This window comes from Prevotella melaninogenica (assembly GCF_018128065.1).
Taxonomy (GTDB): Bacteria; Bacteroidota; Bacteroidia; order Bacteroidales; family Bacteroidaceae; genus Prevotella.
Genome location: NZ_CP072359.1, coordinates 57,672 through 114,675, shown reverse-complemented (window position 1 = coordinate 114,675; position 57,004 = coordinate 57,672). Strand labels below are relative to the sequence as shown.

The 57,004-nt window shown below is 39.9% G+C and carries 56 protein-coding genes, 8 tRNA genes, 1 other RNA gene and 4 pseudogenes (2 of these 69 only partly in view); 28 read left to right on the top strand and 41 right to left on the bottom strand.

Annotated features, from left to right (window positions below; translation table 11 throughout):
- The 11 genes from J5A56_RS00640 to J5A56_RS00590 form a co-directional block, all read left to right on the top strand.
- Positions 1 to 23, top strand: the 3' end of a protein-coding gene (locus J5A56_RS00640) for an HU family DNA-binding protein (protein WP_021671384.1). It extends 439 nt beyond the left edge of the window; 23 of the gene's 462 nt are visible here — the last part of the coding sequence; the start codon falls outside the window, past its left edge; it ends in the stop codon at positions 21 to 23.
- Positions 24 to 84: 61 nt separating this feature from the next.
- Entirely contained in the window at positions 85 to 591 is a 507-nt protein-coding gene (locus J5A56_RS00635) for a hypothetical protein (RefSeq protein ID WP_036919358.1), read from the top strand.
- Positions 579 to 1,052: a hypothetical protein gene (locus tag J5A56_RS00630; protein WP_021671382.1), complete on the top strand. Its 474-nt coding sequence runs from the start codon at positions 579 to 581 to the stop codon at positions 1,050 to 1,052. The genes J5A56_RS00635 and J5A56_RS00630 overlap by 13 nt, the downstream gene beginning before the upstream one ends.
- Before the next feature lie 66 nt (positions 1,053 to 1,118).
- The gene (locus J5A56_RS00625) at positions 1,119 to 1,361 is read left to right on the top strand and encodes a hypothetical protein (RefSeq protein ID WP_021671381.1); all 243 of its coding nucleotides are present in this window, start codon (positions 1,119 to 1,121) and stop codon (positions 1,359 to 1,361) included.
- A 1-nt stretch (position 1,362) separates the two neighbouring features.
- The gene (locus J5A56_RS00620; protein ID WP_009011321.1) at positions 1,363 to 1,638 is read left to right on the top strand and encodes a MerR family transcriptional regulator; all 276 of its coding nucleotides are present in this window, start codon (positions 1,363 to 1,365) and stop codon (positions 1,636 to 1,638) included.
- Entirely contained in the window at positions 1,638 to 1,868 is a 231-nt protein-coding gene (locus tag J5A56_RS00615) for a hypothetical protein (protein ID WP_021671380.1), read from the top strand. The genes J5A56_RS00620 and J5A56_RS00615 overlap by 1 nt, the downstream gene beginning before the upstream one ends.
- 1 nt (position 1,869) lies before the next feature.
- Positions 1,870 to 2,313, top strand: a complete 444-nt coding sequence (locus J5A56_RS00610) for an N-acetylmuramoyl-L-alanine amidase (RefSeq protein WP_021671379.1) — start codon at positions 1,870 to 1,872, stop codon at positions 2,311 to 2,313.
- Positions 2,310 to 2,807: a DUF6808 domain-containing protein gene (locus J5A56_RS00605; RefSeq protein WP_021671378.1), complete on the top strand. Its 498-nt coding sequence runs from the start codon at positions 2,310 to 2,312 to the stop codon at positions 2,805 to 2,807. The genes J5A56_RS00610 and J5A56_RS00605 overlap by 4 nt, the downstream gene beginning before the upstream one ends.
- A gap of 4 nt (positions 2,808 to 2,811) precedes the next feature.
- Positions 2,812 to 3,264 (top strand): hypothetical protein, encoded by a 453-nt coding sequence (locus J5A56_RS00600; RefSeq protein WP_021671377.1) that lies wholly within the window; start codon positions 2,812 to 2,814, stop codon positions 3,262 to 3,264.
- 20 nt (positions 3,265 to 3,284) lie between these two features.
- Positions 3,285 to 3,797 carry a hypothetical protein gene (locus J5A56_RS00595; RefSeq protein WP_021671376.1) on the top strand — a complete coding sequence of 171 codons (513 nt, stop codon included), beginning with the start codon at positions 3,285 to 3,287 and terminating at the stop codon, positions 3,795 to 3,797.
- Positions 3,798 to 3,803: 6 nt separating this feature from the next.
- Positions 3,804 to 4,346, top strand: a complete 543-nt coding sequence (locus tag J5A56_RS00590; protein WP_021671375.1) for a hypothetical protein — start codon at positions 3,804 to 3,806, stop codon at positions 4,344 to 4,346.
- Positions 4,347 to 4,425: 79 nt separating this feature from the next.
- Here the strand turns inward: J5A56_RS00590 and J5A56_RS00585 are convergent, their stop codons facing one another.
- From J5A56_RS00585 to J5A56_RS00485, 21 genes are all read right to left on the bottom strand, one after another.
- Positions 4,426 to 7,158, bottom strand: coding sequence for a hypothetical protein (locus J5A56_RS00585; RefSeq protein ID WP_021671374.1), 2,733 nt, complete (start codon positions 7,156 to 7,158; stop codon positions 4,426 to 4,428).
- Positions 7,151 to 7,558 carry a hypothetical protein gene (locus J5A56_RS00580; protein WP_021671373.1) on the bottom strand — a complete coding sequence of 136 codons (408 nt, stop codon included), beginning with the start codon at positions 7,556 to 7,558 and terminating at the stop codon, positions 7,151 to 7,153. The genes J5A56_RS00585 and J5A56_RS00580 overlap by 8 nt, the downstream gene beginning before the upstream one ends.
- Before the next feature lie 43 nt (positions 7,559 to 7,601).
- Positions 7,602 to 7,817, bottom strand: a complete 216-nt coding sequence (locus tag J5A56_RS00575) for a hypothetical protein (protein WP_021671372.1) — start codon at positions 7,815 to 7,817, stop codon at positions 7,602 to 7,604.
- A 21-nt stretch (positions 7,818 to 7,838) separates the two neighbouring features.
- Positions 7,839 to 7,988 carry a hypothetical protein gene (locus tag J5A56_RS00570; RefSeq protein ID WP_021671371.1) on the bottom strand — a complete coding sequence of 50 codons (150 nt, stop codon included), beginning with the start codon at positions 7,986 to 7,988 and terminating at the stop codon, positions 7,839 to 7,841.
- 76 nt (positions 7,989 to 8,064) lie between these two features.
- Positions 8,065 to 8,622: a hypothetical protein gene (locus J5A56_RS00565; RefSeq protein WP_021671370.1), complete on the bottom strand. Its 558-nt coding sequence runs from the start codon at positions 8,620 to 8,622 to the stop codon at positions 8,065 to 8,067.
- Complete coding sequence (locus tag J5A56_RS00560; RefSeq protein WP_021671369.1) at positions 8,615 to 9,751, bottom strand: DNA cytosine methyltransferase; 1,137 nt, start codon at positions 9,749 to 9,751, stop codon at positions 8,615 to 8,617. Before J5A56_RS00560 ends, J5A56_RS00565 begins: the two co-directional genes overlap by 8 nt.
- 5 nt (positions 9,752 to 9,756) lie before the next feature.
- Positions 9,757 to 10,176, bottom strand: coding sequence for a YopX family protein (locus tag J5A56_RS00555; protein WP_021671368.1), 420 nt, complete (start codon positions 10,174 to 10,176; stop codon positions 9,757 to 9,759).
- A 79-nt stretch (positions 10,177 to 10,255) separates the two neighbouring features.
- Positions 10,256 to 10,702: a hypothetical protein gene (locus J5A56_RS00550; RefSeq protein ID WP_021671367.1), complete on the bottom strand. Its 447-nt coding sequence runs from the start codon at positions 10,700 to 10,702 to the stop codon at positions 10,256 to 10,258.
- A 57-nt stretch (positions 10,703 to 10,759) separates the two neighbouring features.
- Positions 10,760 to 11,071 (bottom strand): hypothetical protein, encoded by a 312-nt coding sequence (locus tag J5A56_RS00545; protein ID WP_021671366.1) that lies wholly within the window; start codon positions 11,069 to 11,071, stop codon positions 10,760 to 10,762.
- Between the two features lie 6 nt (positions 11,072 to 11,077).
- Positions 11,078 to 11,263: a hypothetical protein gene (locus tag J5A56_RS00540; protein ID WP_021671365.1), complete on the bottom strand. Its 186-nt coding sequence runs from the start codon at positions 11,261 to 11,263 to the stop codon at positions 11,078 to 11,080.
- 23 nt (positions 11,264 to 11,286) lie between these two features.
- Positions 11,287 to 11,478 (bottom strand): hypothetical protein, encoded by a 192-nt coding sequence (locus J5A56_RS00535; RefSeq protein ID WP_021671364.1) that lies wholly within the window; start codon positions 11,476 to 11,478, stop codon positions 11,287 to 11,289.
- A gap of 6 nt (positions 11,479 to 11,484) precedes the next feature.
- Positions 11,485 to 12,051: an ATP-binding protein gene (locus J5A56_RS00530; RefSeq protein ID WP_021671363.1), complete on the bottom strand. Its 567-nt coding sequence runs from the start codon at positions 12,049 to 12,051 to the stop codon at positions 11,485 to 11,487.
- A gap of 70 nt (positions 12,052 to 12,121) precedes the next feature.
- Positions 12,122 to 12,868: a DUF4373 domain-containing protein gene (locus tag J5A56_RS00525; protein WP_021671362.1), complete on the bottom strand. Its 747-nt coding sequence runs from the start codon at positions 12,866 to 12,868 to the stop codon at positions 12,122 to 12,124.
- A 1-nt stretch (position 12,869) separates the two neighbouring features.
- Entirely contained in the window at positions 12,870 to 13,280 is a 411-nt protein-coding gene (locus J5A56_RS00520) for a VRR-NUC domain-containing protein (RefSeq protein ID WP_021671361.1), read from the bottom strand.
- A 7-nt stretch (positions 13,281 to 13,287) separates the two neighbouring features.
- Positions 13,288 to 13,560, bottom strand: coding sequence for an HU family DNA-binding protein (locus tag J5A56_RS00515; RefSeq protein ID WP_021671360.1), 273 nt, complete (start codon positions 13,558 to 13,560; stop codon positions 13,288 to 13,290).
- A 12-nt stretch (positions 13,561 to 13,572) separates the two neighbouring features.
- Positions 13,573 to 14,325: an MBL fold metallo-hydrolase gene (locus J5A56_RS00510; protein WP_021671359.1), complete on the bottom strand. Its 753-nt coding sequence runs from the start codon at positions 14,323 to 14,325 to the stop codon at positions 13,573 to 13,575.
- A gap of 3 nt (positions 14,326 to 14,328) precedes the next feature.
- Entirely contained in the window at positions 14,329 to 15,093 is a 765-nt protein-coding gene (gene bet / locus J5A56_RS00505) for a phage recombination protein Bet (RefSeq protein ID WP_021671358.1), read from the bottom strand.
- Between the two features lie 7 nt (positions 15,094 to 15,100).
- Positions 15,101 to 18,475 (bottom strand): AAA family ATPase, encoded by a 3,375-nt coding sequence (locus J5A56_RS00500; RefSeq protein WP_211815450.1) that lies wholly within the window; start codon positions 18,473 to 18,475, stop codon positions 15,101 to 15,103.
- An 18-nt stretch (positions 18,476 to 18,493) separates the two neighbouring features.
- On the bottom strand, positions 18,494 to 18,760 hold the full coding sequence (locus J5A56_RS00495; RefSeq protein ID WP_021671988.1) for a hypothetical protein: 267 nt from the start codon (positions 18,758 to 18,760) through the stop codon (positions 18,494 to 18,496).
- 187 nt (positions 18,761 to 18,947) lie between these two features.
- Complete coding sequence (locus tag J5A56_RS00490) at positions 18,948 to 19,169, bottom strand: hypothetical protein (RefSeq protein ID WP_021671989.1); 222 nt, start codon at positions 19,167 to 19,169, stop codon at positions 18,948 to 18,950.
- 111 nt (positions 19,170 to 19,280) lie between these two features.
- Complete coding sequence (locus J5A56_RS00485) at positions 19,281 to 20,054, bottom strand: phage antirepressor (RefSeq protein ID WP_021671990.1); 774 nt, start codon at positions 20,052 to 20,054, stop codon at positions 19,281 to 19,283.
- Between the two features lie 568 nt (positions 20,055 to 20,622).
- Between J5A56_RS00485 and J5A56_RS00480 the strand changes: the two genes are divergently transcribed.
- From J5A56_RS00480 to J5A56_RS00470, 3 genes are read left to right on the top strand one after another with little or no spacing between them, the layout of a single operon-like run.
- Positions 20,623 to 21,285, top strand: coding sequence for a S24 family peptidase (locus J5A56_RS00480; protein WP_021671991.1), 663 nt, complete (start codon positions 20,623 to 20,625; stop codon positions 21,283 to 21,285).
- A gap of 58 nt (positions 21,286 to 21,343) precedes the next feature.
- Positions 21,344 to 21,895, top strand: coding sequence for a hypothetical protein (locus tag J5A56_RS00475; RefSeq protein ID WP_021671992.1), 552 nt, complete (start codon positions 21,344 to 21,346; stop codon positions 21,893 to 21,895).
- A 2-nt stretch (positions 21,896 to 21,897) separates the two neighbouring features.
- The gene (locus J5A56_RS00470) at positions 21,898 to 22,143 is read left to right on the top strand and encodes a hypothetical protein (RefSeq protein ID WP_021671993.1); all 246 of its coding nucleotides are present in this window, start codon (positions 21,898 to 21,900) and stop codon (positions 22,141 to 22,143) included.
- Positions 22,144 to 23,997: 1,854 nt separating this feature from the next.
- Here the strand turns inward: J5A56_RS00470 and clpB are convergent.
- Positions 23,998 to 26,586, bottom strand: a complete 2,589-nt coding sequence (gene clpB / locus J5A56_RS00465; protein WP_021671995.1) for an ATP-dependent chaperone ClpB — start codon at positions 26,584 to 26,586, stop codon at positions 23,998 to 24,000.
- Positions 26,587 to 27,125: 539 nt separating this feature from the next.
- On the bottom strand, positions 27,126 to 28,037 hold the full coding sequence (locus J5A56_RS00460) for a TIGR01212 family radical SAM protein (protein WP_021671997.1): 912 nt from the start codon (positions 28,035 to 28,037) through the stop codon (positions 27,126 to 27,128).
- 55 nt (positions 28,038 to 28,092) lie between these two features.
- Between J5A56_RS00460 and J5A56_RS00455 the strand changes: the two genes are divergently transcribed.
- Complete coding sequence (locus J5A56_RS00455; protein WP_036919925.1) at positions 28,093 to 30,282, top strand: S9 family peptidase; 2,190 nt, start codon at positions 28,093 to 28,095, stop codon at positions 30,280 to 30,282.
- A gap of 373 nt (positions 30,283 to 30,655) precedes the next feature.
- On the opposite strand, the gene J5A56_RS00450 is transcribed toward J5A56_RS00455, so the two are convergent.
- From J5A56_RS00450 to J5A56_RS00425, 6 genes are all read right to left on the bottom strand, one after another.
- The gene (locus J5A56_RS00450; RefSeq protein ID WP_021672000.1) at positions 30,656 to 31,060 is read right to left on the bottom strand and encodes a PqqD family protein; all 405 of its coding nucleotides are present in this window, start codon (positions 31,058 to 31,060) and stop codon (positions 30,656 to 30,658) included.
- A 41-nt stretch (positions 31,061 to 31,101) separates the two neighbouring features.
- Positions 31,102 to 31,587 carry a S24/S26 family peptidase gene (locus tag J5A56_RS00445; protein WP_021672001.1) on the bottom strand — a complete coding sequence of 162 codons (486 nt, stop codon included), beginning with the start codon at positions 31,585 to 31,587 and terminating at the stop codon, positions 31,102 to 31,104.
- 5 nt (positions 31,588 to 31,592) lie between these two features.
- The gene (locus tag J5A56_RS00440; RefSeq protein WP_021672002.1) at positions 31,593 to 32,480 is read right to left on the bottom strand and encodes a hypothetical protein; all 888 of its coding nucleotides are present in this window, start codon (positions 32,478 to 32,480) and stop codon (positions 31,593 to 31,595) included.
- A gap of 15 nt (positions 32,481 to 32,495) precedes the next feature.
- Positions 32,496 to 32,960 carry a hypothetical protein gene (locus tag J5A56_RS00435; RefSeq protein WP_021672003.1) on the bottom strand — a complete coding sequence of 155 codons (465 nt, stop codon included), beginning with the start codon at positions 32,958 to 32,960 and terminating at the stop codon, positions 32,496 to 32,498.
- A 28-nt stretch (positions 32,961 to 32,988) separates the two neighbouring features.
- Positions 32,989 to 33,852, bottom strand: coding sequence for a sigma-70 family RNA polymerase sigma factor (locus J5A56_RS00430; RefSeq protein WP_036919919.1), 864 nt, complete (start codon positions 33,850 to 33,852; stop codon positions 32,989 to 32,991).
- Positions 33,853 to 34,225: 373 nt separating this feature from the next.
- Positions 34,226 to 35,692 (bottom strand): trypsin-like peptidase domain-containing protein, encoded by a 1,467-nt coding sequence (locus tag J5A56_RS00425; RefSeq protein ID WP_021672005.1) that lies wholly within the window; start codon positions 35,690 to 35,692, stop codon positions 34,226 to 34,228.
- A 757-nt stretch (positions 35,693 to 36,449) separates the two neighbouring features.
- Here J5A56_RS00425 and rnpB point away from each other — a divergent pair.
- The 5 genes and pseudogenes from rnpB to J5A56_RS00400 all read left to right on the top strand — a co-directional run bounded on the left by rnpB (position 36,450) and on the right by J5A56_RS00400 (position 38,266).
- An RNA gene (gene rnpB, locus J5A56_RS00420) (RNase P RNA component class A) lies at positions 36,450 to 36,835 on the top strand.
- A 98-nt stretch (positions 36,836 to 36,933) separates the two neighbouring features.
- A complete protein-coding gene (locus J5A56_RS00415) occupies positions 36,934 to 37,362 on the top strand; it encodes a hypothetical protein (RefSeq protein WP_021672006.1) in 429 nt (142 codons plus the stop codon).
- Between the two features lie 25 nt (positions 37,363 to 37,387).
- Positions 37,388 to 37,794: pseudogene (locus J5A56_RS00410) on the top strand (YkvA family protein).
- Positions 37,795 to 37,814: 20 nt separating this feature from the next.
- Positions 37,815 to 38,000, top strand: a complete 186-nt coding sequence (locus J5A56_RS13865; RefSeq protein WP_021672008.1) for a FeoB-associated Cys-rich membrane protein — start codon at positions 37,815 to 37,817, stop codon at positions 37,998 to 38,000.
- A 195-nt stretch (positions 38,001 to 38,195) separates the two neighbouring features.
- A tRNA-Cys gene (locus J5A56_RS00400) sits at positions 38,196 to 38,266 on the top strand.
- Between the two features lie 139 nt (positions 38,267 to 38,405).
- Here J5A56_RS00400 and J5A56_RS00395 read toward each other — a convergent pair.
- The 12 genes and pseudogenes from J5A56_RS00395 to J5A56_RS00340 all read right to left on the bottom strand — a co-directional run bounded on the left by J5A56_RS00395 (position 38,406) and on the right by J5A56_RS00340 (position 53,834).
- Positions 38,406 to 38,487: transfer RNA gene (locus J5A56_RS00395), tRNA-Tyr, on the bottom strand.
- Positions 38,488 to 38,491: 4 nt separating this feature from the next.
- A tRNA-Val gene (locus J5A56_RS00390) sits at positions 38,492 to 38,569 on the bottom strand.
- Positions 38,570 to 38,763: 194 nt separating this feature from the next.
- Positions 38,764 to 40,065: an NCS2 family permease gene (locus J5A56_RS00385; RefSeq protein ID WP_036919926.1), complete on the bottom strand. Its 1,302-nt coding sequence runs from the start codon at positions 40,063 to 40,065 to the stop codon at positions 38,764 to 38,766.
- Positions 40,066 to 40,096: 31 nt separating this feature from the next.
- Positions 40,097 to 40,873, bottom strand: a complete 777-nt coding sequence (gene nudC, locus J5A56_RS00380; protein WP_021672011.1) for an NAD(+) diphosphatase — start codon at positions 40,871 to 40,873, stop codon at positions 40,097 to 40,099.
- 96 nt (positions 40,874 to 40,969) lie between these two features.
- Positions 40,970 to 42,718 carry a bifunctional metallophosphatase/5'-nucleotidase gene (locus J5A56_RS00375; protein ID WP_036919921.1) on the bottom strand — a complete coding sequence of 583 codons (1,749 nt, stop codon included), beginning with the start codon at positions 42,716 to 42,718 and terminating at the stop codon, positions 40,970 to 40,972.
- Between the two features lie 294 nt (positions 42,719 to 43,012).
- The gene (locus J5A56_RS00370; RefSeq protein WP_021672014.1) at positions 43,013 to 44,347 is read right to left on the bottom strand and encodes an NADP-specific glutamate dehydrogenase; all 1,335 of its coding nucleotides are present in this window, start codon (positions 44,345 to 44,347) and stop codon (positions 43,013 to 43,015) included.
- Positions 44,348 to 45,021: 674 nt separating this feature from the next.
- A complete protein-coding gene (locus J5A56_RS00365) occupies positions 45,022 to 46,743 on the bottom strand; it encodes a DEAD/DEAH box helicase (RefSeq protein ID WP_021672016.1) in 1,722 nt (573 codons plus the stop codon).
- A gap of 59 nt (positions 46,744 to 46,802) precedes the next feature.
- Complete coding sequence (locus J5A56_RS00360; protein ID WP_021672017.1) at positions 46,803 to 48,020, bottom strand: LptF/LptG family permease; 1,218 nt, start codon at positions 48,018 to 48,020, stop codon at positions 46,803 to 46,805.
- Positions 48,021 to 48,031: 11 nt separating this feature from the next.
- Positions 48,032 to 49,159 (bottom strand): tRNA guanosine(34) transglycosylase Tgt, encoded by a 1,128-nt coding sequence (tgt, locus tag J5A56_RS00355; protein WP_021672018.1) that lies wholly within the window; start codon positions 49,157 to 49,159, stop codon positions 48,032 to 48,034.
- Positions 49,159 to 51,624, bottom strand: a complete 2,466-nt coding sequence (gene lon, locus J5A56_RS00350) for an endopeptidase La (RefSeq protein ID WP_021672019.1) — start codon at positions 51,622 to 51,624, stop codon at positions 49,159 to 49,161. Before lon ends, tgt begins: the two co-directional genes overlap by 1 nt.
- 452 nt (positions 51,625 to 52,076) lie before the next feature.
- Positions 52,077 to 52,786, bottom strand: a pseudogene (locus tag J5A56_RS00345) (tRNA1(Val) (adenine(37)-N6)-methyltransferase).
- 17 nt (positions 52,787 to 52,803) lie between these two features.
- Positions 52,804 to 53,834, bottom strand: a pseudogene (locus tag J5A56_RS00340) (diacylglycerol/lipid kinase family protein).
- Positions 53,835 to 54,027: 193 nt separating this feature from the next.
- Between J5A56_RS00340 and spt the strand changes: the two are divergent.
- From spt to J5A56_RS00305, 8 genes and pseudogenes are all read left to right on the top strand, one after another.
- Entirely contained in the window at positions 54,028 to 55,218 is a 1,191-nt protein-coding gene (gene spt, locus J5A56_RS00335; RefSeq protein WP_021672022.1) for a serine palmitoyltransferase, read from the top strand.
- A gap of 579 nt (positions 55,219 to 55,797) precedes the next feature.
- A pseudogene (locus J5A56_RS13310) lies at positions 55,798 to 56,171 on the top strand (hypothetical protein); the annotation flags it as partial.
- A gap of 137 nt (positions 56,172 to 56,308) precedes the next feature.
- Positions 56,309 to 56,382, top strand: a tRNA-Pro gene (locus J5A56_RS00330).
- Between the two features lie 39 nt (positions 56,383 to 56,421).
- Positions 56,422 to 56,494: transfer RNA gene (locus J5A56_RS00325), tRNA-Gly, on the top strand.
- A gap of 42 nt (positions 56,495 to 56,536) precedes the next feature.
- Positions 56,537 to 56,618: transfer RNA gene (locus J5A56_RS00320), tRNA-Leu, on the top strand.
- A 31-nt stretch (positions 56,619 to 56,649) separates the two neighbouring features.
- A tRNA-Leu gene (locus J5A56_RS00315) sits at positions 56,650 to 56,733 on the top strand.
- Positions 56,734 to 56,772: 39 nt separating this feature from the next.
- Positions 56,773 to 56,845 (top strand) — tRNA-Gly (locus tag J5A56_RS00310).
- Positions 56,846 to 56,878: 33 nt separating this feature from the next.
- Positions 56,879 to 57,004: the beginning of a hypothetical protein gene (locus J5A56_RS00305; protein WP_021672024.1), read on the top strand. It continues 414 nt past the right edge of the window; the window shows 126 of its 540 coding nt (coding positions 1–126); it begins with the start codon at positions 56,879 to 56,881; its stop codon lies off the right edge, out of view.

Sequence of the window (57,004 nt, the reverse complement as noted above, 5' to 3'; positions counted from 1 at the left end):
CAGGTCCTACGGTAGAAGCTTAACCCTGCCCTCCGCTCTCTCCTCTTCATGAGGAGGGGGCGGAACTTAAAATATAAAACAGTTATGAATACAGAATTTTTCAAAGTGTACGGAGCGAAAGAACGCAATGACAGTTTATTACGGCTGTCCGATGACCATTACGTGTTGTTCTATGGCTTTGGCAAAGACAAAGACAACGACGAAAGCGGCTACTGCTGGCGTAAGGACTATGGGCACAAGCCTACAGAAGAAGAATTAAAGGGCGATATAACAACACATGTCAACAAGCTAATTGATGCGAAGATACTCACAGGATTTACCTACGAAGGAAGCCTTGTTTATCTATCCGCAGAGAATCAGTTTAATTACAAAGCAGCTTTTGACTTGTGTATGCTTACGGATGGAGGCAATCTACCTGTAACGTTCAAGTTCGGGCAAGAGAGCGCCCCCAAGTATCGCCAGTTTAACACAAAGGAGGAATTGAAAGACTTTTATTTATCTGCGATTTCGTTTGTAACCAATGCGCTTGCAGAGGGGTGGGCAGAAAAGGATATGGTTTATAAAAAGGATATGCAGTCATGGTTTACTTAATCATCTTCTCAGTAGCACTTTCAGTTGCAATGGCAATAGTTGCAGCAAAGAAAGCAAAGGAGTTGCCAGATAGTGTGAGTAGTTTCAGCTATTATGTAGGTGATGTTCGCTTTTCGTTGTGGGCAACAATGACAGCAGCAGTCTTGTTGTTCTCTTCTCTTCTTGCTTTGCCGCCTAAGCAGGGTTATATTGCAGGACTGATGAGTGTAGGCTTGTTGATGGTAGCAGCTTCTCCTTGCTATCGGACAGAAAACAAAGTACTACACTATGTAGGCGGTTATCTCTTCGGATTGGCAAGTCAGGTTGTGGTAGCATTACTCACGCCGTGGTTACTCATCTTGTGGGTGCTGTTCCCACTTGTCTTCATTCGTAAGGATTGGAAAGAGAATGCTACATTTATTGCTGAGGCAATATGTTACCTTACATTAGTCGTCAGTCTTATTGTGTCTCTATTGGCGTGAATACAAAGATAAACTTCAAAGAAAACAATGCAGTGTTAATTTTGCAAAAAACAAAAATACATCATAATGAGGAAAGTAATTAAATGGCTAAAAGAAAGTAACAGGTATAAGCACCTTATCGGCGGTGTACTTATCGGTGCTGGTGCTAACAGCTTATATTGCGCAGCGTATGCTGGTATAGGCGTTGCGACAGCATTAGAACTGAAAGATAAGATGTGGGGCGGAAAGACAGATATCGTTGATTGGGGGCTGACAGTCGGGGGTGTAGCTATAGGCTTCGGAGTAAGAACGTTAGTAAAACTTCTATAATATGGCAATGGATAAAGGCATAAGAAACGCTATGATAGGTGTTATTGGCTCAATCATTGTAGCCGTTGCAGGCTCATGGGTGCAGCTCAATCAACGCATATCAATACTCGAGGTACAGGTTATGAACGACCACCAATTGTTCGTAGGCTCTCAAGAGGATATGAAAGAAATAAAGTCGATGCTTGGTGAGATAAACATTAAGGTATCGCACCTTAACGACATCAAGGCAGACCGACCTAACATGGATAGTCATATAACACAGAAAGGCGGTGAATAATGAAAGCATCATTTAAAAGTATTATAAGCAGGTGGAGAGCAACAACACCGAAGTTCTTTAAGAATATTGTTGTATTGGGTTCAGGTGTCAGTATTGTTGCTGTTGCTATTCATACCGCTATGACAGCAGCAGCGGCTACACCTCCAGAATGGTGGATAAAGATTTATCCATACCTCGTAGGGGCAGCAGCAGGTATGGCAGCTGTAGCAAAATTAACAAGAGAGAAGTAAGATGAGAAATATACAATACATTGCGGTTCACTGCACCGCAAGCCATCAGTCACAGACGATTGAGGGCTTAAAGCAGGAGTTCAAACGTAAGGGTTGGATTAACCCTGGCTATCATTATGTAGTGTCTCCTGACGGCAAGATTACACAGCTTCTTGATGAAGACAAAGTAAGCAATGGTGTGAGGGGATTTAACTCGGTGTCGATTAATGTTGCATATATCGGTGGTATAGATGTCAATGGCAAACCCACTGATAACCGCACAGATGCACAGAAAGCAAGTCTGCGCTCGCTGTTGAAGATGCTACATAAGAAGTACCCTACAGCAGTTATTCAGGGACATCGTGATTTCTCTCCAGACTTGAATAAGGATGGAAAGATAACCCCTAACGAATGGATGAAAGCTTGTCCGTGTTTTAATGCCAAAGAGGAGTATAGCGAACTATGAGAAAGAAAATATCCTTGCTACTATTTGTAGCGTTCACTATCGCAATTTGCGTTTACGTTTCACAACGCAAATCATCAATTGACATAAAATCCATTATAAAAACGGATACCATTATTCGTCACGATACGTTAATCTATCGTACACCCATAGTAAAAGATAGCTTGATAGTTAAGTATAGGACAGCAGTCTTACCAGTGGTACGTCAGGATACAATTACAAAAGAGTTTGTACGCACGGTGATGGATAGCGTTGAGGTGAAGGTTCCGATAACACAAAAGGTGTACGAAGATAGTACCTATAAGGCGTGGGTAAGTGGATATGAGCCTCAACTTGACAGTATATTTGTTTATCAGAAGACACAAGTAATCAATCATTATATACGAGAAAAACCAAAACATTGGGGGATAGGCTTGCAGATTGGCTATGGGTGTACTGGTAAAGAGTTGCGTCCTTATATAGGAATAGGAGTTAATTATAACATATTCAGATGGTAGAAGTATGAAGACGGTTGTTTTTAAAGTTGGCAAAAACGATGTTTACCAAGAGGTCGCAAAGACCACCTCATACACAGGGGCAAAGATGGATAATGACGAAGACGCATACGATCGTATCTTTACAACTGATGAGGACAAGACAATGCTCGAACGCTTCTGGAATGAGAGTAAGAATATGATTGCTGGTAGTCTAAAAAAACTACTAAGTTCAGAGCGTGAAGAGAATGATGAATACATATTAGAACTTGAGGTGTCTAATTCCTTTGATGACAACCTCAAGGAAAGTATGCAGCGTAGTTTGTTCAGCTTCTTTGTTATGAATATAACAAGCAAGTGGTATATATTCACAAATAAGAATGAAGCAGAAGGTTATGCAACATCAGCGGCTACGGATATGGAAGATGTTATGCGTAAGGCTTATTACAAAAAGAAACCAGTACGTCCAACATACGATTAATAATATTAAAAATAAACTATATGGCAGAAAACAAGAAAGACCTAACGGTCACCGAAGAAGTAAGAGAGCTTATCTATGATGTTCAAAACAAGGCTTATCTGACAGGACAAGCAAGAGAAGCAGAAGGTAAGAAACCGTATCAGGCTGCATCAAATATGCAGGCAAGTGATGATGATGAGAACAGTTATCAGATACGACGTTCCCTTGCAAATGCTTTCTCTTCCCTCAAGAGTCTTTTAGGGGAATATCTCTACGAAGATAGAAGTACGAGTAACAATCGTATGATTAGCGAAATTGATAATAATGGGCAATTGACTTTAGCTTTTAAGTTACCTTCAAATTACAATAACGCTTCTGCGGATAGCCTTGGTAATGGTATACATTCCTATTTAGTTGATATGACACTTGCTGATTGGTTTGCTATTACTAACAAAGAAGATGCAGAGGTGTATGCAGGGCATTCAACAGTTAGCCTTGAGAATGTAAAACGTGCGCTATATAAGCGGAGTCGACCAACACGCCCAACTTATTAAGTAAAGATGCTTATGACTTGTTGTAAAGAATATGCAGCAGAGCAGCAGAAAAAGGTTGTAACGCTGACTTTCAAGCGCAAAGAATTGTTATATGATGCCAGTAACTATTCTTTTGTTGAGGCTGATATTATGCCCCAAGATACAGAACATGCCAAACATCAAGTGTTTGACATCGTTCAAGATGGCAATATAGATCGTGTTACTCGTATTCTTAACTTAGCTCATGCAGAATGCGTGGAGTTACTATATCCATACGCAAAAGAAGAAATACCTGACACAGAAGAAGTGCTTGATGATATTTTGAAAGAACCAGATACCTACACTATTAAACTTATGCTTCCTTACAACTTTTCAATGACTACGGTTAAGATGTTGGAAGAGTACATACATGAGTTTCTTGTGTGTAGTGTTCTGTCAGATTGGTTAAGCATAACATTTCCACAAAGCGCAGAGCGTTGGGAAAGTAAATTAAGAGATACAAAAATAAAAATACGCACTTCTCTTATGTCGAGAATTGGTAAAGTTAGGAGGAAGTTGAAACCATGGTAATAATCAAGGGCAGCGCTACATCACGTAGAACTGCCCTTTTGTTAAAAATCAATCTTAACCTATAAACTAAAAACCTAAACTATCTCGGCTGGTTGGTAAATCGTGGTGTGAATTGCACCGAGCAACCAGTAATTCCTTCATCATTTGAAAGGTTAGCAAGTAGCACTATACGAATGTATTTATAAGGCGTTCCCCTAAACCCACGTAAGTAATGGTCTATGGATGACCATACTGGAACCCAGTTATACAAATCATTAGAAGCATAGAGAATAGACTTCACATGTCCTTTCTTAAATACACCACGCTGTATGATGGTATCAACAGACTTATGAATGTCATAAGCATCAAGTTTTATTGGGCGTGACACAACGATACTTTTATAAACCTCGTCGGCTTTATCAGAGAAATTAACAAGGCTGCCATCATTAAGTACAGCAAGTGCATCAGGGTAGGAGTTTACGTTGTCTGCAATATTAGATTGCATCATTCCCCACTGCTTTGACTTTAGTGAGAATATATAAGCATAATTGCAATTATGCTCTTTACTATTGTTGTAAGCGATGATTCGTTGATGCTCATAGTCATATATCATTCGACAATCACGTACAAAATCCATGAAAGGTAATATTCTTAGAGTTCCTTTCGACAAGTCTGCGTGTTCTAAGATTTTATCTATCTTAGGTAACATCGTTACTGATACTGCATTTTCTCCATTGAGAATATCAGAGATGCACATTGTCTGTGAACCTTGCAGAAGCATTATACCTCTATCAGTTGTAAATAGAACAGCTGAATCAATCTGCGTGATACTCTTTGATGATAGACACACGTCACGTGTGATAGGTTGTTTGGCAGAGTATCCACCAGTAGAATTGACTTCCAAAGCCCATACTCCCTCATCTGTGAAAGCATATAGTGGGAATTGCCCGAACTGACCTTGCGATAGAGCTTTTGCGGCGGTTGCTATTCCTAAAATCCTACCTGTTCCAACAGTATTAATGCCTGTGACAGGGAAGTAGAAAGGGTTATTGACTTCGGAGGTGTATATCTTATTAGGTTTTTCAACAGTCCTTTCTACATCAGTAGAAACAGATGGTAAGTTGTTCACCTTTTCTTCTAAGTCATTCCAACCACCATAATAAAAAGAACCATTAAGAAAGGCATGCCGTTCAAGTGGCACTTCGTAGAAAGTTCCAAAGTAATCCCAAGAATTAACAACCGCTTTGTAAGCATTTGCATTTGGATAGTAAATGAATAGCACTGGATTATTTACACCAAACACTCCTGCTGTACCATTTACGACAATATCTTTTCCATCCTGTTTGATATATACATATACGGAAATTGATATTTTTCTATCTGACATTGTAGATTCTGCGTTAGACCAATGCTTTATATATCCATCAGTAAATGGCATCATTGCTCCAGCATTGAATCCCTCAAATAGTTTCTTTCTGATGCTGGTGATATTGATGCGTGAGTTATACTCAAATGCGTACTTAGGTATAATCTTATCATGACTGTCGTAGTCATCTGTCATCACCTCTCTATTGACTAAGGACTGCAAATAGTCTTCTTCTATATTGAGAAGCGTGCGTGTTGTAGTAAGCTGTTCTATCTTGATACTTTCGAGAAAGTAGAAATTTGAGCAGTTACGGATATTTTCCTTTACGGTAGAGGTGTCCTTGCGTGGTAGTCCAAGTATACCGCCAGGACGTGTGCCGAGATTATCTTTATCAAATGTCATTTGATATAGGTAGCCCATATCTTTCTTTTGATAGCGCAAAGGATATTTGGTTTTATCTGCAGCTTGATTAATATGTTTGCAAATACTATATCCCCAAGTATCATCACCGTACTCGTCGTAATTAAAGAATTTATCACATTCGCCATTCTGATCGTACGTATAGATAGGCTTTGAAATAAATATATCAACAGATTTGACAATATCAGTCCAGTCTTTCAGTAAATCTAAATCACTCTGTTTGATGACAGCATAGTCCAAAGAGTGTAACATTCCTACAACACGAACATCAGCTCTGTTCAAACCATTCTTACCATACAGATGTCGCCACATGACAATAGGAGCGCAACTTGTAGAACATACCATGAGGACTGGTGCAGAATGCCTGATGAGATTACCATCATAGAGACGATAGGCATATCTTACAAGAAAAGGAAATATGAATTTACCTTTATTAGTTGACCTGTCAGCTATGAATTTGTTTACTTTAGCCAACACTTGTGAAGTTATTTTTTTCTTGTTTTCATCGGAGAACTCATTGTAGCTAACATAGCTACCTCCATCTCCCTTTGTCTTTGTCTCCCAGTTAAGGTTATCAAACTCAAGAGTAAATTCATCAGTACGCTGCATCTCACCCTGCAAACCAAAAGAAATAGGCAATTCAGGAATATCATTGCCGAGGAATAGATAACCAGAAGTATCACCTTTCCAAAGGAAGTAGAACATACCAGCATCTGTAAGGACTATAAGAGTGTTCCCTACTCCAACTACTTGATACAACTCTTTGTCACCTATACTATACAGGTCTGTGAAGTTGCTACCGTCTATAGTCCACAGCAGTTTCTTGTTAGCAGTATTAATGATGATATAATGTGTATAGGTTGTAGCCTTATGCACATATACAACACTGTGGTTTTCTCCAAGGTTGAATACCATCTTTGGAGCCGACATAGGTTTTAATGCACTATCTTCAGGAATGAGGTTCAACAACATAGCAGAGTCTCCATCTTGACACGTATTGTCAGGTGGGACTGTTGATAGTCCGTTATACTTTATCTCTTTATTCATGTTTAGACGGCTTGTCAATCTGATAATATAGTTTGTTGTTAGTTTCTTTTACTGATACAGACAATTTGCACTTGCTTTCAGCAGGTAAGTTGTAATCATAAAAAATACGTCCAACCGATGGGGTGAGAGTCTCGAAACCTATACATTTATACTTATCGTTGTATTGTATATCACAAAGCTGTGTAGGCTTCTCAATATTTGGATTAGGTATAAAAGCAAACAGTCCACTGTCAGACACACAAAATACGAATACAACGGCTTTCTCAGCCGTATCCGAATATTTACGGATATGGCTGAAAAGCTTCTTAGATAGTGTAACAGAATTGTCTGCAGGGTCTAAGATTACATATAATCTAAGTGACCAATACCAGTTCTGTATCTTTTTGAGAATATTCATCATTCTGCAAATATATTGCACATAAAGGTTATGTGCGGTTTATCTTTTAATACTCTTTGCGAGAGCGGAACGATATTGTCTCAATAAAAATAAAAGACCGTGTAGTCTGTAATCCGTCACGATGCTTGTCAGCATCTTCTTTGCAGGTGAAGATGTACGAACAAATCTCGGTCTTGTCAGTCCCTTTTGTTGCTACGATGTTCGCATAATACTTGCGTCCAAATAGGAACGCAATCACTTCTTTTAATACTGTTGTTTGCATAATCTAATTTTTAATTTACAATTAAATCTCGTGACAGGGTATCAAGTCTTTTGCTTCTTCCTCCCACATATCGGCTTCGTTTCCCTCAAAATCAAGGTAAACAGTTCCATTGTTTAAGTCTGCAAGGGTTTCCAACAGGCCTCTTGCTTTTTCCGCTGTATTTATATCCATAATATTTACTTTTTACGTTTCACCTTATTAGCGTATAATTTCCGTGACTTTTCCGTGACTTTTCCGTGATGATTCGTTAGTCTACTAACTCAAAAATATACGCAACCACCCACGGATTACTTTCCCATGTACCTTTACCACTTACCTTGTCAATGAGATAGACAAAGGCTTCACATGCACTTGGAAAAGCTACAGTGTGGGCATCTCCTATATTTTTGGAAACATAAAACAAATCCTTATTGTCATAAAATTGCCAAACACCCTCACGCATAATATCCTCGTCTGATATATCTTGCAAGCGTTCAATACGCACATCTGTAATCTTGATGTGGTGGGGCATCAAATCGGCACGGACAAACATTTTATTCTTCCATCCAGCCTGAAATTCTCTATTTATCGAGCCATCTACATTGATTATAATATCGTTGTATTCCGCCATACATTCGATAATATCCTTATATGGCTGCGCTATTGCTATCACTTCGCCACCCTTATAAGGAAGATATTTCTTTGTTTCTTCCCAATTGCCAAGCGGTATATCTTTTTTCAACACTCGCCTTGTCATTGTCTTTGTTCCGTTCAGCACCACCTGCGTAAGGCAGTACTTGTCATTAAACATTATCTTCTTAGTCATAATCTATGTTATTTATCACTTTAAAAATCTCAAATGCAACTTGCGGTACCCAGGCATTTCCTAACGATTCGATGCTTTTGCTTCGCCATTTTGCGAAAGAAAGGGTAAGGTCAGCCACTCTAAAGGGTATCCCATCATTTCCGTTACATACAGGGGATTGAGTTGGGAAGTCCCGCCACCAATCTTGTGGGCAATCTGCTCTGCCAAATTGGCATTCGGTTTGCCGTGTTTTTTCAGAGCATTCATCGTCATACCTGAGCGCATTCCATCCTTTTCCATTGGTGTTAAAAGAAATCCTGAACATGCCATTGCCGTCAGTCCTTTCCCCATTTGACTGTTTGCATTGTACTTTGTTGTCCACTTCGTTCCCTCCGAAGCATTGGGTGTTGGCAGAAGCTGCATCTTTGCACATTTTGCCAATGTTGGTCGCTCTGTTGCATTTTTGCTCAATGATTTGTTTATGCGTCCTGACCCTTTGTCTATTGCTGTCGGTGTTGGCAGCAATAGAGGACTTAGAAATTCCGTTTTGCCCTTCTTGTTGCAAACTTTCAGCCCTTGCGTCTGTACGGTGGGCAACAATCCATACTCTGTCTCTTCTGTGTGGTGCTCCGACGGCACAAGCCGGAATAACAATCGGCTGGACCGAATATCCTGCATGCTCAAGGTCTTCACAGATGACATCAATAGTGAATTGTTGCTCTGTTCTGTATATGTAATTCTCTTCGAATAAATCATCCGTGCGTCCCACTTTAAGCGCATTACAGGGCTGTACCATTGAGAGGATTCCATTAACGTTTTCACCAACAACCCAAGTGGGCTGAATTTGCCGTATTGCTCGTAACATTTCACCCCAGAGGTAGCGGTTATCTTCCGCTCCCTTTCGCTTACCGGCAACACTGAATGGTTGACAAGGGAATCCTCCTGTGAGGACATCAATGCGTCCTCTCCATTTGGTGAAATCAGTTTTTGTAATGTCTTCATAAGAAATACTTTTGGGAAACCAATACTCTAAAATTTTTCGCTGAAACTCTTGTATTTCACAATGAAACATATTAGTCCAGCCTATCCACGAGGCAGCGAGTTCTGCTCCACCAATACCCGAAAAGAGGCTTGCGTGAGTATGTTCCATACGCTTTACTTCATTAATTCGGGGTTGTCGTAGATGTTACCTCTAACTTCTATATCAGACAATACACCTGCATCAAAATCACTATCTAAAACAAAATTTATTAAAGACCAAGTAGTTTTTTTTTTCAGGATAGATACACCATATCTTTTGGATATACAGACTACCCCTAAAAGTTCCTGTTCTTGAAAAAGTACATCCCCCTTAAAGATTTTCTTTCCGTTCTTATCATTGAGCCACCAGTATTGTCCTATAGAGGAAAGATCTGTAATAGGATAATAATGCTCACCGTCTTCTTCATTAGTTACAATGAAATCTTTGTAATTGCAATTATAGCAATTATAGATAGGCTTTTTGTCAAAGTGTACATAACTTCCATAACGCCAGTTGCCAAAGCATTTTGCTCTGAATAATATTTCTCTGTTCATATTACTTCTTTGTATTTTCCTAATCTCGTAGTCGCAAGAACTAACTACAAAAGATAACACTGATAATAAAATTAGTTCTTTATAATATACTATTTATTAGTAATACGGTCGCAACTCCCCATCCACTGAATGCTATCGTATATGTAATCCATCTTGCTATGGAAAAACTCTCCAATGCTTTTACATAGCTATTTTTGAATTTAATAGCATCACCAAATTTATTCTCAAAAGTTTCCGTACAAGCATCGGACAATATCCGTTCTATCTTCCTACGACCTTTCTCCGTGATGATTGGGCTAAATTCGTCGTTTTTATACAAGCCGTTCTCGTGTGAGAAAACATGAGTATTGTAAACAGTATCTCCGTTGTATTTGTCTTGAAATCCGACTCTAATATCAATTCGAAACACACCACGTTCTTGGTAATACTTCTCTGCCAAATCACGGATTTTCGTATCGTTTGACTCGGCTTTTTCTTGAAGTTTGTTATACTCATACTCGCTTAATTGTACAATTCTGTTTTCCATACTAAATTTCCTTTAAGTTAAATAAATCCGCTTGCATTACCGCTGCTTTTATATATGTCATTCTTCGCTTCCTTTCAGTTCTTTGATTAACGCATCGGCAAGCCTAATAGAAAACGTTGCAACATCTTTGTAGCTTGGGTTTGGGTTAACTCCCTCCACAATAGGAGCAGACAAAATCCCTATCATTGCCGACTTTGCTATTTCGTAACGTCGTTGTTCCCAGTTGATATTAGGCAGAAAATCCAAAGCCATATCCAGTAATTCTCTACCATCTTTCGTGGCATACTTTGTACATGTTCTTTGTACTGTTGTTACTCCACTTGGCGAAATCTCTACTATTTCGCCTGTATTTTTTACTCTTGCTTTCATAACTATTTATCTAAATAATTCTTGTTCCTTTGGTTGATTTCCGATAATAGCGTTTACACGCTTTATCTCAGCATCAACTTCTCTCTCAACTGTTTTACACTCATTAAGCACAGATTTTCTTCGTGTCTTAAAGTACTCTTGTTGAAGTTGCCGCATCAAAGCAACCTTGCTAAAAAACTCACGACTATTCATATTACTTTTCTATTTTTAGTTCCTTAAATACTCCTTGCCAACTTCGTATATTTACGTTCAAAATGAATACACGTGTTAGTATTCTCTTTGTATTCAACAGGCACCCACCACAGCATTGTATCAGGAGGATCGGGCAAGTATCTCTTGCATTGGTTACGGAGTTTACAAGCTACACCAGAACAGTAGGCGTAATCATTTTTAATTTCGTTGTTCATAAGTTTTTAGTTTCTAAAGGATTTTTCGTTTCCAAAGTTTATAATATGTGCCATTTCTCTTAATCTATCTGCAAAGCGTTCGTCATAATAACCTGAGATTTCGTTAGCAGAGAGGTTTGATGTTGAGATTGTGCAGAACTGCTCTTGATATCTATACATCATAATATCTGTAACAGCAGTGATAATATCTCCGTAGTTCATACTCTCACGTGGTTCTGCTCCAAGGTCATCAATACATAATACTTCTACATTTCGCAAGAACTTGTATTCTCCCACAGCTTGAATATTTTCCTTTGTAGGGTTATTATACGCCTTTGCAAGTAACACTAACTCTTTTGCTGTGACTATTCTAAAGCCCGTGTAAGGTAGTTCGTGCATTTTGCTTTCAGGTGTATATGTACTATCAGAGTGAACATAAGCATATAAAGATTTAAGCGCATACACCATGGTTGTTTTTCCATTACCTTTGTTGCCAGACAAGAATAAGCCAAATTTGCTGTCGTTTGACACCAGCCATTGTGAGATATCCCATATATGCTGTTTGTATTCATCAGTTGCATTGAACGTCCTCATACGTGTAGTAACCTCAACTCTACATGATGCATATAACATTGTATAAACTTGTTTAGCTGTGTAAGGAAGTCTAAAACGTCTCGGAATACGTTTTCTTTGCATCAGCTTTGAGTATATTTCCTCTACGTCCAGCTTTACTGTTGGCTCTATCTTTATCATTGCTTACTATTCTTAACCAATTATTAAAATGTTTTTTTGCATCAGAGAGATCTTCATGTTTCATTTTCCCATCAGCGATACATTGTAATTTGAATTCATCAAGCTTTGCTCTTATTTCTTCTGCTGTCATGTGATGCAGTGCTTGTAGATTATCAATCCAAACCTCAGCAGACTTTAATTCGTTTATCTCATCGTCAAGAGTGAGTGCTTCTAAGGCAGGCTCCTTGTTAATGATGTTTACTTTGTTTATATGAGTTGTTACTCCTTCTGTATCTTTCTCAAGGCAACTAAACTCACTGACACTGGCACCACGCTTACAAGTTCTATTAATATTCATATACCTTTCTTGAATGCCTTTGGAGGTAAGAATACTATTGGTTTCAAAAAGAGTTTTATTGAATAGTCCAACAGTCAGGCAGCAATTAATAACCTCTTGTATATACTGCTCATCGTAACCAGACAACTCTGAGATAATAAATGGCAGCTCTTCATCCCACTTTGTGTAATACCCATCGCGGTAGATGATACAGAGTAGGAGAGTGTACACCGTTATAGCCTTACCACCTTGATAGCGAATTAACTTTCTTATCTTGATGTCTTGAAAGAAATCAATATCGAAAGGGAAATATTCAAGACCTTGTTTTATAGCACGCCCCATATTATAAATAATACTTTAAGTAGTTATCGACTTCATTAATAAAGTCTTCAAGTGAGTGACAAACCACGTATTTATATTCTCCTTTATCTGTTACGATTCGCTCCCATTCCTTTTGCGAAGCACTTTGTCTTCCTGAAGCAGTCTTCATTTCAATAAGTAATGCACCATAGAAACGATTAGGAGCAAGGAGTATTAAATCAGCAACTCCAGCGACAACACCTTCTTCTTTTAGCTTAGCAGCAGTACGTGCATCACGCTTCCCACCATTTGGTATAGAAAACAATCTACCTTTTAAGCTTTGGTGTTTGAGGTTGAACCACCGCACACAAGAACATTGTATGCGGTGTTCCTCATCAGAAGGACGCTTACGCTTTGTAGCTACTTGCGCAGCTACTAATTCTTCAAGTGTCATATAAAATTTACACCTTATTCATTTGTTTCTTTAATTCTACAGCAATTTTAAGCCTTGCAGTGTTAACAGCTGGAATAGGAACCTGCTTACCACGTAGGTAAGACATCCTTTCCTTTGTTTTAACCACCTTAATAGTTGCAAAACTACGAAGAGAAACACTCTCACCATTAATGAGAGACTTCTTAATAGACTTAAAAATAGCATCATAAGCTTTTATAACTTGCGAGCGTGTAAGGTTAGTTGTTGAAACCACCTCTGAAATAATTTCGTTCTTTGTCATTGTTCTTAATTATTAATATGGTGTTTTGTTGAATTCTATTTCCATTCCTTTATGTGCAGCAATTACATTCTTACCAGTTGCAGCCTTTATCCCTGTCACAAATTCAGACTCATTGCTATTAGCATCAGAAAGATGAATAAGAATAATGTTATTCACTTGTGATAGATCGTTAGCTTGCAAAGTATCTAAACACGTGTTATAACTCATGTGTGATTTGATGGTGCGTTCACGACGTACTGGGGAGATGTGTCCTGTATCTGTGTTATGGTTAAGAATATCCAAACTATAGTTACATTCTATCAGTACATTGTTTAGGCCAGGGAACTTGTATTTAAGATAATATGTATCTGTTGCAAATAAGACAGTCCCACATTCCTCGTGTCTGATAAGATAGCCAAAAGGTTCTTCTGCATCATGTTGTACATCAAAAGGTATAATGTCAAATCCGCCTAAGCTGAATCGAGAGCCTGCCTCACACATTAAAGGTGAGAAACTGGCATAATCACTTGGAATCGTTTTGTGCATCGTTCCTTCTGACATTCTTACAGGTATTCTTGCTTCGAGGTATTGCAAAACATACTTTGCATGATCTCCGTGTTCATGAGTGATGCAACACCCAACAATAGAGGATATGTTAAAGTTTAATGCTTTCTTTACCTCCTGTAGCTTAATGCCAGCTTCAAGTATTAGGACCTCCCCAGTCTTTTCAGACTGGAGGAGGTAGCAGTTACCTTTGGAAGATGAACCTAAAATGTACAGTTTCATAACTTAGTAGGCAGGAGCTTTCTCAGAGGGAAGAGAAGATGCAGAAGTTATTTCGCCAGTGTCTTTATCAACTTTTGGCTCTGGCTCTCCGAAAGCAATTGATTCTTTGTTAGCATGGGTTGCTTTTTCGTGCTCTACAATCTCTACAGCATCAGCTTCCTGCATTTCGTCTTGTACATATAGTCCTGAGAGCGTATTAGGGAAAGCTTCTCTCAAAGCTTGCACCTCTGCAACCTTGCGAATCATGGTTGCTGGCATCTGCTTCCATGTTGATTGTTTTTTATCGTACTCATGCAGAGATACTGTCTGTCTGTATGGACGACGGTTCTTGCGGTAAACATCACACCATCCTCCGACAAGTGTTAAGTCCTGTGGAAAGAAAGTACCAACGAGGTTCTGAACTACACCCTCTTTGTTTACAACGATTACACCAGACTCTATTCCCTCAAAGTCAGCACAGCGATCGGCACGTTTCATAAATGCTTCCTTTGATACAATCATCTGTGAAGGAGCATCGCCATACTTGACAAGGTAAGCCTCACGTAAGAAAGGGTTTAGCTGGTTAACTTGGCAAAGCGTAATGAATTGCGCCATATCACTATCGGACACTTTCATGCCTTTGCATATAGTATCCATAAGGATACGCTTGTTGATTTTTACATCGTTTCCGTCAATACCCTTGATTGTTGCAACCATTTTGTCAACGATGCTTGCCTGCTGCGCAGGTGCTACTTGCTGCGTTGCAGCTACTTTCTGAATTTCACTCATAATTTTTTTATTTGATTACTAATTGTTTGTCTTGTGTTACCTGTAATAATATCATTTGAGACTGAATGCCCATATAGTGATTTACACTCTCTGCACCATCGATGAAAACAGGCGCATATATATTGTAGAACTGACATAAGGTGTTGATTATATCAAGACCTGCGTTTACTTGTCCAGCAGTGTTAGTAACACCGTAGGGAGTTCCATTCACAATTGGAATGCAAACTTCAAACTCGTTTCCTTCTTGCGTATAATCAAATAACTGAAATCTGACAGACTTAAACATAGCATTAATGCGCTGTTCGCAGTCTTCTATTCTCTTCTTAATGAAACTAACAGCTGTGTACTCTCTTTTCTCAAGTTCCGCAACCTGCTGTGCTAACTCACGTCCTCTGTTTTCAAGGGCTGCAATTTCATTCATAGCCTTATCGATGGTAGAACGATGACTCATACGTGTTTTAAGTTTCGTAAGAGAATCATATAACGCATCTCGCTCTTTCTCTATTTGAACAACAGGGTTATCTCCTGCTTCGGCTTTATCCAAAAGGTCTCTCAACTCTTTTACCTTTAAATCAAGGTTTTTCATTTCATTTGTTGGGACTTCTAATGAGGTAGGAGCCTGTACAAGAGGATGACGGTCAAGCTGCTGATATAGCTCTGATATATTCTGCTCTATACTATTAATAGTTTCAGCAAACTTCTCATCAGCTTCAATAGTAGACAACTCTTCTGTTAATAGATTACGTTGTGCAGCAAGCGACTTACCTTCTTCGTTGTTTGCACGAAGCTGTTCTGCTTTGTTCTGAGCAAAGATGTTGTGAGCCTCCGCAATCTTATTTTCAGGAAGACGCTGACCGCAACAAGAACAAATGTCTGAACCATTATATTCTGAAGCATTGATTGCTCTCCACTTCTCACGCAGGCTGTTTAATTTAACTTCTATGTTAGTTACCTGCTGTTTAAGATGCGTACGACGTGTTTCTGCCTGCTTGCGTTCAATAGACACTTGTGTTAGACGTTCGTGAGCCTCCTTAATCTTTCGCTCTATCTGTCTACGCTCTTCATTTGCAGTGTCAGCCTCCTTTCGCATACGGCTAAGCTCGTCTTGTTCCAACTGTATGCGCTGCATCTCCAAGTCGTGAATCTCTTTTGCTGTCTGTTTGTCTTTCTCCAGTTCAGCCTCATTTCGCTTCTCGATGTTTGTAACCTGTTCCGTGAGTGCAGCAATCTCTTTCTCTTCCTTATCAATCTCTGATTGCAAAGCATTCCAATCCTCAACTTCTGGCATCATCTTTTGTGTCTGGTCGATGCGAGGTTGTATTTCTGATAACTCGGTCTTCAAGCGTTTTTTTGTAGACGATATTTCTTTACGGAAGTCTGACAAACTCTTTCCTTTGAGTTCATCGAGTAGCTTCTTAAACTCCTCGTTGTCAGTAGCTATTTCCTCGTCTGACTTTACACCAGCTATCTGCAACAACTGTTCACGCTGAAGCTGCCATTTCATCTTCTCTGTGAAATAGCGAGGATTAGTAATCATCTTGAATACCGTCTCGTCGATGATGTTTTCAGATACACGTGTTTTAAACTCGCTTACCTTAATAGGCACACCATTCCAGATGCATTCAGTGACATTACCTGAGAACACCTCTTCTACTTGCCCACGTGGCTTAACCCACTGTTCTTTGTATTCACGCTTGAGTGTTAATTCCTCTCCATCAACAATCAAAATAGCCTCTACAGAGCACTCGCAACGATGAAGAACATTGTGCTGCTCGTCATAAGAGCGGAGTTCAAAATCCTTTCTGTCTTGAGAATCCTTGCCAAAGAGCAGCCAACAGAAAGCATCGAAGTGTCGAGATTTTCCAAGCCCATTATCTCCGCAAATACTTGTAGGAGTGTCAAGGTTAAACCTTGTGGTTCTCTCTTTTTCTCCCCTCCAGTTACGGAGAGTGATTTCCTTAATTTTAATTTGTTTCATATATTTATTTTTGAAGAATTCGGAAAACTTCTTTCCTCCGTATTCATTTTCTGTAAGAGTAATCATTTCCTGCACGGTATACTTCTCTTTATGTGGTTTTGGAAGTCTGTTCTCTATGTAGTCTCTTGTACCAGCTGCACACGCCCCTGTGATAGTCCTATATGCAGCAATAGCCTCTTCAAAGGTAAGTGTGTCATCTAAAGACATATTCTTGTACACCGAGGTGTCTCGGTCGTTAATTTTGAAGATAAGGTCTGCACGTGCATCTTGGAGTGTACTGCCGTGCGCCCAGTGGTTTTCTCCATCTGTTACAAGATAGAGCTGTTCTCTACTATTGAGTTTATGAACACGATATACATTCCCGTGATGTGAGTCAATAGCTGTAAACATATCATCAACCTTGATATAGCTTCTGTCATTCCATTTCCAGAAGATAGGTATATTTGAAACTCTGTTTATTGCAGCTATTGCTTTAGAAGAAAGATTCTTATTTACTTTTATTTCATCTGTAATGCCTGTACAGTCTTCAAGGTCAAGATAGCCACCCACCGTCAGGTTGTCGGGTAGTGCTGTAACGCCTGTGCCACGTAGGTAAAGATAGCCACCCACCGTCAGGTTGTCGGGTAGTGCTGTAACGCCTGTGCCACGTAGGTCAAGATAGCCACCCACCGTCAGGTTGTCGGGTAGTGCTGTAACGCCTGTGCCGCTTAGGTCAAGATATCCACCTACCGTTAGATTGTCGGGTAGTGCTGTAACGCCTGTGCCGCTTAGGTCAAGATATCCACCTACCGTCAGATTGTCGGGTAGTGCTGTAACGCCTGTGCCGCTTAGGTCAAGAGAGCCACCTACCGTCAGATTGTCGGGTAGTGCTGTAACGCCTGTGCCGCTTAGGTCAAGATAGCCACCCACCGTCAGGTTGTCGGGTAGTGCTGTAACGCCTGTGCAGTTTTCAAGGTCAAGAGAGCCACCCACCGTTAGATTGTCGGGTAGTGCTGTAACGCCTGTGCCACGTAGGTAAAGATATCCACCCACCGTTAGATTGTCGGGTAGTGCTGTAACGCCTGTGCCGCTTAGGTCAAGAGAGCCACCTACCGTTAGATTGTCGGGTAGTGCTGTAACGCCTGTGCCACGTAGGTCAAGAGAGCCACCTACCGTCAGATTGTCGGGTAGTGCTGTAACGCCTGTGCCACGTAGGTCAAGAGAGCCACCTACCGTCAGATTGTCGGGTAGTGCTGTAACGCCTGTGCCACGTAGGTAAAGATATCCACCTACCGTTAGATTGTCGGGTAGTGCTGTAACGCCTGTGCCACGTAGGTCAAGAGAGCCACTGTAAAACGGCTTACCATTTTCAACAACGAGATTAACACCCGTCTCTTTTCTAAACTTTTCAATTTCTTGTTTCATAGTTGAATTTATTTGTTTCTATAAATAGTCCTGTTCTGTTCGTTGGAGTTCTCTCAATCTACGTGTAGAGTACTCTCTTTTCCCAGGGCGCACACATGGATTAATCAATCCATTTTTACGCCACCTATCAACATTACCACGACCGAATATTTTATAAGCTTGTCGTTGGCTTATCATCTCAGGCTCGTTTTTATCATTCTGCAGAAATGATGTTATACGAGCTGCAAGGTCATTCATAAATGTATCGTAGGTAACGACCTTGTCAGAGAATACTATTTGCATCATAGTTTATCTTTTAAGTGTTGTTTACTTCGTTTACGTTTGCCTTATCTGCTGATGCCCGCCTACGCCCAGCTATTAACCAAACTATAGGTAGCAAAACTCTTTATTTCCACAATCCATACACCCAGTTGTTAACCAAATGCACAGCGCAGAAAGAGCGCATGACGTACGTTATGACGTAATAACTTTCTTAATCTTCTTCCTCAATGAACTCCATAATGCCATTGAGTTTTTCATTTTTATTCCAATGTTTAAATAATTGGAAAGAAATGTAACCAAGGATTGCACCTATCAACTTACTAACAAAGAATATTGTAATATCCTCGCTGTCAGAAAACAGCAAGAAGATAGTAACCATTGCTAATAGGAATAGAACGTGAAAACGCCAGTTAAGGTAGATTGATTTGTTCATATTTTCTTGTTTATACAGATTGGTAAATTTGCGTACTCGACATACGCCTTATACAGCTTACAGTATCGTCCGTTGATGCTGTTATAAGCATCGGTGCAACTTTTACATTGATTAGGCATTGTCTATTCCGTTTAGAAACTTATTCACAAAATAAACCTGCCCCTTACCAGTAACTTTTACCGTCTTGTTAATGATAGCAGAGCCGTCTGGCTTCTGAATGACTGTCTTTTTAATTTCAAACAAACCCAATTCCATTGAGTATTGAGTAGGCTCGTTGAAACATTCTCCTGTCTTCTTGCACAAGTACCCATTACTACGAAGCCACTTGAACAGTCTGCGCTGTCCTGTATCCACTCCGTTCTGCTTGATGAGCTTTGCAAGCTCTCCTACTAAAATAGAGTCAGAACTTGCTGTAACAGCATCAGCAAAGATAACCTGTGGACGAGTTTCTTGGATTTTCTTTTCCGCTACTAATCGCTTCTGCTTTTCATTCTTAAGCTCTGTTGCTAACTGAATAAGAAAGTCTGGGTTTTGAATAGCTTTCTGTAGCGCACCCTCCGTCATGTACGCCCCATGCTTGCGGATAGTTGGCAGAACCTCACTTGTTATCCACTTACGGAATTGTCTTGCTTCTGTCTTGCGACTGTCAAGAATGACATCATATAAGCCATCTTCGTTTACGAACAAGGCTTGCTGTTCTCTTCCAAGTTTGTCTGTTATGGGGTAATTTGAAATTACCTCATCTCCAAGTCGCTGATTAACACCCTTTGCCGATAACTTCAATGCCTTGCATACATCTGTAAGACAGAACTGCGGATTTTCTTCTGTTCCAGCAACACGGATGTTACCAAAAGCGGGGTTGTTGAATACTTGAATTGACTGCATACCTCACTTTTTTCTCGTTACGGTTATGGTCCGGTTCTCGCGGTCGGTCTCTGTGGTGTACACTTTGCCGCTGATTAGTCCCTCGCGGCTTGCGGAGCTTTGTACTGTTGCAAGTCTCTCGATAGGGAAGATTGCTGAATATCCAATTTTCAACTGCCTTATTTCAGCTGTTAGACTACTTTTTCTTGCCATATTCTTTGTTGTTATAAATTAATTGCATTGACTGCATACGTCAGAACTGCTTAATGAAACCTAATTCTTTTGCTTTTTGGCGTACTAAGTTCTGTACGTCAGAGTCACACTTCCAATGCATAGCGTTGTACACTGTAAGCTCACTTACTCTAAGGATTTCAGCAAGCCTTTTTTTGCATCCTTTCTTCAATTTAATGGGTTTTCTATTTGCCATTTCGATTTTTATGATTACATTTGCACACTTACTATTAAGTAACGCTATAATAGCGTTTAGTTTTCTAAACTATTACAGTGCAAAGATAGAAGTTTCTTCAATATAAAGCAAGTATTTGTAGAACTTTCTTCTATATTTTAACTTTTATAAACATTATGCGTTATGGAAAGGAAAATCGAAAGGTTTGATAAATACATGAAGTACAAGGGGTTAAACGATAATAAGGTTACGAATAGCCTCGGTCTTTCTATTGGCACCTTAGGTAAATCTCGTAAAGAAAACAGAGACTTATCTGATAGGAATATAGAAAATATATTGAAGTTCTATACTGATCTTAATAGAACTTGGCTTTTAACAGGAGAAGGTGAAATGCTGAACTCTACCGCTCATGATTCATCTATGGAAGTTTCTCAACTCGCACCAGACTCTGATGTGCATCTCATTCCGCTGCTTCCAATCTCTGCTCAGGGAGGTTCTCTGAATGATTTTGTTGCTTCTGTGAAGTTTGACGACTGCGAGAAGATAGTTTCTCCTATCAAAGGAGCTGACTGTGCGATTCCAATAACAGGGGACAGCATGGAACCTGAATATCCCAACGGCTCTATTGCCGTTGCAAAACGCATCAACGAGCGTGCGTTCATTGAGTGGGGACGTGTCTATGTATTAGACACTTGCAATGGCTCTGTCATCAAACAGCTTTTTCCATCAGACCATCCAGACACCGTAACCTGCAAATCAATCAATTCGAAATACGTTCCTTTTGAAGTCAGACTGAAGGACGTATATGGCGTCTATCGTGTGTTGATGTGTATGTCGTTGAAGTAATCAAGGTGACTTGAGGTAAACCAAGATCAAAAGTATAAACTATTAAACTTACAGACAAATGAAAAGATTTTTTTCTACGATTATCTTAATGTTAGCTTTTGTAAGCCTTGGTAGGGCACAGGGGTTGCCATCCGTTGCGGGCGTTACGTTCGGAAGTCGCTACAGCGCATGTAAAACTATACTTGATCAACGTTTCAATGGAGGAAAAGATAGCTATCAAAATTCCCCAACCATGTTAACGTATTATGATATCTCGTTCGCAGGCGAGCAATTTGATTATGTGAATTTTGAGTTTCAAGTGGAAGGCAATGCAACGTATTTGTATTATATATCCTTTTTACGTAGTTTTAATTTAAGTTCTGCTGAATACGCTAAACAGCAGAGAGATAGACTATATACAGTTTTCTCGGAGAAATACGATTTCAGGTGGAGTGGTACAGATGAAGATGGTTTTAAATATTACATTTTTGGCCATTCTCCCAATAATAGAGAAGATGGTTTTATAAATATAAAAACTTTAAAAGGTGAAACAAGGGGCGGAAAAATGAAATACTGGACAACTTTGAGCTATGGACCAGTAAACTTTGTTAATCCATCTGATGAAATATAGTCATGTCTGATAACGATAAAAAGCGATTAGGACTTGCAGAAGGGTTTATAATTATTTTGCTTATAGGGATTGTTACGTTATTGTTTTGGGTAAGTTCTCTTTCATCTCGCTTAGATGAAGTAGAAGTGAAAGTGGAGGAGTTAGAACAAACCGTAGAAGAAAACAGTTCTCGAATAAGTGATTTGGAAACTTCTGTAGAAGAGAGCAAATCTCAAATAGATGAAATAAAAGATGAACTCAACTTGTAGTATAAAACTAAAGTTTAAATTAATTCGTTTTAAGCCTTTAAATATCTCTTTATGATAAAGGTATTATCTTTTGCATTTAAAGCCGTCAGAACGAAAATAAACAGCCAAATAAGCGATTTTAATGTATCAGTTCCATTGCACCATAATCAAACTAAACAAGATGAATAAAATAATAAAAAACAATAGAAAACATGGTTTACTTACACAAGCCGTCTAACTGCTTTATTTTAAGCAACATTTATCTGCGGCACAAGCAGCAGTGGAAGAAATGAAGTAATTTCTTAGAAATATATTTTTTAGGCGGTATACCATGTTTTTACGTAGGTATACTGCCTATTTTTTATATTTTGTAAATGTATATCCAAAAGAGGTAGAGTCTTTACCTTTCACTCTCACTTCTAATTTACTAAGTTCTTTACAACAATCTTACTTTATACCAAAATGCAATTTATTAAATCAGTGTTTATAGCACTTGCATTGTTCTCTACGATAGGAGGAACGACTGCTTCTACAAAGAGAAATACGGATATCCAGTCTGGAACGGTTTACATTTGTACGGGTCCAAAGGCAAGAAAGTATCATTCAAGTCAAAATTGTCGTGGTCTTAATAGATGCTCTGGCAGTATAAAAGACCTTTCTGTGAGTGCTGCAAAGTCAAAAGGCTTTAGTCCATGCAGGATTTGTTTTAGATAGTTTGTTTATAAACTATGTTTTAAAACATAGCAAGAAGTATGTAATATGCAATCTTGAACCTTTATAGTTAAGTGTAAAGCAACGCTTTTTATATTCGTTCTCTACTATTTACAGCTTCTTTTTACTATGTGTAGAAGACTCTTAGTGCTATACACTATGTTTAATTTATGAATAGAATTATTTTTACGCGAGAAGAAATATTAATCTTACTAACGTAAGAGTTGGTTACGTCTAATAATTCTGTTTATATGTTGTTCTTTGAGTAATAAAAAGTTGTTAGCTCTTTTAAAAATGTAACGATATAACTGTAGTTTTTTTATTTTATTTTGCTGTCACTTTTAACACTTCATGTAAACGTGCTATAAGTCAGTAGGTTATACGCTGTTCTTTTGTGACACGAGTGACAGGAACTTTCATATTGAGGATTTCTTTCATTGTAGAAAATCAGAGATATTGGAATGAATGTTGGAAAGGCGTATTCTAAAACGGATTTGTTCTTGACAGTAAGGATTTTAGAGAGGGGTACAGTTATGATACATCTTATTTTTCGGTTCTTCCGAAATATGGAGTGATAAACTAAAAGTCTTATATAATAGGCACACGGAGTCAAGGAGGGGACGGAGGTAATGCAATGTCACGGAGGTGCCAGTGGCACAAAGAGCGACGGAGGTGTATCGTACATATTCTTGATAGCTATTTTGGGGTAAACGTTTTGTATATAAATTGCTAATAGAATTGGCAAACAATCTCCGTTGCTCTATGCACCAACGGTGCCTCTGTTACTTCCATTGCTTTGTTTTAATAATCCTCCGTCCTCTCCGTCCCTTCGTGTGACATTACTTCAAACTTTAAACACAAGTGGCAAACTTTATCACTCCAAAATCCTGAAGACTCATTTTTCTCCATAGTGGATGAGCCACAATAGCCCTTTTTATCATGTCATATCATCGTGCGGATACTCAGCACCAATGGTGCGGTTGGTGAACACCAATAGTGCGGACGGTTATGACACGTAAAATCACTAAAGATAAGAAAACTTGTTGGTTACGAAGAAGCCTCAAGGAGAACAGAGGTTTACGTCATAAAAATGTACAGTAGTATCATTCGAAATGTCGGATGAAACAAAAAAGGAGTGTATCAAATGATACACTCCCTTTTATATTAATTTCTGAATACTAAGCCCTCACCGAAGCTGTCGATGATGACAGGCTTGTCACGATTGACTGTGCCTGCAAGTAATGACTTACTGAGGTCGTTCAATACGTAACGTTGGATAGCACGCTTGACAGGACGCGCACCGAACTCTGGGTCGTAGCCAACATCTGAAAGATAATTGATGGCTGGGTCGGTCCACTGAAGTTCAATACCCTGTGGCTCTAACATATCCTTAACTCTCTCAAGCTGCAGGCGAACGACATCACCAATCTGCTCTTTTGTCAATGGCAAGAACATGATAGTCTCGTCGATACGGTTGAGGAACTCAGGACGAATTGTCTTCTTCAGCATATCCATTACGGTATGTTTAGCTTTGTCTATCACCTCTTCACGGTTTGTATCGTTGAGATGCTCGAACTCCTGCTGGATATATTGTGAACCAAGATTTGATGTCATAATGATAATCGTATTCTTGAAGTTCACTGTTCGTCCCTTGTTGTCTGTTAGGTGTCCATCGTCCAATACCTGTAAGAGGATGTTGAATACGTCTGGATGTGCCTTCTCAATCTCATCAAAGAGAACAACTGAGTATGGCTTACGGCGTACAGCCTCAGTCAACTGACCACCCTCATCATAACCAACGTATCCTGGAGGCGCACCGATGAGTCGAGTTACACTGAACTTTTCTTGATATTCACTCATATCAATTCGGGTCATCATTGACTCATCATTGAAGAGGTATTCTGCCAGCGCCTTTGCCAATTCTGTCTTACCAGTACCCGTTGTACCCAAGAAGATGAACGAAGCAATAGGCTTCTTTGGATCTTGCAAACCAGCACGTGAACGTCTAACAGCATCTGCGACAGCTGTGATAGCTTCATCTTGTCCGATGACACGCTTGTGCAGTTCATCCTCCAAGTGGAGCAGTTTATCTTTCTCGCTCTGTAACATTCGTGTAACAGGAATACCCGTCCAACGGCTTACAACTTCAGCGATATCGTCTGCAGTAACCTCCTCACGAACCATTGCCTGACCACCTTGCGTGTCCTGCAACTGCTGCTGGATGTTCTTAATGTCATCTTCTAATTGCTTTAGCCGTGAGTATCTAATCTCGGCAACACGCTCGTAATTACCCTCACGCTCGGCACGGTCAGCCTCATACTTAAGCTGTTCAATCTCCTGTTTGTCCTGCTGAATCTTGTTCACCAGTCCACGCTCGCCTTCCCACTTAGCACGGAAGCCATGTTCCTGCTCTTTGAGCTCGGCAATCTCTTTGTCGAGTTGTTTAATCTTTTCTGTATCGTTTTCACGCTTGATAGCCTCACGCTCAATCTCAAGTTGTTTCAATCTACGACTGATTTCATCCAACTCCTCTGGTACAGAATCACGCTCCATACGTAGTTTTGCAGCAGCCTCATCCATCAAGTCGATTGCCTTGTCAGGCAAGAAGCGGTCGGTAATATAACGTTCAGACAGCTTAACTGCTGCGATACAAGCATCGTCCTGAATACGCACTTTGTGATGGTTCTCATATCTTTCCTTCAATCCACGAAGGATAGAGATAGCATCTAACTCGTCTGGTTCATCCACCATAACTGTTTGGAAACGACGTTCCAATGCCTTGTCTTTCTCAAAGTATTTCTGATATTCGTTCAGAGTTGTGGCACCGATAGCTCTTAATTCGCCACGTGCTAAGGCTGGCTTAAGGATATTTGCAGCATCCATGGCACCTTCACCGCCACCAGCACCAACCAGTGTGTGAATCTCATCAATGAAGAGAATGATGTTACCATCAGCCTGCGTTACCTCTTTAATAACGCTCTTCAAACGCTCCTCGAACTCACCTTTATATTTTGCACCAGCGAGCATAGCACCCATATCCAATGAGTAGAGCTGCTTATGCTTAAGATTCTCTGGTACGTCACCACGGACGATTCTTTCTGCTAATCCCTCAACTATGGCAGTCTTACCTGTACCCGGCTCACCAATGAGAATTGGGTTGTTTTTTGTACGGCGAGACAAAATCTGAAGTACTCGACGAATTTCCTCGTCACGACCAATTACTGGGTCAAGTTTTCCTGCACGAGCATCCTCTATAAGGTTACGTGCATATTTCTGCAGTGACTGATAATTCTCATCACCACTCTGTGATTGCACTTTCTGTCCTTGTCTAAGGTCATTGATGGCAGCTGTCATCTCTTTCTCAGTACATCCTGCATCTTTCAAAATACGGCTTGCAGTAGAGTTTACAGCAAGTAGGGCAAGTAACATAGGTTCGATACTAACGAACTCGTCGCCCATCTTCTGTGAGATATCCATTGTGCGTTGCATCACCTGATTCGTTTCAGAAGAGAGGTAAGGCTCACCGCCTGAAACTTTCGGCAGGTGTCCCATCTCATTCTGAACAGCATTCTCTACAGCCACAGTGTTCACGCCTAATTTCTGGAAGACGTAGTTTGTTACGTCCTTTCCTTTATCCATTACACCTGCGAGTATGTGCAATGGCTCAATAGTCTGCTGTCCGTTACGCTGTGCAATGTTTATCGCACTTTGAACAGCCTCTTGTGCTTTGATTGTAAATTTCTCAAATGTCATCGTATAATCTCCTTTCTTTAGTTCGTTTCTCTTGATAGTAGGGTTAGGAACTTATTGTTAATTTTATTTCTATAAGCTATATTTCAAACCTTGTGCCTATATTATGTATGCGACAAAGTGGCATCTATTGTGGACAGAATGGCAGTCTTTGACTTTGTGAAAAGGAAGAGGGGGGGACGTAGGAAAATAATTTTTCTACGCTCAGCTCTTTTGCTGTTTTAGGTAGATAAACTCACTGACATAGATGCTAATGCCCCAAAGAATGTAGAAAATTCTTTCATAAGGCATAGTCGATTGTTGCATCCAAAGATAAATGTAGTAGAGTAAAGATAAGGAGGAAGTAGCTAAAAAGATGTATTTTCGTTTCTTGTTTCCTCCGAATATTGAGAATGAAATTATAAAACTAATAACATAGAGCAAGGTGCTATAAAGGTATAGTATACCTGTTCCCACATCGTGACCATTCCTGAAGGTGTTCTGTACAAAACTTACTCCAAGAATATAGATTACAGTGAAAACAGATATTGATACAGCTTTATTCATTTGTCTGGTTGAGCCTTATTGTTCAAATTCTCCTTCATATAGTTGTGAAGAAGGTGGGTAAACTCATAGTTCTTCAGTCCCCATTTTGGAGCGATGAGGAGGTCGGGAGGACTCTGGCTGACGAAACGTTCGAGTACAAGATCGGGGCGAAGAAGGCGGATGTATGCTGCAATGAGCTTGATATACTCTTCAACTGTATAAAGATGAAAGGGATTCTCAGCGTACATCTTTGCAAGACGAGTTCCACGAATGATCTGTAACTGATGAATCTTCAGCGTCGTTAGTGGAAGCGAAGAGATGATTGGCGCTTGTCTTAGGCTCTCTTTGGCATCTTCACCAGGTAGTCCAAGGATGATATGCGCACCAACACGGATACCACGTCGGGCAGTCTCCTCAATAGCCTTGCGAGCACAAGCAAAGTCATGCCCACGATTGACGAGCCGTAGCGTCTCATCATTACAGGTTTCAACACCATATTCAACGATGAGAAAGGTGCGGCGGTTGAGTTCTTCAAAGTAGTCTAAGAGGTCGTCATTAATGCAGTCAGGACGAGTTCCAATCACAAGTCCCACAACATCTTCCACGGCAAGTGCCTCTTCATAGAGTTTTTTTATGTGGTCATTAGTGCCGTATGTGTTGGTATAAGCTTGGAAGTAAGCAAGATATTTCATCTCTGGGTATTTTCCAGAGAAGAAACGTTTACCGTCTTCAAGCTGTTGGGTAACACTTTTCCCATTGTCACAGTAGGCTGGGTTGAACGTTTGGTTATTACAATAGATACAACCACCATGCCCAATCCTTCCATCTCGGTTAGGACATGTAAAGCCTGCATTAACCGATATCTTCTGTACTTTATAAGGGAACTGAGAACGCAGCCAGTTTCCGAAGTCGCAATAATATTGTTCCATTCCTTTGCAAATATACAGAATATTTTATATTTTTGTGCAGTTAAAACTTGAATTTATGAAACGTATATTATTTCTTTGTGTATCAATGCTAACCGCATTTCATTTGATGGCAGGAGAACCTATTTCTTTGAAAGACATTACGAATGGCACTTTTGCTGCTAAGCGTATCTCGGGAGTTAATCCTTTGGAGGGAACTTCAGAGTATGCTCAAATATCATCTGATGGTCGTCAGGTGGTAAAGTATTCTTTTAAGACGGGTTATTCTACGGGGGTTATCTTTGACCTTGCTGACGCTAAGGGTGAGCAATTAAAGTCATTTGATGATTATCAGATTTCTGCTGATGGCAGTCGACTACTTTTGCAAACGAATACGAAGCGTATCTATAGGCGTTCGTTCACAGCCGACTTCTATCTCTATGATGTGAAGACGAAGCAGTTGAAGAAGCTGTCAAAAGAGGAGGCAGAGCAGATTCCTACTTTCTCTCCTGACGGTCAACAGGTTGCTTATGTTCATCAGAATAACATCTATATTACTGATGGAGAGAATGTAAAGCAGGTTACAACTGATGGTGAATTCAATAAGATTATCAATGGTTTACCTGACTGGGTGAACGAAGAAGAGTTTGGTTTTAATAATGCACTTGCTTGGAGTGCAGATAGTAAGACGCTGAGTTGGATTAAATATGATGAGAGTGAGGTAAAAACTTATACGCTGCAATTCTATAAAGGTTCACACCCAACATATGAGATGTTTGATATCTATCCTGGTGATTACAACTATAAGTATCCAAAGGCAGGTGAAGCAAACTCGAAAGTGAGTGCGTGGTCTTATAGCTTGACCGATGGTGCTGTGCGTAAATATGATTTACCTTTGGCTGCAGATGGTTACATTCCACGTATCAAGTCAACCTTTGATGCAAACAGAATTATCCTCTATACAATGAATCGACATCAAGACGAGTTGCATCTCTATGCAGCTAACCCTCTTACAGGTGCTTGTAAACTGTTGATTAAGGAAAGTGTTCCTAAGTATGTGAAGGAAGAAGCAATGGAAGGTATTAGTATTATGAAAGATTACATCCTTGTACCTTCAGATCGTGATGGCTATATGCACCTTTATTTATATAATAAAGATGGTAAACTTTTACGTCAGATTGATAAGGGAAACTATGATGTAACAGAGATTTATGGATATGATGCAAAGACCGGTAACACTTACTTCCAAGCAGCAGCACAGAAACCAATGCAGCGAGAGATTTATGTCGCTGATAAATCAGGCAAGTTGACTTGTCTTTCTGCTCGTGCTGGTTGGAATGTTGCCTCTTTCTCAGGTGACTACAAGTATTTCCTCAATACATGGAGTGATAGTAACCATCCATACGTTTTTGCCATCTATGACAATAAGGGTAAGGAGATACGTGAGGTTCTCAATAATGATGAATTGCAAGTAAAGTTAGCGAAATATGGTAACACAGGTGTTGAGTTCTTTACCTTTACAACTTCTGAAGGTGTGAAACTCCATGGCTGGATGGTGAAGCCTGCAGACTTTGATGCAAACAAGAAGTATCCTGTTATTATGCATCAGTATAGCGGTCCAGGAAGTCAGCAGGTTGTTGATAACTGGAGTGTTGGCTCAATGGGTAGCGGTGCTCTGTTTGATTACTACTTGACACAGAAGGGTTATATCGTTGTTACTGTAGATGGGCGTGGAACTGGTGCACGTGGTGCTGAGTTTGAGAAGTGCACTTATCTGAAGCTTGGTGACTTAGAGTCAAAGGATCAAGTTGAAGCTGCATTGTGGCTGGGTAAGCAGAGTTATGTTGATGCTTCACGTATTGGTATCTGGGGTTGGAGCTTCGGAGGCTTCAATACATTGATGAGCATGAGTGAAGGACGTAATGCTTTCAAGGCGGGTGTGGCAATTGCGCCGCCGACAAATTGGCGTTATTATGATTCTGTTTATACAGAACGGTATATGCGTACACCACAAGAGAATGCAGACGGTTATGCTATTAATCCGATTCAACGTGCGGAAAAACTTCATGGTAAACTTTTAGTTTGTCATGGTTTAGCAGATGATAATGTTCATCCACAGAATGCCTTTGAGTACTCTGAGGCATTAGTACAAGCTGATAAGGACTTCAAGGAGAACCTTTATACCAATCGTAATCATGGTATTTATGGTGGTAATACACGCCATCATCTGTTGAGGCAGGTTGCTGAATGGTTCATCGAGAATCTGTAAGAGGTTTCTGTAAGGAGGTTATAAATGTCCTGCAAGCAATAAATCTTGGTGTTTTACCATATATTATAATGGCTATAAAGAAGTCTTTTTATTATCTTTTGCAGATGTGTTGATGCTTAGCACGTGATGTGTTGATGCTTAGCACGTGATGTGTTGAGGGTATGCACCATGCAAAGTGTTGATGAGATGTTAAGCAATGTCTTGTTGATAAGCGTTGTTCTGAGGCTCATCAATCACTTAAAAAGAGTCCCTATAAGGTGGAAGCATGTTGCTTAAACTTTTGGAAATAGTAGCAATAAAGTAAAAACTCGGACACTGATTAAAGTAAATCAGTATCCGAGTTTTTATCTTTAACTTCTTTCTAAACTTTCTTTTATCCAAAGAGACGCTTAAAGAAACATTTCTTCTTTGGCTTTTCTTCTTTGGGCATAGTCTCTGTTTCTATGTTGCTTGATGCGTCTGTGATAACTTCTTTTTCTGTAACAGAGTTATCTTCTGGTATATCATCGCCTTCAATGATACCTGCAGTACCCCATTGCGCAGCAAGGGTTGTAGCATCCTTACGAGCTGTATCTGCATCGATTTCATATTGGTCGCAGATTAACTCTACGAGATTGTCTACTGTAAAGGAAACCATCTTCTGCACCTCTTCCCACAAGTATGCAGAACTTTCGTTCATAGATATGATATTGCTGAAGTCGATATTCTCATCTCCTTCTGCAACGATGATATGTTCTCCGCATACTTCACGGAGGTTAAAGCCATTCTTTACTTTCATTCTTGTTGATAGTTTATATAATAATCATTATTTATGTTACATTAGATGGGACCGAAGATAGGAATCCATATACGTCTGTAAACACCTAATAAGTACCTTCGAATAGGGAGAAGTCGAGTCCACAAGAAGCTATACAGTTTCCATTTCCGACCATCAGTCAAGTCCATTTTTGTCCGTCCTTTGCGGTAGAAGCCAATGACTGCCCCAACAATGTTTTCTTTTTTGCAATATTCAACGCCAAGGTTGCCATCACCTCGTAAGGTAATGTTGTCGCCTTCTATTCTGTCAATACGATGTAAGACAAAGTGTCGTGGGGCTATCTCTGCTAAGACAGGGTCGCCAACTTTAATGGTTGAAGGTTTTACGAGCAAAGCCTTATCGCGGTCGTTCTCAAGAAAAGGACGCATAGAATATCCTCGAAGGCGCAATGTAACAGTATGACCTTCATTCAACATCTTGACAACTTCTGGCAAGAACTCAGCATTAGCAAACTGAATTTCAGAAGTAGTAAGTATAGTCTTTGACATAAGTCTTATCTTTTCGTTACAGTTTCATAGCAGACCTCTGCTGCTTCTTGGTTTGGTAAGCAGTGTAACGTGAATATTCTTCCAGTTTCAACAATCTTCGTAATGGTATCACAGACGCCATTATAAATATCCGAATCCCATTTCATGCTGGAGCAAGAGGGTAGGAGTGAGGCGAAAGCAGCAATAGGATTAGGCTTTTCAACAGAGTTCGTTGTTGCACGGTCAATTCGTGTGATGGCTCCCAAACGAGCCTTAACATTACGATAGCATGGCGTTTTACCACTCCATGGGCTACCATATATCCATGTTTCACCATCGATGATTCTTACGATAGGATTATCATCGTTCATGAGATCACTACCTGGAATATAGCGTAACCACATACTGACTTGTGTAGACTTACCTGTTCCACTCTTAGCAATGAAAGCATAGCCATAGCCATTGTTGCGAACAAGAGATGCGTGAATAAGTAACGTCTTCTTATGTGCACCTGCAAAGGCAAATATAAGCATTAGGGCGTTATTCAGACCAAAGGTGCGCATATTCATGTTGCCATTGAGTGCACATCGGCAATCGGAGAAGTCTTTATTACCCTGTAAGAGACAACAGTCTGCGCCATTGATATCTTTGATAATATATTGATAGCTGCCATCGTCTACACGATCAACGATAGTATCACCATTTCCTGTATCAAAAGCACGAATACGTTGTCTTCTCTCCTTAGGAATAGGGCGAAGCGTATCGTCAATAGTTAGTCTGAAAAACAGGTTGTTTGAAACCTCTTTGATTCTGAAAGGTTCAAATGAACTTAACAAGTGCATTCCGTTGACATTTGTCTCACGGAAGATAATCTGTGTGTCAAAGTCAGCAATTCTGAAGTTATGTATTTCCATCTTTAGCCTGTCTTCTTACTTTGACTTTACTTTTTTTGTTTTCACTTGCGTCTCTTCGTTTGAAGTAAAATTGTCTGGTGTTATAGCCTTATAGCTGAACTCTGCGTCAGAGATAAACTTTACATTATATTTCTTCTTACCCTTTTCGTATTTATTCTTCAAAGCTGCGAACTTCTTCATAGCCTTATTTTCGTTCTCAGCATACATCGTAACGCAGGTTGGATAGCTTACAAAACCATTATTCTGAAGATAATAGCGGAGCTGGTATGAGTAGTCCTCGCGATTAGCAAGGAACTTTGTACGGTCGTTTGCAAGGTAGGCATCCACTTTCTGAATATTGGTCATATAGACCGTTGAGTCATTAAATGAGGCTGCAAAACCAAACATATATACCTTTGCAGGCTTGTATCCTTTTGCATTACTACTATTTACCCATCCAAGCAGGAATACTGCTATGATTAATACCTGACGTAATTTCATCTTAAATTCTTATCTTACAGTGTTAATGTTATTGTCCTAAATAAGCCTTCAAAACCTTACTATTGGTTTGTTGGCGTAGGCGACGTATTGCTTTTTCTTTAATCTGTCTTACCCGTTCGCGAGTCAGATTGTATTTACTCCCAATCTCTTCCAACGTCATTTCACGCTGATTTATTCCGAAGTATGCCTCTATGACCATCTTCTCTCTATCTTCCAGAATTTGTAAGGCTCTTCCTATCTCTTCTCGTAGACTCTCCTCAACCAACTCTTTATCGGTGGATGGTGTGTTATCATTAGGAATGACGTCCAACAAACTACTTTGCTCATCGTCATAAAATGGTGCGTCTACTGAAACATGACGTGAACTAACTTTCATTGCATCAATAATCTTTTCTTCTGGAATGTCAGTATTTTGTGCAATCTCATCAACACTTGGGCGACGTTCGTTTTCTTGTTCAAATTGGCTCAAAACCTTATTGATTTTATTGACAGAGCTAACTTGATTTAGTGGTAGCCTAATGATTCTACTTTGTTCAGCTATGGCTTGTAAGATGCTTTGTCTTATCCACCATACAGCGTATGAGATAAACTTGAAGCCACGGGTTTCGTCAAACTTCTCTGCGGCCTTGATGAGTCCAAGATTACCTTCGTTGATAAGGTCGGGCAGGGAGAGTCCCTGATTTTGATATTGCTTTGCAACAGAGACAACGAAGCGCAGGTTCGCTTTGGTTAGACGTTCTAAAGCTTTTCGATCACCATTCCTGATTTTTTGAGCAAGTTCAACTTCTTCCTCGATACTAATCATTTCTTCGTGACCGATTTCCTGCAGATACTTGTCAAGAGAAGCACTCTCTCGATTCGTAATCGATTTTGTGATTTTCAATTGTCTCATGTGCTTAGCATTATTTAAAGTGAGGGCAAATTTACACAAAATCAGTGAGTTGAACAAATAAATAAGTAAAAAACTCATCTAAGATTCTATAATGTTTTCGTGTTCTATGTTAAGTTTTCAAACTATTGTCTGTTTGTTGTTGAGTAACTGAATGTTTATTTGTTTCTATTGCTTGTGTGTGTTGATAGTCTTTTATTTAGATTTTTTTCGTTTGGTTTGTTGAGGCTTAGATGTGATTTTACATTGGCTTTAGATAGCGTTTTAGAGTATGTTGTTGGGTTGTGTTAAAAAAAGAACTCCCCCATTCTTGCGTGTTAACTCAAGAAAGGGAGAGTTTAATATTATCAGTTTTTTAACTGAAAGTCATCAGCTGTTAGTCAGTAAGAGGAATAGCGAAGTAACCCTTCTTGCCAGTTGGGTAAATACCCTGAACGTAGAGAACTGGATCCTTACTGGTTGATGCTTTCTTAACGATATTCTGCAGATCGTCAATGCTCTTCACCATGTTTTCATTTACATTCTGAATGATAAAACCACGGTTGACTCCTGCAGCCTTTAAAGCACCATTATTAACCTTCAGTACTTCAAGACCATAGTTGATATTCAACTGCTTCTTAAGGGCATCCTGTACTGGACGGAACTGACCACCAAGAACGTCAATATCAGCCTGTTCAATTACTTTGGTTGTTCCTTGTGCATTCTTCAGCGTTATAGTCTTTGAAACTTCCTTCTTGTTATGGATATAGGTCACTGTTGCCTTGTCGCCAGGACGCTTGCTGTTAAGTGCTTGCTGGAGCTCAGACATACGTGTTACTTCCTGTCCGTCAAACTTAGTGATAACATCACCCTTTGTCAAACCTAAGGCTGCACCATTGCCATCCTCAGATACTTCGCTTACATAAACACCTGCATTTGTACCGAGGTCAACGTTCTTGCCCTCTTCTTTCTGTGCGTTGATGTAGTTCAATACATCACCACCCTGGATACCAAGCATTACACGTTGTACATTTCCATACTTCTTAATGTCATTAACAACCTTATTCATAATGGATGTTGGGATGGCAAAACCATAGCCACTATATGCGCCAGTCTGTGAGTAGAGCATCGCATTGATACCAACCAACTCACCCTGTGTGTTCACCAATGCACCACCAGAGTTACCTTGATTGATGGCAGCATCCGTCTGGATAAAGCTCTCAATGCCGTTGCGTGTAGCACCTAAGCCACGTGACTTAGCACTTACGATACCAGCTGTTACGGTATTATTGAGGTTGTATGGGTTACCTACAGCAATTACCCATTCGCCTACCTTCAACTTGTCTGAGTCGCCAATTGGTAGAGTGGGGAGGTTTGTTGCATTCACCTTTAGCAGTGCAAGGTCAGTCTGTTTGTCTGTTCCAACGATACGTGCAGAAAACTCTCGGTTGTCATTCAGTGTGACTGTAAGTTCGTCAGCTCCATCAACAACGTGATTGTTTGTTACGATATAGCCATCGGGTGAGATGATAACACCACTACCAGTAGCCTCCTTCTTAGGAGTCTGAACTTGCTGGCGACGTGAACCATTACCTTGGTTAGGATTTCCAAAGAAACCAAATGGGTCAAAGAAGCCTCCAAAAGGATCATCCTGTACATCTATGGTCTGTGTCTTAGAATTTTGTACATATTTGATATGAACAACAGCAGGAAGGGCTTTCGCTGCTGCGTATGTGAGGTCAACTGGCTGACCAGGAGTTACAATAGGTGCTTCTGCAGCATACACTTTGATGAAAGCACCAGTAGAAAAGGCGAGAGCAGTAACACATGCTGCGCCTACCAAATACTTTGATAAATTCTTCATATACTTAATTATTTGTTCGTTATTTACGTTTATGTGTGTCAATCCGTCATTATTTATAAATGTCTCGCTGACATATTTTGGTATGCAAATATAGGAGCAAATTTTGTAAAACCGACAATTTGTCAGTTATCTTTATCCGATTTTAACAATTAAAAATTAATACTTAACGGCTATTAATCTGATGTGATGTAAATTTTGCATTTATTTGTTTTGAATAGTTGTTTGATTTCTATTTGTTATCTTTTTGTTTTAGCAAGTTGACAAAATGAAAGGAAATGTAAGTCATCGTGTCATGTAGTTGATGTTATTCCGCTTTTAGAAGAGGACTTTTGGTGAGTGCGTTATTTAATATCTATAGCTACTTTAAGGTGCTGCAGAGACGCTAAAACCACTGTGTGTTGGGATTATTTTCATGAAAAGAAATAATTATGTTCACGAGTGGAAATATTTTTCTTCATGAAAAGAAATATTTATTGTCATGAAAATAATTTTGTAAAAGTGTACTCTAATGTGTGTAAAGCATTGTTTTACAATATGTAAAGTATAGGTATAATAGGTGTAAAGGTAGCTTTAAGAATCTTGTTTGATAGCTTGATATGCTATTATGTTGTTCTAATTATCTTAATGTCTATGTTTTTAGGTTCACACAATAACTTCTTTCTGTCTTTTTATGCTATTTCTTTTCTTGGCTAACTTTAGATTATCATTGAAATATTTTGGCTTTTCCATGTTTTCCATTATCTTTGCATTTAATAAGGCAGTGTTCCGGCTCTGTCGCTGGCATCTATAATGGGTGCGAGAGGAAAGTCCGGGCAGCATAGGGCATCCTGCTTCCGAAAATAGGAGCTATTGGTGACAGTAGATGTAGGCAGAAGAAAATAACCGCCATACAGGAATGTGTGGTAAGGATGAGAAGGTGGTGTAAGAGACTACCAGCAGGCGGGTGATCGTCTGGCTGTGCCGTTCAGGAGCTGCAAGTTCATGTAAACCGTTGTCTGAGGGTAGCCCGCCCAAGCGTAAGCACAACGGAGGGTAGAATGCTTTAATTGCAGGGCAACTTGTAATATAGATAAATGACAGGCATCTTCCTATTATCGAAAGATGAGGAAGAAACAGAACCCGGCTTATAGGAACACTGTTTTATTTTTTTTATATCATGCCCATCTTTTCACATTCTGATTGGAATGATGAAGAGGAGTTGCGGGTGTGAACTTTAACTAATATATAAGATTTGGATAGTCATGAACGATTTAGAAGAACAATATGTAACTGTGTTAGACGATTTCCAACATACAGTAGAAAACAAAATAAGAAATCATAAGGATGAAGCAGGTTTCCCTCAGTTGCCCGATAATGTTAGTGAGGAGGGGCTTTCTAATTACCTCTTCGACTATCAAGCGGCTTTAGATAGCGAGGGGACAGAACGTTCGCGCTATACGATAGCAGGTTTTCTTCTCTGCCTGCCTATATTGATTATGTCTGCATTTCCAGACGATTCGCTCCCGTTCAAAGGTATAGTGAATGTTTTAGCAGCTATTGGGGTAGGCTTGCTTCTCTTCTTCCTTTATAGAATAATGATGAAGGTCTTGGTTCAAAAAAAGGTTCGTCGTGCTAATAAGGATTACCCTGAGGAGAAGGCTTATGTAGATCGTGTTATGGCTTTCAAGTAAATATTATTAATATTTTAATTGCAGAATGGAATTACCTGACTTTCAAAATATAAAGATAAGTTTACTCAGCAGGGTTTCTATGATAAAATACAGCGTATTGCGAAACGTGCTGGTGCTAAGTTGGTATATGTAGCCCTACTTCTATATTATTTGATGCAGAGTGATAAGATATCGCTTAAGGACAAGGCTATTATTATTGGTGCGTTGGGTTATCTTATCTCACCACTTGATGCTGTGCCTGATGCTATTCCTATTGCGGGACTCGCAGACGATCTTGGTGTGCTGCTTTATGCATTAAATAAGGTATGGTCTTCTGTTGATGATGACATGAAGAAGCAGGCACGTGAGAAACTATCAAAGTGGTTTGATGATGATGAGATAAACGTAGCAGAGGATCTTTTTACAGAAGATACTACTGATACACCAGTTTAAAACAAAGGAAGGAGGACTTTATGTGGCAATATGTTGTTATAGTTGTTATACTTATATCAGCTATAGGCTATGTGCTTTATCGTATGTGGCAATCGTTTCGTGCAGCAAGTGATCCGTGTCATGGGTGTTCTGGTTGTGCCCTTCATGATAAATTGAAAGAGAAGCAAAAGATAGAAGGTCGTAGGAAGCCAGTTTGTTTCAAATAACTATCGGAAAGAAATTTGTCAATAGAGCCATTTATCTCTTCTCTTTATCCATTGTTTGGCGAATGGCTATGGGAATCTTTCATTGGGAAGAGTTTACAAAATGTTTATCGAAAAAAGTTTCTGATTTGTTTGGTTGAATCGAATTAATTGATTATCTTTGCACTCGCAAATCACAATGATGATTTGTTATAGAATGGTGCTTGGGCCGGGAGGTTAGGCAATGGTCTGCAAAACCATGTAGAGCGGTTCGATTCCGCTAGGCACCTCAGAAGACTCTCTGTGTTGAGAGTCTATTTTGTTTTAATATATTTTTCGTTTTTGCCAAGGTTCCAGTAGGACTTGATTTCATAGTAGTAGGGTTATAAAAAGCAAAAGAGTTGTAATCATTTGATTACAACTCTTTTGTGGGTAGTGATGGATTCGAACCACCGAAGCAAGAAGCAGCAGATTTACAGTCTGCCCCATTTGGCCACTCTGGAAACTACCCAAGGTGGTGGGCGTTGACGGATTCGAACCGCCGACCCTCTGCTTGTAAGGCAGATGCTCTAAACCAGCTGAGCTAAACGCCCTTACTTTTCGTAAGCGGTTGCAAAAGTAGTCATTTTATTTTAACTGTGCAAACTTTATCAAGTTTTTTTGTTCTTTTTCTTTATATGACATTGAAATATCATTTTGAAGATTAATTCGTTTTGGAGATACAAACAAAAACTCCCTATGAGTAACTTAATCTATCATAGGGAGTTGTTTATTACTTAAGATGTTTTTAGCTTTTTACAAAATTCAAGATAAAGAGGACTGCCAACACTACAAGTGTCCAATTCAAATCTTTCCACTGACGTGTGAAAGTCTTCATGAATACATAAGCGAGGATTCCCAGGCAGATACCATCAGCAATAGAATAACAAAGTACCATTGTTATCATTGTGATGAAAGCTGGGAATGATTCTGTTATATCTTGGAGATTGATTTTCTTTACAGAGTCGATCATCAGTACACCAACCATTACCAACGCACCGCTTGTTGCAGCACTTGGGATAAGTAGGAAGATAGGAGAGAGGAGGAGCGAGATGATGAAGAATATACCAACGGTAAAAGCTGTTACACCTGAGCGACCACCTTCTGCAATACCACTGGCACTTTCAACGTATGTTGTAAGGGTTGAACTTCCTAACATTGCACCGCAAGTTGTACCAATTGCATCACTCATCATGGCTTCTTTAACATGAGGAATATTACCATTTGGTTCTACAATACCAGTCTTATCTGCTAAGCCCATTAATGTACCAATAGTATCAAAGATATTAATTAACAGAAGAGAGAATACGACTAATACAGTCTTCAGGTTCATCAATCCAGAGAAGTCGAACTTGCAGAAGATAGGAGTGATATCTTGTGGCGCAGAGACAGGTATCCAACTGTCTGGAAACACAGTAACTCCCATTGGGATACCAATGATGGTTGTGATGATAATACCCCAGAATAGAGAGCCTTTTACGTTCCTTGCCATGAGAGCACCACTAAGCAGAATAGCAATAATACCGAGAATACAGGTGGGAGTAAAAGCTCCGAGTCCAACGAGAGTTGCTTGGTTGTCAACAATAATATCAGCATTCTTCAGACCAATAAAAGCAATAAACATACCGATACCTGCCGATATGGCATAGCGTAGATTTGTTGGGATAGCATTGAGAATCATCTCCCGCACATTGAAGAATGTAATAATGATAAAGAGAATACCCTCAATAAGCATGATAGCAAGTGCTTGCTGCCATGTGAATTGTAAAGACACGCAGAGCGTATAAGCAAAGAAAGCATTAAGACCCATAGAAGGAGCTTGAGCAAAAGGAAGCTTCGCCATAAATGCCAATAGTAATGTGGCAATAGCAGCAGCAAGAGCTGTACCGGTGAAGAGTGCTCCCTTGTCCATACCCGTAGAGGTAAGAATAGCTGGATTGACAGCTAATATGTAGCTCATCGTTAAGAATGTTGTTGCTCCAGCAATAATCTCAGTGCGGAGCTTCATGGATTTGGAGTCAAATCCGAGGGCTTTTTCTAAGAAAGTCATCATTGTTTTGAGGTTTAAAATGCACTTTAGTTTATATTGAAGTTTTATTTATCCAATCATCAAGAATCATTCGTGCTATTGATAATGGTTCAGGAATTGTTGGGAGATTGTCCTTTGTGAACCAAGCTCCTTTTGATATTTCGCTTCGTTGTAGGTGTAGGCTTCCACCATCATAATCGGCATTGAAGCCTGCCATGAGCCCGCAAGGGTAGGGCCAAGGTTGTGAACCAAAATAGCGAAGGTTCTTCACTTTTATTCCTGTTTCTTCTTCCACCTCACGATGTACAGCCTCTTCAAGTGTTTCACCTGTTTCAACAAAGCCTGCTACCAGTCCATAGAAATCGGTCTTAAAATTGCGAGCATGGACGAGAAGAACTTCATCTGCTCTATGCACAAGTACGATAACTGCTGTTGCTAATTGTGGCCAAATCTCTTTCCCACAGTTTGTACAACGCTTTGATATATCGGTGTGCATCTTCATTGGTGCGCCACATACGCCACAAAACTTGGTGTTGTTATCCCAGTAAAGTAACTCATGACATTTGCCGGCTTTAAGATAAAACTCCTTGGAAAGGCGATAAAAGGAAGGACGTAAACCACACATTTCGTATTGTGGATTGTCTGTTATAGGCTGGTCAACCATAACAGCTTTCACCTCTGTACCATCCTCCATTGGTGTGACATTCAGTACATGTGTCCATAGATGTAGTGATATAGGAGCCTCTTCAGAAAGTGGAATAGAGTAATGCTCACCCACTTTCTCAAGCATGATATCTGTTTTGCAGAAAACAAACCAGTATTTTTTCATTAGTCTCAGTGTTAAAACTTTGCCTAATTCGTTTAATATAGAACTCTAATCTCTTAATGTGTGAGTTCTATTTAATCAACGATTATCTCTTTCTTTTTATTCTCCAAAAAGGAGTTTGCGGTCACGTGCAGCAGCAGGAATAGTCCATGCTTCTGGAACGAACTTCCAATTATGGTTTGGCAGTGGGTTCATTACCCCAGCTTTTTTTATCTCTTCCATGAGATAATGGCGTTGATCCTTTGGACTTTCCCAGATGATTCTACTCTTCAAGGCATCACGTGGGATGCCTGCTCCCTTGGTTAAGAGCTCTCCTCCACCATTAGCACGATAACTATTCACAGCTACGGTGTACCACTTATCCTCATCAAATGGTTCACCATTACTCATGCGGAGAATATGTACCTTCTCTCCATCAGGTTTGGTTACGTCTACTTCATAATCGATACCTGCCGCTGAATCGAAGTTGAAAGAGAAGTTCTTAAAGCCGAGACGTTGTGCATCATTCTGTGTATTTGAAAGTAAAAGCAGATGGTCTTCAGGGCTCTTCATCGTGTTGCACCATAGGTCATAACTCATCTCAAGATGCTTACGAATCTCCTTACCAGTGAGACGCATGGTACAAAGATTGTTCTCATACTTATAGAGATTGAACATATCTGCTACAGTAATTGGTCCCGCTTTTATAGATGAGTTGAATAACAAAGGTGCATTAAAAGCAATGTCAGCCTTCGTAATCTTCAGTTCCAAATTGAGAATAAGGTCGTTGAAAGCAGAGTTACCGAAGTAACTATCCTTTGTATAAATTGTATTTTCAAACTTTCCAATTACCTGATCACCCCACGCTTTTACGGCATCAATCTCTGTTTGGAAATGCTGTATGAAAGCTTCGTTAGCCTTGATTTCCTTTACATCAACAAGTTCTCCCATTGCTTTCGTCACTGTATATTGACGCTTCCCTTTGACAGTCTTAGGTCTAAGCGTTAATGTTGCTATTGCTACTCGTTGTGCATTGTTGGCAGGATCGAGACAGATAACGTCTTTACCAACAGTATTCTTTTCAATAGAACTGTGTGGCGTGTGGTCATGACCGAAGAAGACAACATCAAAACCTGGTACTTCCTTTGCAACCTTCTGAGACGCATCTTCATCATATTCTGGTGTTTTTATACCCCCATCCCAGCCTGAATGGAACAATCCAACAATGACATCAGGCTTCTCTCTCATCTTCACTTCTGCCATTGTTCTTTTGGCACAAGACACCATTTCCTCAAAGCGCAGACCACTCCATATACTCTCTTTCAGCCAGTTTGGTATTGCTGGAGTAAGCATACCTATGACACAAACCTTAATACCATTCTTTTTCTTGATGGTATAATAAGGTAAGATATAAGGTTTGTTTGTCTTTGTATCAATAATGTTTGCACCAAGGATAGGGAATTTCAGTTCCTTAAACCATTTGTCATATACCTCGTGTCCTGTTTCAATATCGTGGTTTCCAACAGTTGCCACATCGTATCCCATATAGTTAAGGATACTTGCAGCGATATTTGTTTTCTCTGGAACTACATAATTATAATAGTAAGAAATAGGCTGACCTTGTAGGATATCACCGTTGTCCATCAGATAAATGTTATCTTTTCCATTCCTCTTTCGAAGTTCTTCTACGAGTGTGTAGACTCTTGCCATAGAACCGCTTTTAGGCTTTCGAGTGATGAAATCGTATGGAAAGAAAGAACCATGTACATCAGATGTTTCTACAAGTTTGATCGTAATCTCTTTCTGTTGCGCCATAGTTGAAGAACTGAGTCCTAACATAATGGAAAGTACTATTGTTGAAAGTTTCATAATCTAATTTTATATTCTGCTACAAAAGTACTAAATTATACGGAAATAAACGAACTTGTCTTGTTATGTTTTGGTTTGTCTCAAGGTTTCTCTTGTCAACAAATCTTAGATGTGGATGATTGTGTTTTCGGATTAGATGTTGAGTTGTTTGATGAGATGTTTTGTTTTTTAGATGCATAGTCTATTATTTTTGATTATAAATTTAATATAAGGAGCACACAAGCTAAACCCTATATAAAGGTTTAACCTGTGTGCTCCTGTCTTTTGTTTTCAGATAATAAAAGTGCTACGGGGTTAAATAATGCCTTGCGCCATCATTGCTTTAGCAACCTTGATAAAGCCAGCAACGTTTGCACCCTTTACATAGTTGATATATCCGTCTGCCTCTGTACCATACTTCACGCAGTTTGAATGAATATCATCCATTATCTGATGGAGTCTCTCATCAACTTCTACACGGCTCCACTTTAGTCGTCCAGAGTTCTGACTCATCTCAAGTCCTGACACTGCTACACCACCAGCGTTGCTCGCTTTACCAGGACAATAGAGAACTTTTGCATCTTGGAAAATCTTTACAGCTTCTGGAGTAGAAGGCATGTTAGCACCTTCTGTCACAGCAATAACACCATTCTTTACAAGTTCTGCGGCAGCTTCTCCGTTGATCTCATTCTGTGTTGCACATGGAGTTGCGATATCAGCTTTCTCAGACCAAGGTCTTCCTCCTGCTACATACTTCACGTTATACTTCTCTGCATACTCACGAATACGTCCGCGCTCAATGTTCTTGAGTTCCATGATATAGGCGAGTTTCTCCTCATCAATACCATCTGGGTCGTATATGTAACCATCAGAATCAGAACAAGTCAGAGGCTTTGCACCCAATTCAAGAAGTTTCTCTATCGTATATTGCGCTACATTACCAGAACCTGAAACAAGTACTGTCTTGCCCTTAATATCAATGTTACGGGTCTTGAGCATATTTTGCAGGAAGTAGACATTGCCATATCCTGTTGCTTCAGGACGGATGAGGGAACCTCCAAACTCTTGTCCCTTACCTGTAAGGATACCAACAAACTGGTTGGTCAATTTCTTATATTGTCCAAACATATAGCCGACTTCACGTCCACCAACACCGATGTCACCAGCAGGAACATCGCAGTCTGGACCGATATAGTTCCACAACTCTCTCATGAAAGCCTGACAGAAACGCATCACCTCCGCATTTGATTTGCCTCGAGGGGAGAAGTCTGACCCACCTTTAGCACCACCCATAGGCAGTGTTGTGAGAGCGTTCTTAAATGTTTGCTCAAAGGCAAGGAACTTTAAGATAGAGTCGTTTACTGATGCATGGAAACGAAGTCCCCCTTTGTAAGGACCAATGCTATTGTTATGTTGTACACGGAAACCCATATTGGTTTGTACATTTCCCTTGTCATCAACCCAGTTTACACGGAACTTGATGATTCTGTCTGGTATGCAGAGTCGCTCAATGAGGTTAGCCTGGTCAAAATCAGGGTGTCGGTTATACTCATCTTCAATAGTCTCTAATACTTGTGAAACTGCCTGGATATACTCTGGCTCATTTGGAAAACGCTGCTTTAATCTCTCTACGACTTCTGTTGCTTTCATAATTAATTGATGTTTTTGTTCTATCCTGAGATATGTTAATATTATATTTGTTCTAATTTATATTGCAAAGATAATGTTATTTGCTTAAATATCTGTCATTTTATCACTAAATATTGGATAATAGTGTAAATAAGTCAGTAACAGTAGTACGATATAAATCATCTTTTATTCTTACACCTTATTCTATATAGTCTTATTTTATTTTTAGCTGTGTATGCATGTTTTTCTTTTTGATATTAACAATCTAATAGCTGGATAAATTCAGGTTATCTCGTTAGTTAGAATACTATTTTGTCAACTTTTTTCCTCTCTTCATTTTTTATTGAGGCTTAATAGCATTTGAATTAAGGCTTAATTGACTTCTAAAAGATGCTCTTTTGAGGTCTTACTAAGGCTCTTTTGAAAGCTAACTAAGCACCTTTTCTTACATGATTTTGTAACTGTTTTATAATAAGCGGGTTACGATGGTGATTAAAAAGGCTTTTTTATCCTCTATTTTTACAAAGATGTTAAGAAATAATGTAAAGAAAATTCACATATTTAATGTGTTAGAAACTATGGCAATTACTATGATTAAAAAGATGATGAGGTAATTGATAAATCTGGATAAAGCAATGCCCGTAACCCTTATTGATGGGTTACGGGCATTATATAAGTGTGTGTAAATACTAATTTTACTTCTTACCGAGTCCACGAAGCCACTTTAATGGTTTTTTGATAAGTGCCTTCAATCCAGATTCGTTTTTGGACGTTGATGGCAACTCCTCACGAATATCATACTTAGTACTTCTTCTTACAGATTTCTCTTCTGGTGTACGCTGGCGGTTGTTACGCTTCTTGCGCTTATTGTTAGGCTTCTTGTTCTGCTGATTGGTAGTGTTTTCAGCATTAGCTTTATTGTCAGCAGGTTTTCTATCATTGCGCTTCTCGTTCTCAGCTTTTGGCTGACGCTCCTGCTGCTTACCCTTATTCTGACGATTATTCTTCTTGTTTACTGGTTTACCCTCAGTTGCTGCAGGATTGTTATCTTGCTGCTTTTGAGGTCTATGGTTCTGTTTGTTTCCAGCCTTACGCTCCTGTTGGTTCGCGTTGTTCTCGTCAGTGTTGTTCTGAGTCTGAGGTGCAGGACGTCTGTTGCGCTGCTTGTTGTTCCCCTGCTTTTTGTCCTTATGACTCTGATGGTCACGGTCCTTACGGCGACGGCTTTTTGCACTATTGCCCCCCTTCTTAGGCTTTCCGTTGCTCTTATACTCAGGACCTTCGCCAAGTTCTGCAGGTAGTTGTGCCTTCTCAATCTCCTTTTCTAAGAACGATTCTATCTGTTGGAAGAAATAAATTTCGTCTTCATTTACAAAGGTAATCGCCTTTCCATCACGATCAGCACGTGCTGTACGACCAATACGGTGTACATAATCCTCTGCGTCATGAGGCACATCATAGTTGATGACCATTGCAATGTCGTCGATATCAATACCGCGTGAAACGATGTCAGTAGCAACCAATACGTCAATTTGACCACTCTTGAACTTGAACATAACGTCGTTGCGCTGCTCCTGATCAAGGTCAGAGTGCATCTCACCACAGTTAATATGCATACGATTGAGCGATGCTGCAATCTGCTTTACTTTCTGTTTTGAACCAGAGAAGATAATGACACGCTTGAGATCGCCAGCCTTGAAGATATCTTTTATGATACCCATCTTCTGTGTCTCATAGCATACATATGCTGTCTGCTGAATCTTCTCAGCAGGTTTACTTACAGCGAGTTTAATTTCAACAGGGTTCTTTAGCAGCGTCTTAGCAAGATCTTCAATCTTTGTAGGCATTGTAGCTGAGAACATAATTGTCTGACAAGTTGAAGGCAACTTCTTTGCAATTGTCATAATGTCATCAGCGAATCCCATATCAAGCATACGATCGGCCTCGTCAAGAATAAAGAAACTCACCTTTGATAAGTCTACGTTTCCAAGAGAGATATGTGAGATGAAACGTCCTGGTGTTGCAATCACTACATCGGCTCCTAATGCAAGGCTCTTCAGTTCCTGGTCGTATCTATTCCCATCATTTCCGCCATAGACAGCAACACAAGATACACCATTAAGATAGTAGGCAAATCCCTGCATAGCTTGGTCAATCTGCTGTGCTAACTCGCGCGTAGGCGACATGATGACACAATTAATTGCTGACTCTGGATAGCCGCCATCAGCCAATTTGGATAGAACAGGAAGGAGGTAAGCCGCAGTCTTGCCTGTTCCTGTTTGGGCTACTCCCAAGACATCGTTTCCTTTTAATATTTCGGGAATACACTTCTCCTGAACTGGAGTGCATTCATCAAAACGCATATCATATAGTGCGTCAAGTACTTTATCGTTTAAATCTAAATCTTCAAAATACATATTTTACAGTTTTTCCCTTCATCATGAGGGTTGTTCTTAATTTTGTTTTATTCGCCTTATTAGCTTGGTGCATTCCGATAGCAGAAGTAAGCGATAACTGCAAAGATGATGTTCGGAATCCATGCAGCCAATATTGGGGGGGTATCTGCCTGAATGGCAAAGGATGCTGATACGGTTTGGAGCATAATATAGCCGAAACTGAGTGCTAAACCAATTCCAAGATAAAGTCCCATTCCTCCTTTTCGCTTGCGGGAAGAGAGGGAAAGACCGATGATGGTGAGGATGAAAGAAGAGAATGACATTGCTATTCGTTTGTGAAACTCAACTTCATACTGTACCACGTTGCCTGAACCACGGCTGGTTTGTTTGGAGATATAATCCAATAGTTCAGGGGAAGTAAAGGTCTCCTGCTGCCCCTTTGAGTAGACAAGGTCTGTCGGCTCCATTAGTAAGACCGTGTCCTTTGAAGCACCACTTTGGATGTGTTCTTTCAGTCCTTTGAGTGTACGAATCTTCCAGTTGCTAACCTTCCAATGATACTTTGTGTCTGCAACAGTATCATACTGAATCTCCATGGCTGTCATGTGACTAATAATCTTTTTGTCTTTGAACTTTACAAGGGAGAACCCATAACCACGCTTATACTGATCGTCATAATTCTGTATATAGGCAACAGTGTTCTTTGCGACCTGCAGTTGCACATTCTCTGCTGATGTATTCTTCTTTGAGTTACGATAAAGTGATTCAAAGTTCTGTCGAATAACAGTGCCATGAGGGATTACAAAGCTGTTAAGATAGAATGTCAAACCTGCAATGAGAATACATGATATCATGTAAGGGCGCATCAGTCGTCTGATAGACACGCCTGCTGCCATCATTGCTATAATCTCAGAGTTTCCTGCCAGTTTGGAAGTAAAGAAGATAACGGCAATGAATACAAATAGTGGCGAGAAGAGGTTAGAATAGTAAGGGATAAAGTTTGCATAGTAATCAAAGATGATTGCACGCCATGGAGCATGATATTGTGTGAACTTCGAGAGGTTCTCATTAAAGTCGAACACAATAGCAATAGAGATAATCAATAAGATAGCATAGATGTATGTACCAATGAACTTCTTTATGATATACCAGTCCAGAACACCTATATAGCGAGAAAGGGAGAGCATCTGTAATAGATGTCCAACCCTCTTCAATATAGGAAATCGTTTTATAACGCGTTGTCCGAAATGATTAATCAGTTTCTTAACTTTATCAACAATCTCTTTAACCTTACTCATTTGGCTTCTTCTTAAATTCTTCTTCCTAACTGTTCGATGACGGAAGCTTTCCACTGTACGAAGTCACCTTGCTCAATATGTGTACGTGCGTCCGTAACAAGGCGGAGATAGAACGCGAGGTTATGGATACTGGCAATCTGCATAGCAAGCAGTTCTCCAGCTTTGAAGAGATGATGAAGATAGGCTTTGCTTGTGATGACATCAATGTCACAGCCATCAGGATCAATTGGTGAGAAGTCATTTTCCCACTTCTTATTCTTCATATTCATCGTACCATTGTAAGTGAAGAGCATAGCATTACGTCCATTACGAGTAGGCATAACACAGTCGAACATATCTACGCCACGCTCAATGGCTTCAAGAATATTTTGTGGTGTGCCAACTCCCATCAAGTAACGAGGCTTGTCTTTAGGAAGAATCTCGTTTACCACTTCAATCATTTCATACATCACCTCTGTCGGCTCACCTACTGCTAAACCGCCGATAGCATTACCATCTGCCCCCTTGTCAGCCACAAACTTAGCTGCTTCACAGCGTAAGTCTTTATATGTACACCCTTGAACGATAGGGAAGAGGCTTTGGTTGTAACCATAGAGTGGTTCTGTTTCATTGAATCGTTTGATGCAACGGTCGAGCCATCGTTGGGTTAATTCCAAACTCTTTTTGGCATATTGATAATCACTCTTCCCTGGAGGGCATTCGTCGAAAGCCATCATGATATCGGCACCAATGATTCGTTCTGTGTCCATCACATTCTCTGGTGTGAAGATATGCTTAGATCCATCGATGTGACTTCTGAACTCACAGCCTTCTTCTGACAGTTTGCGGATACCTGTCAAAGAGAATACTTGGAAGCCGCCTGAGTCTGTCAGGATTGGACGCTCCCATCCATTGAAGCCATGCAAGCCGCCTGCTGCTTTGATAATATCAAGTCCTGGACGTAGGTAAAGATGATAAGTATTACCAAGAATAATCTGTGCCTTGACCTGCTTGCGTAACTCCTCAAAGTGCACACCCTTAACAGAACCAACGGTACCAACAGGCATAAAGATAGGCGTCTTTATCTGTCCATGGTCGGTTGTGATGATACCTGTGCGCGCATCACTGGCTTTATCTGTATGCTGAAGTTCAAATGTCATTATTTTGCTTCCTCCTTCTTCTCTTCTGCAATCGTAAAGTCTACAGGATGTTCTACCTTCTCATCAGTTAATGCAAAGTCCCATACTTGTTGAATGTTCTCAACAAAATGGAAATGAAGTCCTTGGCGGTAAACCTCTGGGATTTCCTCAACATCTTTCTTGTTCTCTGAACACATGACGATATCTGTAATCCCTGCACGCTTAGCTGCAAGCATCTTTTCCTTGATTCCACCCACTGGGAGAACCTTACCACGTAGCGTTATCTCACCCGTCATAGCGGTGTTCTTACGTACCTTGCGCTGTGTGAGAGCTGAAGCAATACTTGTTGCAATTGTTATACCAGCTGAAGGACCATCCTTTGGTGTAGCTCCTTCTGGTACATGGATATGGATATTCCACTGTTCAAAGATGCGATAGTCTACATTCAATGCGCTGATATGCGCCTTAACATATTCTAATGCAATGACAGCAGACTCCTTCATCACATCACCAAGATTACCTGTCAGTGTTAACTTACCCGCTTTACCTTTAGAAAGAGAGGTCTCAATAAAGAGAATCTCACCTCCGACGCTGGTCCAAGCAAGTCCTGTTACGACACCTGCATATTTGTTTCCTTGGTAAATGTCACGTGTGTAAGGTGGCTTGCCTAACAAGTCTTCCAACTTATCTGGTGTGATCTTCGTGTAAGGAAGTTGTTTATCCATAGCCTGTTTGAAAGCCAATTTGCGCATAGCCTTGTTGATTTGCTTTTCAAGCTGGCGCACGCCGCTCTCACGTGTATAGCTTTCAATAATCTTCTCCAGTGTAGCCTTGGCAAACTTTGGTTTCTCTTCTAACTGGTCTAAACCTGTATTTTCGAGTTCTTTGGGTACGAGATGGCGTTTTGCTATCTCAACTTTCTCTTCCGTGATATAGCCAGAGACCTCAATGAGTTCCATACGGTCAAGTAGTGGACGTGGGATAGTGTTGAGGTCGTTTGCTGTTGCTATGAACAATACCTTTGATAAGTCATAATCCATATCCAGATAATTATCATGGAAGGCATTGTTTTGCTCAGGGTCAAGAACCTCTAATAATGCTGATGAAGGGTCACCATTAATTGTGTTCTGGGTAACCTTATCAATCTCGTCAAGAATGAATACAGGATTTGATGAACCTGCTTTCTGGATGTTCTTGATGATGCGTCCAGGCATAGCACCAATGTAAGTCTTACGATGTCCTCTGATTTCAGACTCGTCGTGAAGACCACCTAATGACACACGTACATACTTACGCTTCATTGCTTCGGCAATACTCTTGCCCAAACTGGTCTTACCAACCCCCGGAGGACCATAGAGACAGAGGATTGGTGATTTCAAATTGCCACGCAACTGAAGTACTGCAATGTATTCAAGGATACGTTCTTTCACCTTGTCCATACCATAGTGATCCTTGTCAAGTATACGTTTTGCACGCTTCAAGTCAAGGTCATCCTTGGTATATTCGTTCCATGGTAAGCTAACCATAGTCTGCAGGTAATTCACCTGCACACTATAATCTGGACTTTGTGGGTTCAAGGTTTCAAGTTTGTCTAATTCCTTTTGGAATATCTTGGCAATATCTTCTGACCACTTCTTGTTCTTTGCCTTTTCGAGTAGTTCTTTCTTGTCAGGTGCAGAATCACCATCGCCCAACTCCTCTTTGATATTCTTAATCTGTTGATGCAGGAAGTATTCTCTCTGCTGTTCGTCAAGGTCTTCTCGTGTCTTTGAGCGTATATCCTGACGAAGATGCTGGAATTGAATTTCACGATTTAGCACCTTCATCAGTGTAAACAGTCGGTCCTTGATAGAGTTTTCTTCTAACATCTGAAGCTTGTCTGTTACAGAGAAGGGCATAGTTGAACACACATAATTGACAGCAACAACAGGGTTGTTGATGTTGTCAAGTGCAAATTGTGTGTCATCTGGGATGTCATCGCTACCATGGATGTATTCCTTTGCGACCAATTTCATGTCTTCAACAGCCGTAGAGAATTCCTTGTCTCTCTTTGGTTCTGCTTCTTCTGGTAAAGCTACGGTGTATCCCTTCATATAGGGGTAAACTGTTGTAATTTTCTTTATCTTACATTTACCAAGTCCTTGTAAAATGACAGTGCGGTTGTTTCCTTCGTAATTGCCAGGCATGTCAAAGGCACGTACGAAACGTGCATAGATACCCGTCATGTAGACATCGTCTACTTGAGGGTCGTTAATGTTGCTATCCTTCTGGCTTACAATTGCTATAATCGTGTTCGGGTTCTCCTCCAAATGCTTAACAAGAGCCAAAGTTGGCTTTCTACCAACAAGGATAGGAGAGAGTATTCCTGGGAACATTACGAGATTACGAGTTACGAAAATGGGGATTTCGCCATCAACTTGTACATCCAAGTTTGGCATGTCACCTTCGTAGTCTGTAATCATTTGTATAGAGCTATCTTGTTTCATAAAGTTTTTTATACCTACTTTTAGCCTGCAAAGTTACAAAATAAAACCGAAAGACTGAAAGAATAATTGTGCTTTAATTGGCTATCTTGTAAAAAGATGAGGATATGAGCGTATGAAGCTGGTGATAAATTGCATGGTATTGTAAAGAAGAACTGTTTTTATGTGCTATCTCTTAACTATGGCTGCTTGATAAGAATTAATAGCTAACATGCCAATATATAATCTCTGTGAAATAAACGACGTCTGTTGGTCTTTGGTTCAACAAGACTTTAACTAACAAGCTAAAGCATATTTACTTAGGGTAGTATGGTGTTTACTAAATAATCTTTTATGTTTGCTCAAATAGCACATAGCAATGGTGCTGGGGCTCCGCACCATACGTGCTGAGTATTCGCACCATACGTGTTAAGCCTTCACACTACAATAAAAGGTGATGTTTAAATCTACTATTCTTATTTAATGTAGAACGCATCTGTCAGATTCTGATACCATTTTGTACGTGCTTCATCTGCATCGTTTAGTATTTGTTCTTCGCAACAATATGGTGTAGTAAAATCCTTTCCAATTTCAATCAGACAACGTTTAGCAGGCTTTGAATGTTTAGTTTTATATATATTATCTTCTGTGTTGATAATCCGTTGAATATAGCTTCTGCTTCAAGCAAATCTTTGTTGTCATAAGGAATGATAATTGATAGTGTTCCGTTTGCTTTAAGAAGTCTTTGTGAATGATAGATAAGCTCTTGGTGAGAGAGATAATCTGTGTGTCTTGCAGTCGTTCTTTGTTGTAAAGGATTTCTAAGGGAGTTGATAAAGTAAGGTGGATTACAAACGATAGCATCGTATACCCCTTCCTCTTGCATCTCGTTATATGGTTTATAATCCTGCAATGAGCTGTTGATAATATTTATTCTATCGCTAAATGGAGACTGTGAAACATTAAAGAGGGCATCTTTACAAGCATCTTTATCTATCTCAATAGCATCAATCTTTGCTGATGGGAAACGTTGTGCCATCATAAGGGCAACGAGTCCCGTCCCTGTTCCAATATCAAGAATTCTCAAACCTCCTTCCGCCCAGGCTCCAAGCAAGACCCCATCCGTCCCGACTTTCATAGCCGTGTGATCGTCAGTGATATGAAATTGCTTGAAAGTGAAGCCCATTTGTTTGGCTTTTGATTTTATATATTTAGTTTACGCAGTATGTTTTTGTTGATAGCCTGCACCCTTCTGCTTTGCTTTGTAAGGTCTTGTCTCATCAAATCAAAGTTGTAGAAAATCTCAGAAAAGGCTGTTTGCAACATATTTGGCTGTCTATTCTCTTTACCTCCCTTAGGATTTACAATGATGTTGATACCTTTTGGAACAACAGATATATCCACATCAGCCTCAGATGTGATTGGATCGCCATCATAATGAATGATACCTTCTTTCTTACGGTGTATATGAATATGTTTAGCTTTGAAAGTTTTTATTTTTAGGTTTTTATCCAATGTCTTATTGAAAAGTTCAATGGCAACCTGTGGTGCATCAATGATGTCGAATGGTTCCATGATAATAATATCCAACAAACCATCACTCATAGATGCTTGTGGGGCAATATATGCGTTATTACCATACTGTGAGGCATTGGCTGCAGAAACGAGGAATGCTTTGTAACGATGTGTTCCATCCTCGTCTTCTATGACATAGGTTTCTGGCTTATAGCTCAATCCTTCTTCAAGGATTTTCTGCATATAAGTGATAGGACCACGCTTACCAGCTTCAGCAAACTTCATAGAAATGAAAGCATCAAAGCCCATTCCACAAGTACAGAAGAAGGGGTGACCGTTGATGATACCATAGTCAAGTTCTTTTACATCATATGAATTCAAGATATCAACACATTTCTTAAGATTCATCGGTAGGTTTAGATGCCTTGCGAGTCCATTTCCTGATCCACAAGGGAGTATGCCCATAGCCGACTTTGTATTGATAAGTGCTCTTCCAACCTCGTTGACAGTACCATCTCCACCCACAGCAACAACAACGTCAATACCTTCTTCCACAGCTTCCCGTGCAAGTTCAGTCGCATGACCAGCATGTTGTGTTTCAGCAATGCGATAGTCAAACTTATTTTGTCGAGTCGTTCTTCAATAAGGTCAGGAATACCTGCCTTACTAACGGTACCCGATATAGGATTTAGGATAAAAACAATTTTTTTCTTATACATTGTGCTAAATAATCAGCGCATGGTTTATTTCTACAAAGATATATAATTATTGGTTATGTCATGGATATAATGAGAGTAAAAATGTTTAAAAATCACTTTTCTAATCAAAATGGGTGTTTTGTCATTCTAAATTAGTATCTTTGCAGCCTAAAATAATATTTAAGTAGTCAAGGACTACACTGTATTAAAAATAATGGGACAGTTACAAGACAAGTACAAAAGCTATCGCGAGCCGCAGAAGTTTATGGAAGCAGGCGTTTATCCATACTTCCGTGAGATTACAAGTAAGCAAGGAACAGAAGTTACAGATATTGATGGCAACAAGATTCTTATGTTTGGCTCTAATGCCTATACAGGCTTGCCAAATGATCCACGTGTGATTAGTGCTGCTCAACAAGCTCTTGAGAAGTATGGCTCAGGTTGTGCTGGAAGTCGTTTCTTAAATGGTACACTCGACCTTCACGTGCAGTTGGAGAAAGAACTTGCAGCGTTTGAAGGTAAGGATGAGGCACTTGTTTTCTCAACAGGCTTTTCTGTAAATGCTGGCGTTCTATCTGTTGTCGTAGGGCGTGGTGATTATGTAATTTGTGATGATCGTGATCACGCAAGTATCGTTGATGGACGTCGTTTGAGTTTTGCCACTCAGCTTCGTTATAAACACAATGATATGGAAGATTTGGAGCGTGTACTCCAACGCCTTCCTCATGAAGCTGTTAAGCTGATTGTTGTTGATGGTGTCTTCTCTATGGAAGGCGATTTAGCGAATCTACCAGCTATTGTCGAATTGAAGCACAAGTATAATTGTTCAATCATGGTTGATGAGGCTCATGGCATAGGTGTTTTCGGACGTCAGGGTAGGGGTGTCTGTGATCATTTCGGCTTGACAGATGAAGTAGACCTTATTATGGGTACCTTCTCAAAGAGTTTGGCCTCAATCGGTGGTTTCATTGCTGGCGACAAGGATACTATTAATTATCTCCGCCATACTTGTCGCACCTACATTTTCTCTGCAAGTAACGCTCCAGCAGCAACAGCGGCAGCTTTGGAAGCACTGCACATCATTGAGCAGGAGCCAGAGCGTTTAGAGCAGTTGTGGAAGGTTACTAACTATGCTTTGAAGCGCTTCAAAGAAGAAGGCTTTGAGATTGGTGATACTGAGAGCCCGATTATCCCTCTCTATGTTCGTGATATTGAAAAGACTTTCATAGTAACTAAGTTGGCTTATGAAGCTGGTGTGTTTATCAATCCAGTTATTCCTCCAGCTTGTGCCCCACAGGATACTTTAGTACGTTTTGCGTTGATGGCAACTCACACAGAGGAGCAGGTTGAGCGTGGCGTTCAGGCTTTGACTAAGATTTTCAAGGCACAGGGTATTATTAAATAAGTAGTATTTACGTCTTACGTAATAGGATTTGTAATATAAATAAACGGAGGGATTATTCTTGTTGAGTAATCCTTTCGTTTTTGTTTTACACCTTATATATAATTGATGTATGGGGAAATGTTTGTTGGGTGTTTGAAAAGGATACGATGATTTTTGGAGGGATAAGCTTTGTCTTTTTATTTGGAACCTTAGAAAAGTCACATAGAGAAACTGAGTAAACGGATGATTTTTGCGCGTTTTATTGTATTTTTTATTCGTTTGGTCTGTGAATTGTGTTTATCTCCCAAGATATTAGTAATCGCTGAACTATGTTTCTGTTTCTCTTTGTGTTATAGCTATCTCTTTCTAATATTATCATAATCCAGCCTATCGTTATTCATTACGCATACTGTTATTGGTAAATAAGTTTGGTGTTGGTGGTGCGCACATGTGGTGCGGATGGTAAACACGTCTGGTGCGGATGGTAAACACAAAGCATGTTAAGTGCAAAATAGTTTGTAAGAGTACTCTGGTTGGATACCAATTTATGTTAGAAAGAAGATATTTTATTAAAAATATATCTCAAAGATGAGTTGTAGATACATAGCTAACGACACAATACGTGAAGAAACCTTCTTCTATCACAATGATTACCTCGGATCAACGCCTTACATCACAGATGATAAAGCCAACATCACGCAGAATGATGCTTACCTGCCGTAGGTGAACTCCTCGTTGACGAGCATTTCTTATCCGAAGACCTGTCGTGTAAGTTCTATTGTAAGCTGCTTGATGAAGATGCCTGTCCGTACCATTATGATGCAAGATATTTGAGTCCAAAGGTAAATTTATGGTATGAGGTAGACCCTTTGGTGAATTTTCCACAAAAAAATAATAGGGTTTTCAGTATTTGCTTTTTTGGATTATCCATCTTTATAGTTGCTTGTTTATCAATTACTTTACTATTGTTGTAGGACTTTTTTGTTCGGATTACATAATAAAGGTGTTGATTTTTATTGAAAAAAAACAAAGAAAAGTTTGGAGATATCAGATATATATAGTACCTTTGCACTCGCAATTCGGAAATGAGCTAATCATAATGAATATGCAACGGGGTGTAGCGCAGCTCGGTAGCGCATCTGGTTTGGGACCAGGCGGTCGCAGGTTCGAATCCTGTCACCCCGACTTTTTGTCTAACTCTTTAGAGAAAGAGAGACGTTAAATGCGGCAATAGCTCAGTTGGTAGAGCACGACCTTGCCAAGGTCGGGGTCGCGAGTTCGAGTCTCGTTTGCCGCTCTTTGATATTCTGAAAGCATAGAAGTTATATTTCTTCTTTATGCCCAGGTGGCGGAATTGGTAGACGCGCACGTTTCAGGTGCGTGTGTTTCACGACGTGCAGGTTCGAGTCCTGTTCTGGGCACATTTTCTATTCGGAATGTCATGTATATGCTGGAGAGGTGGCGGAATTGGTAGACGCGCTACTTTGAGGGGGTAGTGAAAATTGTTTCGTGGGAGTTCGAGTCTCCTCCTCTTCACATAGAATTTTAAAGTAAGTAGTTACTTACTTAGTACATGCGGCAATAGCTCAGTTGGTAGAGCACGACCTTGCCAAGGTCGGGGTCGCGAGTTCGAGCCTCGTTTGCCGCTCTTTTTTAGAGAAACATACATAGCAATTTCTTTATGAATTTATATTTGCGATATTTCGATAGTGAAGTATTAGTGCATAATGTTGAGGAAGCTTTGGATTTCTTAAGTTCTATTCCCGACATTCAGCTTACTCCTGATTTGGAAGATGATATTCGGAAT

Excerpts from the sequence above, each read along its gene's own strand:
- J5A56_RS00635 (WP_036919358.1), top strand. The coding sequence starts at position 85 with ATGAATACAGAATTTTTCAAAGTGTACGGAGCGAAAGAACGCAATGAC.
- J5A56_RS00630 (WP_021671382.1), top strand. The coding sequence starts at position 579 with ATGGTTTACTTAATCATCTTCTCAGTAGCACTTTCAGTTGCAATGGCA.
- J5A56_RS00625 (WP_021671381.1), top strand. The coding sequence starts at position 1,119 with ATGAGGAAAGTAATTAAATGGCTAAAAGAAAGTAACAGGTATAAGCAC.
- J5A56_RS00620 (WP_009011321.1), top strand. The coding sequence starts at position 1,363 with ATGGCAATGGATAAAGGCATAAGAAACGCTATGATAGGTGTTATTGGC.
- J5A56_RS00615 (WP_021671380.1), top strand. The coding sequence starts at position 1,638 with ATGAAAGCATCATTTAAAAGTATTATAAGCAGGTGGAGAGCAACAACA.
- J5A56_RS00610 (WP_021671379.1), top strand. The coding sequence starts at position 1,870 with ATGAGAAATATACAATACATTGCGGTTCACTGCACCGCAAGCCATCAG.
- J5A56_RS00605 (WP_021671378.1), top strand. The coding sequence starts at position 2,310 with ATGAGAAAGAAAATATCCTTGCTACTATTTGTAGCGTTCACTATCGCA.
- J5A56_RS00600 (WP_021671377.1), top strand. The coding sequence starts at position 2,812 with ATGAAGACGGTTGTTTTTAAAGTTGGCAAAAACGATGTTTACCAAGAG.
- J5A56_RS00595 (WP_021671376.1), top strand. The coding sequence starts at position 3,285 with ATGGCAGAAAACAAGAAAGACCTAACGGTCACCGAAGAAGTAAGAGAG.
- J5A56_RS00590 (WP_021671375.1), top strand. The coding sequence starts at position 3,804 with ATGCTTATGACTTGTTGTAAAGAATATGCAGCAGAGCAGCAGAAAAAG.
- J5A56_RS00585 (WP_021671374.1), bottom strand. The coding sequence starts at position 7,158 with ATGAATAAAGAGATAAAGTATAACGGACTATCAACAGTCCCACCTGAC.
- J5A56_RS00580 (WP_021671373.1), bottom strand. The coding sequence starts at position 7,558 with ATGATGAATATTCTCAAAAAGATACAGAACTGGTATTGGTCACTTAGA.
- J5A56_RS00575 (WP_021671372.1), bottom strand. The coding sequence starts at position 7,817 with ATGCAAACAACAGTATTAAAAGAAGTGATTGCGTTCCTATTTGGACGC.
- J5A56_RS00570 (WP_021671371.1), bottom strand. The coding sequence starts at position 7,988 with ATGGATATAAATACAGCGGAAAAAGCAAGAGGCCTGTTGGAAACCCTT.
- J5A56_RS00565 (WP_021671370.1), bottom strand. The coding sequence starts at position 8,622 with ATGACTAAGAAGATAATGTTTAATGACAAGTACTGCCTTACGCAGGTG.
- J5A56_RS00560 (WP_021671369.1), bottom strand. The coding sequence starts at position 9,751 with ATGGAACATACTCACGCAAGCCTCTTTTCGGGTATTGGTGGAGCAGAA.
- J5A56_RS00555 (WP_021671368.1), bottom strand. The coding sequence starts at position 10,176 with ATGAACAGAGAAATATTATTCAGAGCAAAATGCTTTGGCAACTGGCGT.
- J5A56_RS00550 (WP_021671367.1), bottom strand. The coding sequence starts at position 10,702 with ATGGAAAACAGAATTGTACAATTAAGCGAGTATGAGTATAACAAACTT.
- J5A56_RS00545 (WP_021671366.1), bottom strand. The coding sequence starts at position 11,071 with ATGAAAGCAAGAGTAAAAAATACAGGCGAAATAGTAGAGATTTCGCCA.
- J5A56_RS00540 (WP_021671365.1), bottom strand. The coding sequence starts at position 11,263 with ATGAATAGTCGTGAGTTTTTTAGCAAGGTTGCTTTGATGCGGCAACTT.
- J5A56_RS00535 (WP_021671364.1), bottom strand. The coding sequence starts at position 11,478 with ATGAACAACGAAATTAAAAATGATTACGCCTACTGTTCTGGTGTAGCT.
- J5A56_RS00530 (WP_021671363.1), bottom strand. The coding sequence starts at position 12,051 with ATGAGGACGTTCAATGCAACTGATGAATACAAACAGCATATATGGGAT.
- J5A56_RS00525 (WP_021671362.1), bottom strand. The coding sequence starts at position 12,868 with ATGGGGCGTGCTATAAAACAAGGTCTTGAATATTTCCCTTTCGATATT.
- J5A56_RS00520 (WP_021671361.1), bottom strand. The coding sequence starts at position 13,280 with ATGACACTTGAAGAATTAGTAGCTGCGCAAGTAGCTACAAAGCGTAAG.
- J5A56_RS00515 (WP_021671360.1), bottom strand. The coding sequence starts at position 13,560 with ATGACAAAGAACGAAATTATTTCAGAGGTGGTTTCAACAACTAACCTT.
- J5A56_RS00510 (WP_021671359.1), bottom strand. The coding sequence starts at position 14,325 with ATGAAACTGTACATTTTAGGTTCATCTTCCAAAGGTAACTGCTACCTC.
- bet (WP_021671358.1), bottom strand. The coding sequence starts at position 15,093 with ATGAGTGAAATTCAGAAAGTAGCTGCAACGCAGCAAGTAGCACCTGCG.
- J5A56_RS00500 (WP_211815450.1), bottom strand. The coding sequence starts at position 18,475 with ATGAAACAAGAAATTGAAAAGTTTAGAAAAGAGACGGGTGTTAATCTC.
- J5A56_RS00495 (WP_021671988.1), bottom strand. The coding sequence starts at position 18,760 with ATGATGCAAATAGTATTCTCTGACAAGGTCGTTACCTACGATACATTT.
- J5A56_RS00490 (WP_021671989.1), bottom strand. The coding sequence starts at position 19,169 with ATGAACAAATCAATCTACCTTAACTGGCGTTTTCACGTTCTATTCCTA.
- J5A56_RS00485 (WP_021671990.1), bottom strand. The coding sequence starts at position 20,054 with ATGCAGTCAATTCAAGTATTCAACAACCCCGCTTTTGGTAACATCCGT.
- J5A56_RS00480 (WP_021671991.1), top strand. The coding sequence starts at position 20,623 with ATGGAAAGGAAAATCGAAAGGTTTGATAAATACATGAAGTACAAGGGG.
- J5A56_RS00475 (WP_021671992.1), top strand. The coding sequence starts at position 21,344 with ATGAAAAGATTTTTTTCTACGATTATCTTAATGTTAGCTTTTGTAAGC.
- J5A56_RS00470 (WP_021671993.1), top strand. The coding sequence starts at position 21,898 with ATGTCTGATAACGATAAAAAGCGATTAGGACTTGCAGAAGGGTTTATA.
- clpB (WP_021671995.1), bottom strand. The coding sequence starts at position 26,586 with ATGACATTTGAGAAATTTACAATCAAAGCACAAGAGGCTGTTCAAAGT.
- J5A56_RS00460 (WP_021671997.1), bottom strand. The coding sequence starts at position 28,037 with ATGGAACAATATTATTGCGACTTCGGAAACTGGCTGCGTTCTCAGTTC.
- J5A56_RS00455 (WP_036919925.1), top strand. The coding sequence starts at position 28,093 with ATGAAACGTATATTATTTCTTTGTGTATCAATGCTAACCGCATTTCAT.
- J5A56_RS00450 (WP_021672000.1), bottom strand. The coding sequence starts at position 31,060 with ATGAAAGTAAAGAATGGCTTTAACCTCCGTGAAGTATGCGGAGAACAT.
- J5A56_RS00445 (WP_021672001.1), bottom strand. The coding sequence starts at position 31,587 with ATGTCAAAGACTATACTTACTACTTCTGAAATTCAGTTTGCTAATGCT.
- J5A56_RS00440 (WP_021672002.1), bottom strand. The coding sequence starts at position 32,480 with ATGGAAATACATAACTTCAGAATTGCTGACTTTGACACACAGATTATC.
- J5A56_RS00435 (WP_021672003.1), bottom strand. The coding sequence starts at position 32,960 with ATGAAATTACGTCAGGTATTAATCATAGCAGTATTCCTGCTTGGATGG.
- J5A56_RS00430 (WP_036919919.1), bottom strand. The coding sequence starts at position 33,852 with ATGAGACAATTGAAAATCACAAAATCGATTACGAATCGAGAGAGTGCT.
- J5A56_RS00425 (WP_021672005.1), bottom strand. The coding sequence starts at position 35,692 with ATGAAGAATTTATCAAAGTATTTGGTAGGCGCAGCATGTGTTACTGCT.
- J5A56_RS00415 (WP_021672006.1), top strand. The coding sequence starts at position 36,934 with ATGAACGATTTAGAAGAACAATATGTAACTGTGTTAGACGATTTCCAA.
- J5A56_RS13865 (WP_021672008.1), top strand. The coding sequence starts at position 37,815 with ATGTGGCAATATGTTGTTATAGTTGTTATACTTATATCAGCTATAGGC.
- J5A56_RS00385 (WP_036919926.1), bottom strand. The coding sequence starts at position 40,065 with ATGACTTTCTTAGAAAAAGCCCTCGGATTTGACTCCAAATCCATGAAG.
- nudC (WP_021672011.1), bottom strand. The coding sequence starts at position 40,873 with ATGAAAAAATACTGGTTTGTTTTCTGCAAAACAGATATCATGCTTGAG.
- J5A56_RS00375 (WP_036919921.1), bottom strand. The coding sequence starts at position 42,718 with ATGAAACTTTCAACAATAGTACTTTCCATTATGTTAGGACTCAGTTCT.
- J5A56_RS00370 (WP_021672014.1), bottom strand. The coding sequence starts at position 44,347 with ATGAAAGCAACAGAAGTCGTAGAGAGATTAAAGCAGCGTTTTCCAAAT.
- J5A56_RS00365 (WP_021672016.1), bottom strand. The coding sequence starts at position 46,743 with ATGTATTTTGAAGATTTAGATTTAAACGATAAAGTACTTGACGCACTA.
- J5A56_RS00360 (WP_021672017.1), bottom strand. The coding sequence starts at position 48,020 with ATGAGTAAGGTTAAAGAGATTGTTGATAAAGTTAAGAAACTGATTAAT.
- tgt (WP_021672018.1), bottom strand. The coding sequence starts at position 49,159 with ATGACATTTGAACTTCAGCATACAGATAAAGCCAGTGATGCGCGCACA.
- lon (WP_021672019.1), bottom strand. The coding sequence starts at position 51,624 with ATGAAACAAGATAGCTCTATACAAATGATTACAGACTACGAAGGTGAC.
- spt (WP_021672022.1), top strand. The coding sequence starts at position 54,028 with ATGGGACAGTTACAAGACAAGTACAAAAGCTATCGCGAGCCGCAGAAG.